The following is a 55,551-nucleotide window of genomic DNA, read 5'->3' on the forward strand; positions in this document are numbered from 1 at the left end:
AGATCGGCCAGTTCCTCCCAGCGGTCTCCCACATTGACGCCCTCAAGTTCCAGGCGTGACAGCAGCGAGGTGGCATTCGAGATGTCGCGATAATCGTCTGTTTTGTCCTGCCGGATGTTCTGGTCATAGAGCTCGATCACCTGATCAACCTGACCCAGATCGAGATGCATCAATGCCTTGTGCCACCACACATGGTACCGGAAGTTGTTGCAATGCGCCCAGGCGTCTTCGCGCCCAGCCAGCCAGTCGAGACCCAATTGCGCGTTTCCGGTCATCTCGTGCACATGGGCCACGGCATGCAGACCCCAGGCGTCGTCCGATACCATCCACAGCGCCTGGCGCCCTGCGATTTCAGCCTTTTCGTAGGCGCCGGTTTCTTCGAGCGCAAAGGAATGACACCCCAGAAGATAGCCCCGTCCCGCATGGTCTGGTTCATAAGAGGGCAGAACCCGTTCAATCGAACGACGCATGCCTTGGGCGTCGCCCAGCACGAAACGGGTGGCGTGGCTCAGCTTCATGGCCAGCGTGTCTTCGGGATGGGCGCGCAGAATCTCTTCGAATTTCTGGACAGCTTGCGATGGCAGGTCCGACAGGTACAGTGCGAGGGCTTCGACATAAAGCTGTTCGCGGACGGACACCGGCTGGCGTTCCATCGCCGCTTTGGCGGCTGCCAATGCGTCGTCCGCGACAGGTAGCATTTCACGCCTGCTCAGCAGAACCATGAACAAGCCTTTTACGGCATGACCCAGCGCGAAATCCGGCTCAAGCTCAAGCACCTGGCCCAGATGTTGCGGCGTAATTGCCGCGTGGGCCATGAACCCAAGCAGAACACCGTTCCAAGCGTCGACACTCGCCGGCTGGTTCAGGGTGTTCATTTGTCCGAAAACGTCTTGCTTCATGCTGGGGTCCTATCTGATTGAGATATTTGACACTGTTCGATTTACCAGAGTGTGCCGCCGGGTCGTAACAGTATCGACCCTGCTCTCGAATTGGTGAAAACCCGTGTGTGCTAAAAACGAAAAAAACCGCCGATTCAAGGGCATGTTTCAGCAAGTTGCCGCCGAAATGTGCAAGTGTTTCAAACGTCGAAGGGATTTTCGGCGCTCAGTACCACCTTGGTGTCCGCCCCGAAAACGGGCGGCGCCGTGCGATAGGTCACAGGTGTTCGCGACAGGTTCAAAGGATTCCCGATCAACTGAACTTCGCCGGGGTCGGCTTGCATGCTGATTTTCATCTGCCGCGCGGCGGCCTGGTCGGTGTCAAAAACCTGATCCAATGTCTGAACCGGACCAACCGGGACTTTCAAAGCCTCCAGCTGCGCAATGACCGTTTTGGTCGAAAACGAGCGCATTGCCGGGCGCAGTACCGCATTCAAGGCTTTGCGGTGTTCCAGCCGCGCCGGATTGGTCGCAAAGCGCGGGTCATCTGCCAGTTCGGAGGTCCCGATGAAGCCACAGAAACGGCGGAACTGGCTGTCATTCCCAACCGCCAGAATCACGTGCCCATCGGCTGTTTCATAAACCTCGTAGGGCACGATGTTGGGGTGCCCGTTCCCGCGCCGCTGCGGCACCTTGCCTGATGTCAGGTAATTCACGCCCTCGTTGATCAGCCAGGCCATTTGCGTGTCGACCAGCGCAAGATCGATCTGCTGACCTTCGCCAGTCAGATCGCGGTGGCGCAGCGCGGCCAGAAGGCCGACAGCGGCGTACATGCCGCACATGACATCGGCAATGCCGACCCCCACTTTCATCGGCGCGCCGTCCGGGTCTCCGGTCAGGGACATGATCCCTCCGTAGCCTTGCGCCATGAGGTCATATCCGGGCTTGCTGGAGTTCGGCCCGGTCTGGCCGTAGCCCGATATGGAACAATAGACGAGGCCGGGAAGATCCTGCGCCAAGCTGTTGTAATCCAGACCGTATTTGGCCAGCCCGCCGGGTTTGAAGTTTTCGATTAGGATATCCGCATGTGCCGCGAGCCGTTTGATTTCGGCCTGCCCATCAGGCATCGTGATATCAATGGCTACGGATTTCTTATTGCGGTTTGCGGACATGAAATAGGCGCTCAGATCCGAACGATTGCCTGCTGCATCCTCGACATAAGGCGGACCCCATTGACGGGTGTCATCACCACCTGTGGCGGGGTTCTCGATCTTGATGACGCTTGCCCCCAGATCTCCCAGCAACTGCGTGCAGGTCGGGCCCGCCAGAATGCGGCTGAGATCCAGAACCTTGACGCCTTTGAGAGGCCCTTCAGATCCGGCCATCATACCCTCCACGCTCGATTTCTGCGGCAATAACGGTGAAACGGTCTGCTTTCACCGCCTCATCCAAAGCTGCCCGCAGTTCTGCGCGGTTGCGTACGGTATGTCCATAGCCGCCAAATGCCTGTCCGATCGCGGCAAAGTCATGGCGGTCAAAGTCCACGCCCCGGTTTCCCATCTGGCGCTGACGTTGTTTCAATTCGATCAGCGCCAGGCTGGCGTCAACGAATACCAGAAAAATGGGATTGCCGCCCATTTCGGCGGCTGTCGACAGTTCTCCGGCCACCATCAGAAATCCGGCATCGCCCGAAAAGCTGATAACAGGGCGGTCCGGTTCGGCCAGTTTCAGGCCCATCGCCATTGGTACGGCACACCCCATCGTGCAAAGCGCGGAGGACTGGATCAGGCCTCGTGCTTCCGTGCAGGTCCACATCTGGCTCAACAGGATGCGATGGGCGCCGCTATCGGCGGTGGCCAGAGTCTCAGGGGGCAGGGCGGCGCGGGTCTCGGCAATCACGGCAGCCGGTCCCCAGTCGTCATCCACCGGAAATGCGTCAGCCAGCGCGGATTTGACCTGCCCCGGCTCACCATTGGGCCATGTCCTTCGGGCGTTGTTGCCCTTGGCGATGGCTTCCAGTGTGGTCCCGGTATCAGCCACAAGGTTCAAACCGGCCTGGTGCATGTAGTGATCATTGACGACGGCCGAGATATCGATGACCCGCTTGTCATCGGGGTCCCAGATTTCACGCCAGCCGGGGCGCATTTCAATAGGGTCATAGCCAAGACACAGGACCAGATCCGCCTGATCGACCAGCGGGACGAGGTGTTTGTCGGCCAGCGGTGACAGGCCTGCCGCACCCAGACACAACGGGTGATCCTCGGGAACCACACCCTTGGCTTTGTACGTGGTGACAAAGGGGATGCTGAAATGCTCAAGAAACGCCTGAACAACACTGCGGGAGTCGTCATAGAGGACGTCCAGCCCGACAATGGCCAGAGGGCGCTGGGCCTCGGCGACCCAGCGGCGGGCTTTTTCAAGACAATTTCCTTCGGGCGTTACGGCTGCCGGTTTGGCAAGCCGGCGACGTTTAGCCGTGCTGACGCGTGTATCGGCAACCGAGATCGGCACGTCGATATGCACCGGGCCGGGGCGTGGTTGATTGGCCAGAGAAACTGCCTTGTCCGCGACAATATCGGCGCCTTCCGCCGTCATCAGGAACGTTCCCTTGGTGATCGAGCGGTACACTTGGCCATGGTCCATGACCTGATGCGTGTAGGTCAGCGCCTCGTCGGCATCGACGCAACCGGTCAGAACGATCATCGGCACCCGGTCCTGCAATGCGTTGGCCACCACATTGATCCCGTTCATCGCACCGGGTCCCAGTGTTGCGACCAGGATCGCGGGTGCCCCATCGCGATGGTGCACGGCCTCGGCCATGAAACCGGCCGCGTTTTCGTGTTTGGTGAGGTGAAACGTGATCCCGGCCTGTTCCAGTGCATCCACCAGCGTCAGAACCTCGCCCCCGGGCATTCCAAAAGCGTGGCGGCATCCGGCCTCATAGAGCCGTTGCGCCAATAGATCGGCCGCGCGGGGAGAAGGGTCCTGCATCAGTCATGCTCCGAATTTCTTATTGCAGAGCAGATTGCGGAGGACGCATCCGGACGCAAGGCGGATCACGCCAGTGTGACTATTTGACAGCGCTTTCCGCAATGGCTTGGAACCTCGCGTCGAGCTCGGTTGCGATGTCGGTCAGGGCCTCGCCGCCCTCATAAACATAGGGGGCGAAAACAAAGCTCGGGGTTTTGTACGAGAGGGTGGCTGTGCCGTCGGGGTTTTCAGTTACATACAACCGGATGGGGGCTTCGATCATTGCCGCCGTCGATGTTTCCAACACCCGCACGGCATAGTCGTTATTGAACACGCCGATCACCCTGTTGCCGGGAATTGTGATGCCTCTGGCAGCGGCCGCTTTGGTCGGCCCGGCCTGTGTCACCACAATCAGCCCGTTTTCTTTAACGGCGGCCCTGGTGTCATCGACCAGTTGCTCATAGGTTTTGTCAGACTCATAAGCAGCCCATCCAACAGGTGGTTCCGTGATCTCCGCGCGAAGAGGCATTGCCAGAGCACACAACACAAGACAGAGCGATCTCATAGGGGCGTCTCCCAGATTTAGTTTGATCAAGAGATGCCAGAAAAAGTGCATATGCGCACTCACAATCTCGTACATTGATCGCCCGCGCGGTCTTGTACGGCATCAGCGGAACCCGCAATAACGGCAAAGCGAAAGGCAGGTTTGAACTTGGCAGACAACCGTATTTTGATTTGCAGCAGTTGCACGGGCGCACGGGATCGCACAGCCGAGCGTGAGGCGCTTCAGGCAGCGTTGCAGCGTGGCGGACTGGCAGATCAGGTCAACGTCGCCGAGCATGCGTGTTTCAGCGGATGTGAAGAACCTGTTTCGCTGGCTTTGCAAGGACAGGGCAGGGCGTCTTACGTGTTTTCCGGGGTCGATGTGGTGACAGATGCAGATGATATCGCTGCAACGTGTCGAGCCTACTTGAGCAGTCCAGCGGGTTGGATCGAAGATGCCCGCCCGTGCGGACGTCTTCGTCTGTGTTTGCGGGCACGTGTGCCCGCGCTTCAGTCAACCTGAACTGTGACCGATGCAGTGACCGGCACGTTATCGACCATTAACTGACCGTGGCTGTTTGCGTTGAGGGACACCATGATTTCCACTTCGCCTGTGGGCAGGTCCGGGATGTGCATCCAGTTGCCATACAAACGCGCCAGTTTAACACCGTTTGCATAGACATGCGCGTGGCCTTCTCCGGGCTGATCACCTGTCGACGCATTCTCGGGCGCGAAACGGAAGTTCTGCGGCATGACATGCAGATTCCAACCGGCCATGGGATCACGGGTCACTGCGATCTCTACGCCGGGTGCATCCGGACTGGATGCGAGGTGAACCATCGCGGAATGATCATGCGCTTCAGCCTCTGCCTGATGGGCTCCGTGATGCGTGGGATCGGAATGGTCATGGCCATCCAGGGTGACGCTATTCGCGGCAGCCAGAACAAAGCCTGCACCGCCACCAAAAACCAAACCAATTGCAAATAAAGCAAGTGAGCGGGACATTTTTTATCCTCGGGAACAGAAAACCCGCCGAGCCTTCCCCGGCGAGTGATGAGATTGGTGCTCAGGCTTTCGCTTCGATAGTTTTGGCTTCTTTCCGCCAGAAATACCCTGCAAAAGACCCAACAAGAACCCAAGCCACCAGCCCAATGCCAAACGCGCGTGCGGCAAACAGCGCGCCGATTTCGGTGGGCACCGGGCCTGTAAAGACGTCTGGTTCGGGCGCACCGATGAGGTGTGGAGCCATGAGCAGGGCAGCGGCAATGAAATAGCTGACCATGTTACCACCGAACGCAATCAGCCACATGGCGACGGCAGCTGCGGCAACCGTGGCAAACCACCATACCTGACGTGCATAAATGTCTGCTGCGGCGACGCCGGGCACTTCAGGTGCCAGGGTGAAACCGGGCGCAAAGTGAACCGCGACAAACCCCGCAAGCCCCCACAGCACCCCAGTGCGCCCGTCGACCTTCTGGCCCTGACCCTCGGCGACGGACATCAGCGCAACCAGAATGATCGCATATCCGGTATAGGTCAGCATGGTAAAGATCACGCTCAGAGCGTCACGCTGAAGGTCCGAGAACATGCCCGGCAACTCGGGACGCGCCGAAACGGCCTCACCCCCGAAATGAACCAGTTCACCGGATTCGTATAATTCCGCATGCAGCAGAACCGGCTGCACGAAAACAAGCTGCAGAAAGGCGGCAATCAGCCCCGCTGCAGCACCAGCGAACAAGGCGCTGGTCAGAATGCGACCGAACATTGGGTCAGTGGCAGGGGAAGCCGGTTGCGTGACGCACGTCGTGGGCCGCATCGTGCAGCGCCGACGCCTGAACATGTCCTGCGAGCGTGACGATGCCAAGACCCAGAGCCATGGCAAACATGACTGGCAGAAGACCTGCGCGCGTGGCGGACGCCGTTTGGGTATGTGTTGTCATTTCTTGTCCTCCTGAGCCGCCGCACCCGACGACCGGTGATTTCCATTCACGTCTGGCAGGTCTCCTGGCTTGCGGGTCAGTGCCTCTGTTCGCCTTCCCCCCAAAATGCTGGGAGTGGCTGGTTGAACAGGGGCTCACCGCTTACAGTCGCGGGGGCGGCTTTGGCTTTGGCTTCCTCGGAAGGCGCACCAAATTCCCTCTTAGCATCCGGATGTCTCCGGCGGGACCAGACACCTCAATTTAGCCGCGAATGTCAAAGTGGCGCAATCGCCATTTGCGACGTTTCACGTCACTTCCCGCTTTTTTTCAGCACGTAGATATCCATGATCCATCCATGCGCAGCCCTTGCGTCGGCACGGGTTGCCACGATCTCGGCCGCGACCGTGTCCAGCCGCCCATGGATCAGGATTTCTTCCTGCATCCCCACATATGCCCCCCACCAGACATCGAAATCCGCCATCTCGAGGTCTTGGAACGAGCATTCGCCGTCCAGCATGACGGCAACCGTCGATGCCGTCTCTGGCCAGCCTTCGTCACGCAGGCGGCGGCCAGTCGTGACCAGATACGGCGCGCCGATGTCGTTGATGGGGATAGCAAATGCTGCCGTAAGGGCTTGCAGCGCCGTTATACCGGGGACTACCCGTTTTTTGGGCTGGGGGTCGAGACGCGCGGCGATTCGGAGCGAGCTGTCATAAAGGGACGGATCCCCCCAGATCAGCAAAGCCACCTTTTGAGCCTCAGGATAGGATTCGATGGCGCGCTGCCACTGCCGCGCAATTGCATCGTGCCATTCATCCACGCCCTGTAGGTAGCCATCGTCTGACCGCCTCTGGGGGACGTCGAAGTAAGCAACTCGTGGTTCTTTTTCAGACACTTGCACGATGATTTGTTCCCGTATCCCGGCCAGATCGGTCTTGCTCTCACCCTTTCGGGGTATCAGGATCAAATCGGCGGAACGAATGGCCTCAGCGCCCTGAAACGTGACATGGTCGGGATTGCCCGTGCCGATACCGACCAGTGTCAGCTCATCCATCATCAGCCTCCGCCAGCGGGCCGTAGAGGATCAGGGCCGGTGCCGTTCCGACCTCTGATTTCAGCGTCTCGGACAGTGCGCCAATCGTGGACCTGTGCAGCGCCTGATCGGGCGTCGAGACAGACTCGGCCATAAGCGCGGGTGTGTCCAATGGCAGACCATGTGCGTGCAGAGCATCGACCAACAATGGAAAGGTTCTCTTGCCCATAAACACAACCGTTGTGGCGTATGCGTCCGCCAGTGCAGGCAGGTTCAGATCTTCGGGCAGTTTTCCGCTGACATCGTGGCCCGTGACGAACTGAACCCGCCTTGCCGTCAGGCGGCGGGTCAGCGGGATTCCTGCTGCCGCCGCCGCAGCAACCGCCGAAGGAACGCCAGGAATGATCTCGTAGCCGATACCAGCGTCGCGCAGGGCCACCAGTTCCTCTTCCAAACGACCAAACAGCCCGCCATCGCCGGACTTCAGCCTGACAACATGCGCGCCGGTTTCGGCGTATTCGACGAGCAGGCGGCTGACATGGTTCTGTTTGGGCGACGGGCGTCCCGCGCGTTTGCCCACGCCGACCAGATCCGCATCCTCGCGCGCATGTGCCAGAATCGGACCGCTGCTGAGGTCATCAAACAGCACGGCGTCGGCGGCTTGCATCCGGTTGACGGCCTTGAGCGTCAGCAGTTCCGGATCGCCGGGGCCCGAACCGATGAATGAGACGAAACCGCTCATACCGTGGCCTCGGCGATCAGGTGAAAGAACGTCCCCGTCACGTGACCGCGCACGGACCCTGTCTGCGGTCCTTCATTACCTTCGGCATCACAGACCCGTGCCAAGGGCGCGTCCGGTTGCTCGGTAATCGATGAATAATGGAACTCGTGTCCGCGAAGCGCTGTACCTGGGGCAAAGCCGGGCATCGGCGCCAGCAATTCGGCCTTGCGGTACCCCAGATTGAATTTGCGCTTCTCGTAAGATGTGACAAGGCCCAGCAGCCCGGCCATCGCGTGCCGGTTGCCGTCCTTGTCGATCAATCCCGCGCCCAAAGCCATATAACCACCGCATTCTCCGTGCACGGGCTTCGTTTCGGCATGGGTTCGCAAGCCCTTCAGAAACCTGTCTGCGGCGGCAAGCGTGCCAGCGTGCAATTCCGGATATCCACCGGGCAACCAAACAATGTCCGCTTCCGCAGAGGGTGCCTTGTTGGCCAGCGGGGAAAACGGCAGGACTTCTGCACCCGCGGCGCGCCAGCCCTCCAGCAGGTGCGGGTAGGTGAAGGAAAATGCTGCATCCTGAGCCAAAGCAATCCGCTGGGCCGGAGGGCGCGGCAGCGCGGCCGACGACGGCCCCACGGGGCCCGAGGAGGCCGCCCGCTTGATCGCCTCCAGATCGACATGTTCCCTCAGAAACGCGGCATATCCGGCGATGGCACTCTCAAGGTCGGGGTGCTCTACCGCCTGAATGAGGCCCAGATGCCGCTCGGGCAAAGTCAGATCGCCACGGCGGGGCAAGACACCCAGCACCGGCAGTCCTGCGCGGTCCATTCCAAGCCGGGTCAGACGTTCGTGCCTTGGGCTGGCGCACCGGTTCAGAATCACGCCCGCAAAGGGCAGGTCGGGATTGTACATCCGAAACCCCAGCGCCGTGGCGGCTGCAGATTGCGCCTGTCCACCGACATCCAACACCAAAACGACGGGCCAACCCATGCGAAGGGCCGTTTCCGCGCTGGAGCCATGACCAAGCTCGCCGGGTTTGGCGACGCCGTCAAACAAACCCATGGATCCCTCGGCGACAACGACATCCGCGCCGTCTGCCTGCGCTGAAATTGCGTTCAGCAGCGGTTCGTCCATCGCCCAACTGTCCAGATTGAACGACGCGCGGCCTGCCGCTGCACGATGAAAGGCCGGGTCGATGTAATCCGGCCCGCTCTTGAACGGCTGAACGGTCAGGCCATCCTCCGCCAGCGCGCGCAACAGGCCCAGCATGACAGTGGTTTTCCCGGTGCCCGATGACGGTGCCGAAATCAAAAGGCCAGGAGGATTAGTCATCGCCATGGCTCCAGCTTGACCATTGGCTGTTTGCGCTTTGCGGGCGATAGCGCCGGTCGTAGGTTTTGGAATACAGACAGCTGTCATCAAACCCTTCGCCGGCCAGCGCGGGCCCGACCATGATCAGCGCGGTGCGTGAAATGCTTTCGTCCACCGCATCGTTCAGCGTGTCAAGCGTCGCTCGGATGATCCGTTCATCCGGCCAGCTTGCGCGATAAACCACAGCCACCGGGCAGTCCGCGCCATAGGCGGGCGTCAGATCGGAGATCACCTTGTTCAGATTGCCGATGGAGAGGTGAATGGCCAGCGTCGCACCAGTTCGGGCGAAGTTGGCCAGGGTTTCTCCTTCGGGCATGGACGATGCCCGCCCGGGCGTGCGCGTCAGAACAACGGATTGTGCCATCCCCGGCAGGGTGAGTTCTGTGCCAAGCGATGCCGCCGCGGCCGCAAAAGACGGCACGCCGGGGGTCACGCTGACCGGTATTCCCATCTCTTTCAACCGCCGGATTTGCTCGCCCATCGCAGACCAGACGGACAGGTCGCCTGAATGCAGACGCGCGACATCCTGACCGGCTTCGTGTGCCGAACCGATCTCGGACATGATCTGGTCCAGATCCATCGGCGCCGTGTTCACGACTTTAGCACCTTCGGGGCAATGGTCGAGTATGGCCTCGGGAACCAGTGAGCCCGCGTACAGGCACACGGGGCAGGACGCTATGATGTCGCGTCCGCGCAGCGTCAGCAGGTCTGCGGCGCCGGGTCCTGCGCCAATGAAATGAACGGTCATGTCTGTCCTCCGCTGGCGATGGCGCAGGTCGCCAACCGGTCGTCCGAGAGTTGTCTGGGTGATAGCAGCCGCGCCCCTGGCCCGGCAGCGGCAAGGGCCGAGGCTTCGGCGACGCTGCCCGTGCCATGGGTGGCGCGGCTGCGCGGTGAACAGGTGAGCGTACGCTGTCCCACCAGATCATTCGGTGCCACAAGATGCAGGGGCAGGGCGGCTTCCTTGACGAATGCTTTCAGGGCTGCGTGACCGTCCTTGTCCGAAGCTGTCGCAATCGCATCTACGCCTTGCCCGTCAGCGGCCCGCTCGAATGCCGCGCGCAAACTGTCTGCAGTGGCGGCAGAAGAAAATCCGATGCCGGCGACGATCATAGCGTTACGCTCCATTGCACCACGGGATAGGCCGCTTTCCAGCCGCGGCGCGCTCCCAACGCCGCTGCGTGGGCCAACTCGATGCGCAGCAACTCTCCACCCAGGTCATCTTGCATCCGGGACAACAACGCTTCGCTCTCCAATGTAACCGCATTTGCAACCAGCCTTGTGCCGACGGGCACGTTTGCGCGGAGCCAGTCCACCAGTTCTGCACTCAAACCCCCGCCGACAAAGACAACATCAGGCGGCGTCAGCCCTTCCAATGCGGCGGGTGCGGTTCCGTGAACCACGTCCAGCCGATCCTGCCCCAGAGCGTCCGCGTTGCGCCGGATCCGGTCGGCCCGGTCCTCAAGCGGTTCAATCGATGTCGCGGTCAGGGTCGGGTCGCACATCAGCCATTCGATGCTGATCGAGCCGGTGCCGCCGCCGATATCCCAGAGATGCTCGCCCCTTTGCGGGGCCAGCGCGGACAAAGTCAGGGCCCGGACGGGACGTTTGGTGATCTGCCCGTCGGTTTCGAAAATGTCGTCCGGTTTGCCGGATGCTTTGGGGAAAGCGCGCCCAGTACCTGCGACCTCCAGGCCGACGCAGACCGGGTGTTCGAACGACCCAAGCAAGGCCTCGGTCAGCGACATGCGGTTGGCGCGTTCGCGCGGCCCACCCAGCGCTTCCATCACGTGCAGCGAAGTGTCAGCAAAGCCGGTGTCGCCGAGGTAGGTGGCAAGTTCTGCGACGGCGGCCCCGTTCCGAAGCAAGAGGATGGCACGGAGCCCCGGTGCCAGATGGGGTCGCAGGCGGGTCAGTGGTGCCGCATGCAACCCAAAGGTCAGCGTGGTTTCCAATGGCCAGCCGAGTCGTGCCGCAGCCAGAGAAAAGGTCGATTGACCGGGCAGGGCGACCCACTCACCGGCATCAAAGTTTCGCGCGATCACTGACCCCGCGCCAAACCAGAACGGATCGCCCGATGCCAGCACAACCGTGCGCCGTCCTCGGTATCCGGTCAGAATGGGCAAGCCGTCCGCAAACGGGACAGGCCACTCGACCCGTTCAGCATCAGCGTTGGGGATCAGGGCCAGATGTCGCTGCGGTCCCATGATGACCTCGGCGCGGTCCAGTACTTGACGGCTTGCAGGTGAGAGGCCATCCAGTCCATCTTCGCCCAGACCCAGAACAGTCAGCCATGGAGTTTCATGCATGTCCAACCTCCTCATCCTTGGCGGCACGACCGAGGCCAATGCTCTGGCCCGCGCCGTTGCGGATACGGGTATCCGGGCCATCTACTCTTACGCGGGGCGCGTGGACACGCCGCGTCCGCAGCCCATTCCAGTCCGCGTTGGTGGGTTTGGCGGCCCGGAGGGTCTCGCGCGCCACATATGGGAGCATGGGATCAGCCACGTCATCGACGCGACACATCCGTTTGCCGTGCAGATGAGCCGGAATGCGGTCGAAGCATGCCAAAAAACCGGCGCGGCCCTTGCGGCTTTGACCCGGCCCCAATGGATTCCAAAGGCGGGTGATCAATGGAGGCACGTCCCGAACATACCCGCCGCTGTTGATGCGCTGGAGGGGCCAGCGCAGCGGGTCTTTCTGGCCGTGGGTCGTATGCATCTGAAGGATTTCGCCAGCCGACCTCAACATCATTACCTGCTCAGGCTGGTTGATGCCCCAACGACCCCGCCGTTTTCGAACTGCGACGTGGTGGTTTCGCGCGGCCCGTTCACGCTGGATGGTGACCGCACTTTGATGCAAAACCATCGCACGGAGTTGGTCGTTTCCAAGAACGCGGGTGGAACCGGGGCACGCGCCAAGCTCGACGCCGCGCGGCTGCTTGGAGTACCGGTTCTGATGATCGATCGCCCCGTCCTGCCGCACCGGTCGGAGTTTCTGAGCGTGGCACAAGTTATGGACTGGCTGGCTCATTCCGGAGTGAACCTCGGGGTGTAAACAATTGCATCGCCGTTGCGTTCAATCATACGGGTAAGTGAGGAACCGACAATAACCACGGTCTGCATGTCCGCCATGTCCGGCGTCGCCTCGGCCAGAGTTGAAATTCTGATGGCCTCATTGGCACGGGATACGGCCCGTGCAAATAGAATTAGCCGCTCGGGTTCACATTCCTCGCGCAGGATTTTTAGTGTTTTCCCAAAGCCTTCCGGTCGAGACTTCGAGCGGGGATTGTAGAATGCCATCGCAAAATCCGCCTGCGCCGCCAGACGCAGCCGTCTTTCAATCACGGACCAGGGTTTGAGATTGTCGCTGAGGTTGATAGCGCAGAAATCATGCCCCAACGGGGCGCCCGCGCGGGCCGAGGCCGCCAGCATCGCGGTGATGCCGGGCAACACGTCGATTGGGATACCGCGCCAGTCCTCCGGGCCGTTTTCCAACGCTTCGAAGACGGCAGCGGCCATGGCGAAGACACCGGGATCGCCCGACGAGACAACCACGACACGCTTGCCTTCCGATGCCATCTGCAGCGCATGTTGCGACCGGTTAATCTCAACCCGGTTGTCGCTGGCATGCAGGGTCAGACCTTCGCGCTCTGCCACGCGCGCAACGTAGGGGATATAGCCGACGACATCCGTGGCTTCTGCCAAAGCACAGGACACTTCGGGAGTGACCAGATCGTCGCTGCCGGGCCCCAGCCCCGCGATCTTGACCCAACCGGTCACGGTCGCCGCCCCTGACCGTGCACCAGAACGATTGAGAAATAGGGGGTCACCTTCTCGCAAGCCTCGGACAGTTTCGTCACCTTCTGGTCTGCCATCTGGGCAAATTCAACAATCCAGGCGCGGTCATAAAGACCGGCGGTTTTCAGCGCCCGTTTCACCTTGTCTATGTTGCGCCCGATTTTCATCACCACCAGCGCGTCGGTCTGCGCCATCCGATGCGCCAGGTCGTCTTCGGGCAGCGTGCCCATCAGAACGGTCAGGACGTCATCCCCCCACGTGATCGGGTCGCCCGTTGCCGTCCAGGCCCCGGACATTCCAGTGATGGCAGGCACAACCTCAACATGAGCTTTGTCACGCAATCTACTGTAAAGATGCATAAAAGACCCATAAAAGAACGGGTCCCCCTCGCATAGCACAATGACATCCTCACCTTGTTCGGCCAGCGTTTTCAGGTGGGCGGCGCAGTCCTTATAGAATGCGGCCAGAAGCTCATTGTACCGCGGGTCCGTCAAAGGAATCTCGGTTGTCACCGGGTATTCCATTGGAAACTCGGTGGCGTCACGCGGGATCATCCCGTTCACGATCTTGCGCGCCTGACCGCTGCGGCCCGGTTTGCGGAAAAATGCGACATGACGCGCATTGCGCAGCAGGCGGTCGGCCTTCACGCTCATCAGGTCGGGGTCGCCGGGGCCGAGGCCCACGCCGTATATCTTGCCCGTGCTCATTCCGCGCGGCTCGCAATGGCGTTGATGGCGGCCACCGTAATGGCGCTGCCGCCCAGTCGGCCCTTGACGATGCAGGACGGCACCGGCTGTGCGGCCCACAGGGCGTCTTTGGATTCCACCGCGCCGACAAAGCCAACCGGACAGCCGATGATGGCCGCTGGGCGGGGGCAGATGGGATCCTCCAACATATTCAACAAGTGAAACAGGGCGGTCGGGGCGTTTCCAATGGCGACCAGAGCGCCGTCCAGTTTGGGCCGCCATAGCTCCAATGCGGCTGCAGAGCGGGTATTGCTCATCTCGGCGGCCAATGGGCGCACCCGTTCGTCATGCAACGTGCAGATCACCTCGTTATCGGCGGGCAGGCGAAACCGGGTTATGCCTTCGCTGACCATGCGTGCATCGCACAGTATTGGTGCACCATTTTCCAGTGCAGATCGCGCCGCCATCACGAAGCCGGGCGAAAAATGTACAAACTCTTCCAGCCCCACCATGCCCGCGGCATGCACCATACGCACGGCAACCTGTTCCTCGTCGGCATCAAACCGGGCAAGATCGGCCTCGGACCGGATCGTGGCAAAGCTCTGCTTGTAGATCGCCGCGCCATCGGTTTCGTATTCATAAGGCATCACGTCAGGTCCATGCTCATAAGTGTCTCGGGGCTCAGCCCGCGCTGGCAGGGCTCATCCGCTGCACAGCCCCGTTTGACAAGATCAAATCGTCCTTTTTGGCCAACCAATGTGATGTCGGCCGGACCCATCCGCGCGCATCCCTTGGCACAGCCCGAGACGTGGAGGCGGCCTTTGGTCCGCGGGGCCAATGCGCGCGCGATCCCGCGGGTTTCCACCTGCGCCTGCGGGCAGAACGGTGCCCCGGGGCAGGCGTCAGTGGTCATCAGCGGGTCATTGCCGTCGGTTACAAAATCAGGAGCGGGTATCGCCGCCCCGCCTTCAAGCAACACCAACCGCCACGGGGTGACGCGCAGGGCGGACGAACCTGTTGCGACGATCAGTTCGCGCAAAGGTTTTGCAGGCAATTGACCGAAGGCGGCGCCGTAGATTGTACCCAAACCACAAGGCCCTGGGTATAGTGGCGCGGCAGTCGGGTTCGGAGCATGGCCTTGCCAGTCTGAAGGCAATCCCAGCGAAGCGACCAGCCGCGCCATACGACGCGTCTCCGGCGTGTAATTGTCCGAGAACCATTCAGCCATCGTGATCAGCTGATCCACGGCCTCGTCTTCGGTTACCAAGCGCCCGGAGTCGGCGCCATCCGCACGCAGTATCAGGCCCTCAGAGCCCCGTTCCAATCGGATGTCAGCAGAGTCCCCGACAAGCAGACGGGCCGACCCTGTATCTATGGCAAAACCGAACTTTGCTGGAAGATCCGGCAGTTCATTCAATCGGTCCGTCAACTCTTGCGTCAGCCGTGCCGTCAGATCGCCGGTGTGATAGAGCGGTGAGACAAGGATGTTGCGTCGGACTTCGATCCCCGGTTCGGCATCCAGCAAACCAAGTGCGGCCAGTTCCTTCAGCAGTGGCTGGTGATCCGGGTCGGCCACTCCGCGCAATTGCAGATTGGCCCGGTTGGTCAGGTCGATTGTGCCACTGCCAAACCGGTCCGCCAGATCACACAGCCCCAGGGCCTGGTCCACGTCCAGCCGCGCCAGCCGAGGCCGCACCCGCACGACCAGACCGTCCCCTGACATCATCGGTCGATGCGCACCGGGGCACCATCCCTGTACAATCGGCGCGCTCATTTCATTCGCTCCAGATCTGCCCGGATCGAGTTCCGGCGGGTCTCCCAAAGACCTGCCTCCAGCAAGGCGCGGAACCGGTCCTGCATCGCCTGATGCGCAAGCGGGTTGGTTTCTTGCAGGAACATGTCGACGTCGGCGTCGCCCAGCGTTGCATCATGATACAGATCAAACAGGTGCGGGGCGACCGTGCCTGACAGATGTGCAAAAGACGCCATATGATCCAGCGTCGCCGCAATCTCGGCCGCGCCCCGGAACCCGTGGCGCTGCATACCCGCAATCCAGCCCGGATTGGCCGCGCGGGCATGGACGACGCGGCTGATCTCTTCGGGCAGGGTGCGGGCGCGTGGGTTATCCGGGTTGGTGTTGTCCAGATGGTAGAGCTGCGCGGAGCCGCCGGTCACTTTCTTTGCGGCGGCAAAACCGGCCTCGTGCGTGGCATAATCGTTTGCCAGCAACAGGTCGGTCTCGGTCAGATCCTGAAGGTGCACGAAGCTGTCGGCATTGGCGACGCGTTGAGTGATGCCGTCGATGTCCTGCGCGATATGCTCGCCCTCCAGTGCGAAGGAACTGGCATCCAGCCAGGCCTGTCCGGCTTGCGCGCGCGCCTCATCCGAATAGGTCTCCGACAGATGTGTCATATTAAGCCCGTAGCTGCCCGGTGCCGGACCGTAGACGCGCGCGGCGGGAGCCTGACCCACATAAGGGTTCCAGTCCGCTGCTTCTTCGCGCTGGCTCAACGCACGAACGGCTTGACCGAACAGCGCCGAAAGCGTGGGGAACACATCGCGGAACAGGCCTGAGACACGCAACGTGACGTCCAGACGCGGGCGGTCCAGATCGGTGATGGGCAACACTTCTATCCCCGAGACCCGCTCCGACCCCTTGTCCCAGACCGGCTTTACGCCCAGCAGATGCAAGGCCATCGCGAATTCTTCACCTGCCGTGCGCATCGTGGCCGAACCCCACAGATCGACGATCAGCCCCTTTGGGTAATCGCCTTCTTCCTGCAGGTGACGGCGCACCAGTTCTTCGGCGAGCTTCACGCCCTGCGCATAGGCGGCCCGCGTCGGCACCGAGCGCGGATCGGTGGTGTACAGGTTGCGCCCGGTTGGCAAAACGTCCGACCGGCCACGATAGGGCGAACCCGAGGGGCCGGCCTCGATCCGCTTTCCGGCCAGAGCATTCAGCAGCGCCTGCTTTTCGCCGTGAGCGGACGGTGCGACATCGAAATCTCCCGTCACTTCAGGCAGGCGGCCAAAGATATGGAGCCCGTCGCCAAACTGGCTTTCCTTGATGTCACAGACGAAACGGTCGATACGCGTGATCGCTTCGGCCGTGCAGGTTGCCTGATCGAGACCCAGATCGCTTTCCAACCCGATGGCCTGTGCCTCGTCGCGGATATCTTCCTGCAGGCGGTCGCGGCGTTTGGGATCCAGGCCGTCAGCATTCGAAAACTCATCCAAAAGAGATTCCAGCCGAACCATCCGGTCCGGCGTGCCGCTTTCTTTCAGGGGCGGCGGGATATGGCCGAGGGTCACCGCACCGATCCGGCGTTTGGCCTGCGCGGCCTCGCCCGGGTCGTTGACGATGAAGGGGTAGATGACCGGCAGGTCGCGGATCAGCGCTTCGGGCCAGCATTCCCGCGACAAGGCAACCGATTTGCCGGGCAGCCATTCCAGCGTGCCATGGGCGCCGATATGGATCAGCGCATCCGCACGTAAGTCTTTGCGCAGCCACAGATAAAAGGCGACATAGCCGTGCCGTGGGGTACGCGACAGGTCGTGATACTCATCGTCCCGCAACTCCGGCGTACCGCGTTCGGGTTGCAACGCGACCAGAGCCTTGCCGCGTCTGAGCGCCGTGAAACGAAACGCGCCGTCGGCGAAGGCAGGGTCATCCTCAGGTCGGCCCCAAACGGTAAGCAGATCCGCGCGCAATTGCTGTGGCAGATCGGACAGCGCCGCCAGATAGTTCGTCAGCGACCACGATATCCGGGCGTCCAGCAAGGTTTCGGAAACCGGCTGCGACGGGGCGGTTTCGTAGCCATCATTTTGCAGATCGGATAGCATCGCCTCGGCCGAAGCCAACGCGTCGAGACCCACCGCATGCGCCATCTGCCAGTCTTTGCCGGGGTAGGTGGACAGCACAATCGCCGGGACCTGTTCCGCCTTTGGTTTGTCCTGCAGCTTCAGCCAGCCGGAAACGCGGTCAACAATGGCCTCGATCCGTTCCAGCTCTGCGCGGTGGGCAAAGCGGGAGTATTCGAGATGCGGGTCGCGTTTTCCGGGTTCCTTGAAAGAGGCAATACCCGCCGAAATCCGTCCGTCTACCTCGGGCAGAACCACATGCATCGCGAGATCGGCGGGGGACAGGCCCCGCTCAGCTTCGGCCCATGCCTTGCGGCGCGAGGTTGAGAGTGCGACCTGAAACACCGGGACATCAGCCGCGTCCAGAGGGGACGTGCCCGTCGCGCCTTTGCCGGAAAAGGACGTCGCATTCACGATTGCTGCCGGGTTCAGTTCCACAACCTGTTCGCGCAGCCAATCTGCGGCAGCCGGCGCTTTCAGAGACGGCGCAAACAAACCGATCGCATCCAAGCCGCGCGCGCGCAGGCTGCGGATCAATGCCGCAACGGGTGCTGTATCGGCAGAAGTCAGGTAGGCCCGGTAGAAGGTTACGAGGATGCGTTTCACATCCCCCGCAAACGCGGTGTCCACCGGGACAACGCCGCGATCCGGACACCATGCGCCGCATTCGGGGATCGACTTCGCTCCCATGACCGGTCCGGCGTAAAGCCCCGCTGCCAGAGCCATCTGCGCCAAGGCAGCCTGTGCCGCGACCTCGCCGCCGGTATCACAGAGATGTGCCAGCCGCCGCAGGGTGGACACGGGCAGGGTGGAATACTCGTCCAGCCGGATATCCTCTCGCCCGTCGGCAGGCAGGACGGCCAGTGCGATGCCCTTGGCTTGCGCCAGCGCAAGTACCTGCTGCAGCCCGTAAGACCAGTAGGGTACGCCGCCTATGAGGCGGATCAGGATACCTTTTGCGCCCTCGAGCGTCTGCTCGACATAGGTGTCTACCGAAAGGGGATGCTTCAGTGCCGTCAGGTTGGCGAGCCGAAGGGTCGGCACGCGCCCCTCGGGTCCGCCACCGCGATGCCAGCCCGCCGCAAAAGCCCCCAGGTCACTGTCCGAGAAAGACAACACCACCAGATCCGCCGGGCTCTGGCCCAGATCGGTTGGGGTTTCTGTCTCTTCTAACCCGTGACTTTCGCGAAAGACGACGTGCATGCGGCGTTACTCGGCAGCCTCGGCGACACCTTCGAGGATGCTGCGGATCGCCGCCGGGTTGATGTCATCATGTTCGGCGATTACCACCAGGCGCGAGCGGCGGTCTTCGTCCGGCCTCCACGGGCGGTCATACTGGTGGCGCACGCGAGCCCCGACCGCCTGAACCAGCAGGCGCATGGGTTTTCCGGACACCGCCGCATAGCCTTTCACGCGGAGGATGTTCAGTTCGTTGGCCAGGCGCTCGATATTGGCGACCAGAGCGACCGGATCGGCCTGTTCGGGCAGCTCGACCACGATGCTTTCGAAATCGTCGTGTTCATGGTCGTCGTGACCGTCGTGATGGGACGGGCGCGCATCCATGTCATCTTCGGCTGCAGCCTCCAGACCCAGCACAACGCGAACGTCCACTGCGCCCTCGGCGACCTCGACAACAGGCAGGGGACGCGGGGCCTCAGCCTCGATGACCTCTTTGGCCTTTGCCACCCCCTCGGGACCGGCCAGATCAGGTTTGGTTAGCAGGATGATATCCGCGCAGGAAATCTGATCTTCGAACACTTCGGACAGAGGCGTTTCGTGGTCGATTGACTCATCCGCCAAGCGCTGGGCATCAACTGCCTCGACATTGGGGGCAAATCGACCGGCGGCCACCGCCTCGGCATCGGCCAGGGCGATCACGCCATCCACCGTGATTTTCGAGCGGATATCCGGCCAGTCAAAGGCTTTGAGCAGCGGTTTCGGCAACGCCAGACCAGATGTTTCGATCAGAATGTGATCCGGGCGCGGCTCCAGCGCCATCAGCGCCTCGATGGTCGGGATGAAATCATCGGCCACCGTGCAGCAGATGCAGCCATTGGCCAGTTCCATGATGTTCTCTGCGGGGCAATCCGGGATCGCACAGGATTTCAGGATCTCGCCATCGACACCCACGTCCCCGAACTCGTTGACGACAACTGCAAGACGCTTGCCCTGAGGGTTCTGCATCAGATGCCGGATCAGGGTCGTCTTCCCAGAGCCCAGAAAGCCGGTGATTACGGTGACGGGAAGTTTTTCAAGGTTTGGCATATCAGGCTCCAATCGGGGGAATACGGGCCGCACAGTTCTTGCGGAAATGTTCGGGGCGCTCGCGCCATTTCACCAGGCCATCTTCCGCGGCGAGGTATTTGATTGCGCCTTCGACGATGATTCCGACATCGTCGGCCTCGTTCAGATTTTCATAGACAAAGGTCCAGCGGGTTGGCCCGCCGCGCAGAACAATCGAGCATCCCTGATCGCAGTTCGACAGGCATTCGACAGGTTTCAGTGCGATCCCATCAGGCAGTTCAGCTTCGGTAAGGGCCTTGTGCAGCTTGGCACCGGGGCGCTGCGCGTCGTCCTCAACAGGCAACCCGCGCCGGCAAGTGGTGCAAACCAGCAGTTCAACTGGTGCGGTTTCGGTCACGTCTCTCATCCCCCTTTTCGGTTCATGGGGGACGGGGTCTCATGCGGGCCACGCTGATCGCCATGGTCCCGACACCGGAACACCCCGTCCGGTCTGGTCTTCGGGCGTTGGCAGGTCTCCCGGCTTGCGGATGTCAGAGCGGCGGCTCTGTCGGATGACCCGCCTTCCCGGCCATTTGGCCAGTGGCATTGGGCACCCTCTCCGGTCACGGTCGCGGGGGCGGCTGCGTTTGGCGGAAAAACCGTTGACGCATTCCCTTTTCATCTGCGGTTGCAGACACCAACGGATCGGACATGCGGCACCGGCGGGCAGCTTGTCAAGCGCGTTACGCGCATCGAACCGGTCAAGGGATGAAAAGCGACCTGTCGGCGTCGCTGGGCGGCATGACGGCACGCGCTGGACCGTGTTGCGGTAGCCGCGAAAATGTAAGCAGGGAGTGATGCTTCATGAAAGTTGGTTTCATTGGTCTTGGCAACGTTGGCGGAAAGCTTTCGGGGTCGTTGCTGCGCAACGGTCTCGATCTGACGGTCCATGATCTGAACCCTGAATTGGTGGCCGAATTTGTGGCCAAGGGGGCGAAAGCGGCCGAAAATCCGGCACAGATGATGCGGGATTGTGACGCAGTTATCACCTGCCTGCCGTCACCTGCAGCCTCGGACGCGGTGATGCAGGAGATGCTGCCGGAAGTCGGCCCCGGCAAGATCTGGATGGAGATGTCCACCACCGACGAGGCAGAGGTCAAACGCCTGGGGGCGTTGGTCATTGAACGGGGTGGGGCGGCGGTGGATTGTCCTGTTTCGGGCGGTTGCCACCGTGCGGCAACTGGAAACATCTCTATCTTTGCGGGGTGCGACCGGGAAACGTTTGAACGTATCCTGCCTTTCCTGACAACAATGGGCCGGCGCGTCCTGCATACCGGCGATTTGGGATCAGCATCGGTTCTGAAGGTTTTGACGAACTATCTGGCGACCGCAAACCTGATCACCTGCGCGGAGGCGCTGGTCACTGCCAAGGCCGCCGGTATGGATCTCAATACGACCTATGAGGCGATCAAGATCTCGTCCGGGACGTCGTTTGTGCATGAAACCGAAAGTCAGGTCATCCTGAACGGTTCTCGCGATATTTCGTTCACAATGGACTTGGTGAAAAAGGACATCGGCCTGTTTCAGGAGGTTGCCGATCGCGCTGGCGTGCCGCTTGAGGTGAACCCGGTGATGATCAAAATCTTTGAAGACGGCATTGCCCGCTTTGGTGATCGGGAGTTGTCCCCCAACATCATCAAAAGGCTTGAGGAAGCCACCGGGCTGGACATCACTGCGCCGGGTTTTCCCACCGAAATGCAGGATGACGAGCCGGAAGAGCCGGGATATGAGGTCATCCCTCAAGGTCGCGAGATGGCTTGAGGCAATCGCACGGAACAAGTGTGGACAAAACGACCCTGGCGCCTGCATACCTTGCAGGCGTCGCATGCATGCGGATCACTCGAAAACATGAGCGTGACGATCTATCTGTAGCTACTTGCGCAGACCTCCGAGCTTTCCAAATTGCCCAACTAGAGCTCAGCCAGTGGAAGAAATCCAATAGACGGGGCGAAAAACGGCATACCTCTTTAAGCCGTGTCACCTTTGGATGACGGCATCTTCCCATTCCGAGAGGAACTTGCGCCTCTTTAACGTGTCGAGAAACGTGAGCAGGGCAGGATCGAGCGCAATTGCTGCGCGTTCATCTGCCGTGTCGTCGGCGCTCAGCAATGGCAGCAACAGCGCTTCTTGAGCAAGCCCGGACCTGTCTCTGACCAGATGTCGGATGAATGCTTCGGCGGCGGCGGGTTCCCGGGTTTCTTTCAGAACCATTGCGGTCCGCATCATTGTCGTTTGAAAATCCGAAGGCAGAATGATTGCCAGGGCGTCTTTCCCATCGGTGCGAGCCGCTGCATAACTGCCCAGCACATTGTAGGCGACTGCGATTGTGCCATCTGCCAGATCTTCGATCATATCGCTGGAACAGCAATAGAGGTGCACATCGAGACCGCCCATGACCTCCATCAGTCGCCAGTAGGTCTCGGATACCCGCGCGTCCTGGGTCGCAAACAGGTATCCTAATCCCGATTGCCGTACGTCATAGGTCCCGACTTTTCCACGAAACGCTTCGGGTCGCGCGCGCAGAGTTTCGATCAGCTCCTGGCGGGTCTGAGGGATCGGTGCGCCCTGGAATGCCGAGCGATTGATCACAATGGCGGCTGGTTCGGAGGTGAAGGCAAAAAGGCTTTGATGCCACTGGGCCCAGGGTGGACCGGGAACATCCTCGATCATCAGGGCGAAGCCGTCGTTTGCGAGTTTCAGCTGCAGATCCATCGCGCTGGAAATGGCAATGTCGAACGCGTCAGGCATGTCCCGGATGCGTCGATTTATGTCTGCTGTACTGGTCACCAGATATTCAACGGAAACGGACGGGTTGGACGCCACAAAGTCTTCGATCAAAGGTGCAAAAAGGGCGGTGTCGGTACTGGATACAATGCGCAGGTGGGCGCCATTTGCGTCCTCGTTGAAAACCCGTTGATCCTCCCAGTTCTGCGCAAACGCTCCGATCGGAAAAAGGCAAAAAATCAAAGCGATAAGGTAACGCATGCGCCGCCTCCTGACCGGTTTGACAGGACCAGCGAACCGCCATGCGCAGCTGCCACATCCTGCGCAATGGTCAGCCCCAGGCCAGACCCGATGGTTCCGGCCGCATTCTGCCCTCGCTCGAACCGCTGCGTGAGCGTTTCGATTTCGTCCACCGGAAATCCGGGGCCTTGATCCCTGACTGCGATCTGCACGCCAGGGGTTGCCGCGACATCAATGACAACCGTGCTGTCAGCAGGCGCATATTTGAGCGCGTTGTCGATCATGTTTCGGACCGCGTTCTGAATCAGAATGGGGTCGCCGGAATACGGCACCGAAGCGTCACCAATCAACGACAGCGAGAGGTCTTTCATTTCTGCGATGGGGGTCAGACGTTGCACAAGGTCGCGCACCAATGCCACCAGATCGACGTCCTCACGTTCCAGGTGATCGGCTCGGAAGGTGATCATGGCATGATCGAGCAATTGACCAGCAGCGCGCGAACTCTCATCAATCGCGCGCATCATGGATCGCAGCGCTTCGCGGTTTTCTTCCTTTTCCACCCGGTGAAGGGTTGCATCCGCGTAGGACCTGACTGTTGCCAAAGGGGTGCGAACCCTGTGCGCTGCCTCGGCAATAAAATCCTCCGACTGGCTCAGGGACTGATCCAAGCGACCCATCAGAGAGTTCAAAGACGTCACCAAAGGCGCCATTTCCCGGGGGACAGGTTTTCGAAACGGGCTGAGGTCCTGGGGCCCTCGGCGGGTAACGGACGTGGTCAGCTTGTTGAGCTGCCCGATCGTGGACGATGTCGCCCAGTAGGACAGCGCTGCCGCCAGAGCGAAGAAACCCAGGCCCAACAACGCCGCATTGCGCGAAATCTGGTCCAGCGTTTCGGACAAGGCATCCTGGGTTTGTCCCAGAGCAACTTCGATTTCCGTCTGCCTTGTTAAACCGACAAGGGTTCGGCTGGCGCTGACTTGCCGGATGTTCTCGCCGCGAAGCTCGCTGGATTGAAATGTCCACCTGCCGTCTGCCGGACCTAGTGTGGGCGAAAGATCGTCATAGCCCGACAAGAACTCGCCATCCTGAAAAATGGCATAATACACGCGATCATCCGATGGCGTGCTGAGCATTGAAAACGCGTTGTATGGAATGTCGACTTCCAGTTCGCCATCCCTGAGCGCGGCGGCGTCCAGGATCGAGCTGGCCGAAGCCCCCAGAATGTTGTCCTGACCCTGCTGCGCCACCTGTGCGGCATAGTTGCGGACCGCAAAGAACAAGAGCAAAGCCAAAATAGCGGCGCCGCCGATCAGGGTGAAAGCGAGGCGGTTTCGCAGGGACCCGGACACGGTTGGGCTAACGGACATGATCCAACCTGTACCCAAGGCCACGCAAGGTCGTGATTTTCAGGTCCGATTTCTCAAGATGCTTCCGCAGACGGCCCACGTAGACTTCGATTGCATTGTCTGACACATCATCGTCGAGCGAGAACAACCTGTCGGCCAGTTTTTGTTTTGAAAACACATGGCCCGGGGCGTTGATGAACAACTCCAGCAGGCGCAATTCACGGTTTCGCAGCGAGACAACGTCATCCCCCACGCTCAGATGACCCGCCACCGGATCAAAGACGATGCCACCGATTTCGATCCTGGTTTTTGTGATCCCGGACTTTCGACGCATCACGGCGCGGCAGCGGGCCTCAAGCTCGGCGTGGTCGAATGGTTTGGTGACATAGTCATCGGCCCCCAGATCCAACGATCCGATTCGATCTGAAACCTGGCTGCGCGCCGTCAGGACAATCACCGGTGTATCCAGATCGCTGGCCCGATGGCGCTTGAGAAACTCACGACCATCCCCGTCAGGCAACATGATGTCCAACAGGATCAGATCGTATTCGTCGAGCTCTACAAAAGCGGTTGCATCTTCCAATTTTGCTGCGTGATCAACAACATGCCCATCCAACCGCATGCGGGAACTGATTGCATTTGCAAGTTCCAGATTGTCTTCGACCAGTAGGAATTTCATGAGGTTCAGGCAGTATTTTTCCACATGACAGGTTTATGTCAGGTTGGTGTGTTTTCTTTCCCTGCAATCTGAGCCGTCAAGCGGCCGGTTGTCAAATGGGAGGAAATCATGACGACTTTCACACTGGGCCGCAGGGCCCTGATCGCAGCTGTGGCCGCGTTTGGTCTGGCCGGGCCTGCCGCGGCTGACGGGCATCAGGTCGTGGACAGCATCCACTTCCTTATCCCTGGTGGTGCAGGTGGCGGCTGGGATGGAACGGCCCGCGGCACCGGTGAGGCATTGACCAACGCCGGACTTGTCGGCACCGCGTCCTACGAAAACATGTCGGGCGGTGGCGGCGGCAAGGCCATCGGGTTCCTGATCGAGAATGCCGACAGCAACCACGGCACGTTGATGGTCAACTCGACCCCGATTGTGATCCGTTCGTTGACGGGGGTTTTCCCGCATAACTTTCGCGACCTGACCCTTGTGTCCGGCACAATCGGAGACTACGCCGCGATTGTTGTGGGTAAAGACAGCCCGATCAACTCGATGGATGATCTGCTTGCCGCATATGACGCGGATCCCGGTGCGACCGCGATTGGCGGCGGCTCGGTTCCGGGCGGCATGGATCATCTTGTTGCGGCCATGGTGATGGAAGCTGCTGGCAAGGATGCGCTGGGTGTCAAATACATCCCCTACGATGCCGGTGGTAAAGCCATGGCTGCCTTGCTGTCGGGCGAGATCGCTGCGTTGTCGACCGGGTTTTCGGAGGCGGTCGATCTTGCGAATGCAGGTGAGGTCAAGATCATCGGCGTGACTGCGGACGAACGTGTGGGCGCGGCCCCTGATGCCATGACCATGAAAGAACAGGGTATCGACACCACCTTCGTGAACTGGCGCGGGTTCTTTGGGGCCCCCGGTTTGCCCGAGGACAAGCTCGTTGCGTATCAGGAAGCCATTGCCAAGATGTACGACACGCCCGAATGGGAAGAAGTGCGGGCGCGCAATGGTTGGGTTAACATCCATAACTCCGGCTCTGACTTCGAAGCCTTCCTGGAACAGCAGGAACAGCAGATCAGCGATCTGATGAAGAAGCTGGGTTTCCTCTAAATTGATCACCGGCAGAGCGGTTCACCGCTCTGCCCACGCTAGTAAGAAAAGGGAGGGGGAGTTATGGCGCTGGATCGCTGGATCGCGCTCGTTCTGTTGGGCATATGTTTGACCTACGGCTACGCGGCCTGGTTTACGATGGATGGCAGCCTGCCCCCCTTCATGCAGCGAAACCCCATTTGGCCAAGCACCTTTCCCAAAGTGCTGTCGATCATGGGGATAATCGCCACGACAATCATTCTGCTGGGCTTTGAAAAGGGCGAGCCGAAAGAGGCCGATATCGATTATCGGCGTCTGGGTGACTATCACCTTGATCAGGCGCTTATGCTGCTGGCGTTGATGGTGATCTACGCTCTGTGCCTGCGCCCGGTTGGCTTCCTGATCTCGACCTCTGCTTTCCTGATCCTCGGGTCTTTCATTCTGGGCGAGCGCAAGTGGCACATCATGTTGCCCGTGGCACTGATCGCGGCAGGGGCTGTCTGGTACCTCGTTCAGGAAGTTCTTGGCATCTACATGCGCCCGCTGCCGGGCTTTCTCGGAGGTTGATATGCTCGAAGGACTTCTGATCGGCCTGCAAACAGCCTTCTCCATCCAAAACCTGCTGATGGTGATTGCCGGTTGCCTTATCGGCACGTTCATTGGAATGCTGCCCGGCCTGGGGCCGATGTCGATCATCGCCATCATGATCCCGGTCGCCATCTCGATGGGCGATCCTTCGGCCGCTCTGATCTTGCTTGCCGGTGTGTATTACGGCGCAATCTTTGGGGGCTCGACCTCTTCCATCCTGTTGAACGCGCCGGGGGTCGCGGGCACCGTCGCCTCCAGTTTCGACGGCTATCCGTTGGCGAGACAAGGCAAGGCCGGCAAAGCGCTCACGGTCGCAGCGATTGCCAGCTTTGCTGGGGGAACACTGGGCGCTTTGCTCCTGATGGTTTTTGCGCCGGCCTTGTCGTCTGTGGCGCTGCTGTTCCATTCCGCCGAGTACTTTGCGCTGATGGTCGTTGGTCTGTCGGCCATTGCGGCATTTGCGGGCACCGGGCAGGTGGCCAAGGCCATCATCATGACCGTTTTGGGCTTGATCATGGCCACAGTTGGGGAAGGTGCCCTGTTCAATCTGCCGCGCTTTACCATGGGCATCATGGATCTGCAGTCTGGCTTTGGCTTTATCACGCTCGCCATGGCGATGTTTGCTTTGCCCGAGGCGTTGTTCCTGGTTCTGAAGCCCAAGAACCTGCAGGGGGATGACGGCGAGATCAAAGACCTGCGCGTCACTCGCGCCGAAGCAAAGGCGATTACACCCGTCATCGGTCGCCAGTCCGTGCAGGGATTTTTTATCGGCGTCCTGCCAGGGGCGGGGGCAACAATTGCCAGCTTCCTCGGGTATGCGGTTGAGCGAAACATTGCACCGAAGGAAGAGCAGGACGAGTTCGGAAAAGGCTCGATCAAGGGTCTTGCCGCGCCTGAGGCTGCCAACAACGCCGCCTGCACCGGCTCGTTTGTGCCGTTGCTCACCCTCGGTATTCCCGGTTCCGGCACGACGGCCATTCTGCTCGGTGCGCTTATTGCGCTGAACGTCACACCCGGCCCCCGGCTGATGGTGGATGAGCCTCAGATTTTCTGGGCGGTCATCATGTCGATGTTTATCGGCAACCTCGTTCTGCTGATCCTGAACCTGCCATTGATTCCCTACATCGCCAAGGTGCTGGCGGTGCCGCGCAACTACCTGATCCCTTTCATTCTCTTCTTCACCCTGATGGGGGCCTATATCGGGCAGAACAACGCCACCGAGCTGCTGATATTGGTTGGCTTTGGGGTGTGTGCCACGGCGTTGAAGTTCGCAGACTATCCCTTGGCGCCGCTGCTGATCGGTTTCATCCTTGGCGGCATGATGGAAGACAATTTTTCGCGCTCGATGCAGCTCTATGATGGTGTTGCCTTTATCTGGGAGCGTCCGATGACTCTGGGCCTTCTGGTGATTGCGGCTCTTCTGGTTCTTCTGCCAAGTTATCGCGCGCGCCGTGCGCGGGCCCGTGCGGCCGGTATAGCGGATGGCGATTGAGCCTCTGGCGGGGCTGCGGGTTCTTGATCTGACCAACGTTCTGGCCGGCCCCTATTGCTGCTATCAGTTGGCGCTGATGGGGGCCGAGGTGATCAAGGTTGAACGCCCCGGTGGCGGAGATCTCGCCCGCGAACTCGGCGTTGACCCGGACCGCAACAAGGCAGGTATGGGGATCAGCTTTCTGGCGCAGAACGCCGGAAAGAAATCCATCACACTGGACATGAAATCCAAGCGGGGCAAAGCGCTGCTCAAGCGGCTGGTTCGGACGGCTGACGTGGTTGTTGAGAATTTCCGGCCCGGCGTCATGGACAGGTTGGGACTGGGCTATGATGCTTTGCGGGAGGAGAACCCAAACCTGATCTACTGCGCGATCAGTGGGTTTGGACAGGATGGGCCGCGCCGCGATGATCCCGCGTATGATCAGATCGTTCAGGGCGTCAGTGGTGTCATGTCGATCACAGGCGCGGCTGACACGGCACCATACCGGGTCGGGTACCCGCTCGCGGATACTGTGGGCGGGATGACGGCGGCCTTCGCGATTTCTGCGGCGCTGAACGCCAACCCGCGCGGTGCCTTTCTGGACGTCGCCATGTCCGAGGCGGTGATTTCGACTATGGGTTGGGTTGTGTCGAACTACCTGGTCGGGGGCGCTGCGCCGGAGGCGCATGGCAATGAGAACACGACCTCGGCCCCTTCGGGTACCTTTGCAACCTTGGACGGCCCCATCAACATTGCCGCCAATCGCGACGGGCAATGGCAGGCGCTTGCGCAGCATCTGGGGCGGGAAGACCTATTGGATCATCCCGACTACGCCACGCGCGAGGACCGGAAAAGAAATCGGCATGGGTTGCGCGAGGAACTGGAAAACACCTTAAAGAGACGCCCGGCACAGGATTGGGTGCGTGAACTGAACACTCTGGGTGTGCCAGCGGGGCGGGTTTTGTCGGTTCCTCAGGCGCTGTCGGATCCTCAGCTTGCGGATCGCGGGCTGATCGGAACGTTGCAGGTTGAGGGCGAGGACCTGCAACTTGCCGGCAGCCCGGTTGTTATGGATGGCCAACGCCGCTTGCCTGCAACCGCACCCCCGCAACTCGGGGACGACAATGATGCAATCTTGTCCGAACTGGGTCTGAGCGCAGAAGAAATAGAACTACTCAGACAGGAGGGGGTCATATGAGCGATGTTGCCGATTGGTGGAAAACCGCAATCATCGACATGGAGCCCGGTCGCATCGCACTGCGCGGATACCCGATTCAGGACCTGATCGGAGAGCTTGGTTTCGCTGAAATGATCTGGCTGATGGTCCGGGGCGACAAGCCATCCCTTGCGCAAGTGAAATTGTTCGAGGCTGCTCTGGTTGCCGCCGTCGACCATGGTCCGCAGGCCCCGTCCATCGCCACGGCGCGCATGGCCGTCACTTGTGGTTTGCCGCTGAACAATGCGATGGCAAGCGCGGTGAACATGCTGGGCGACATCCATGGCGGGGCAGGGGAACAGGCCGTAGAGCTCTATCATTTTGTTGCGGCGCATCCGGGCGGTATCGATGCTGCGATTGGAGACTGGATTGTCGCTCACGGAAAGATTCTGCCTGGTTTCGGGCACCGGTTTCACAAGCCCACTGACCCCCGCGCGCCGCGTCTCATGACATTGGTGGAAGAGGCGGAGACAGCAGGGGCGTGTGAGGGTCGCTTTCGGCAGATCGCAATGTCTGTCGAAACAGAGCTTGCGCGGCGGACCGGACAGCCGATCCCGATGAATATTGATGGCGCCACAGCCGTAATTTTTGCGGAATTGGGCTTTGCGCCGCCTCTGGCACGCGGGTTGTTCTGCCTGTCTCGCTCGGTTGGCATCCTGGCCCATGCCTGGGAACAGATGCAGCAGGGCGGTCGCAACAAGGGGCCGACGCCCCCCGGCTATCGCTGGACGTATTTGAGCAGTGAAACCGGCAAAACGTCTGAAGGATAGCGCGCCGGATGATCTGCACGGTCGCCTGATCAGCAGATCGGGCACTCCGATCTTCAGCTATAGGTAAATCCCGCTTGGTCAGGGACGTGTCTGGCGTCAGGGCAAACTGCGATCAGCGCCGTAGGTCAAACATAAGTATTTGATGTAACTTCACATTTTTTGATGTTTCTTTCAGGTGTGCATTGACATATTCAGTTTTTACAATATGTCGAATGCAGATCAACTGGAGTGAGACAATGAAACCAGACGTCACACCGTTCTTTGACGAAACCACGTGCACAGCGTCCTTCGTTGTGATCGATCCCGAGACCAAGCATTGCGCTATCGTCGATTCCGTATTGGATTTCGACTATTCCTCGGGCCGGACCAGCTTTCAATCCGCAGATGAAATCATCGACTATGTACGCAGCAACGACCTGACCGTCGACTGGATACTGGAAACGCACGTTCACGCCGACCATCTGAGTGCCGCTCCGTACTTGCAGGACAAGCTGGGCGGAAAGATCGGCATCGGTGAGAAGATCACAGTTGTTCAGAACACATTCGGAAAGATCTTCAACGCCGGAACGGAATTCCAGCGCGATGGCAGCCAGTTCGACAAACTGTTTGTAGAAGGGGACACGTTCAACGTCGGCACCATCCAGGCCTTTGTGTTGCACACACCGGGCCACACGCCGGCCTGCCTGACCTATGTGATTGGCGATGCGGCGTTTGTCGGCGACACGCTCTTCATGCCTGATTTCGGAACGGCGCGCGCGGATTTCCCCGGCGGGTCCGCAGAGACACTGTATGCCTCGATCCAAAAGCTGTTCACATTGCCGGATGAGACGCGTGTCTTTGTCGGCCACGACTACAAGGCTCCGGGGCGCGAAACTTATGCATGGGAAACGACCATTGCCGCCGAAAAAGAGCTGAACAAACATGTCGGGCAAGGGCGCAGCGCGGCGGAGTTTGTCGCTTTGCGAAACAAGCGCGATTCTGAGCTGCCGATGCCCAAGCTGATCCTGCCATCGCTGCAGGTGAACATGCGCGCAGGTCAAATGCCGCCGACTGAGGATGACGGCAACACATATCTCAAGGTTCCCGTGAACAAGCTCTGAGCGATGAGTGACCTTAGCTACGCGTACAGCAACGTCGTGTGCCGGATCATCGGATCAGGCACCGCCGTCCGTTTCGCGGGCAAGAGGTGCGTCATCGAAGATTGCAGGCCCGTTGCCGCGATGACCGACGGTTTGAGCCGCAATTACTGGCTGGAATGAGGTCTGCGATGCGTTCGCGTTTTTTGCCCATCTTGAACTGGGCCCCAAGTTACAGCCGCGACGCACTGGCCGCAGATGCTGTTGCGGCTGTGATTGTCACCATCATGTTGATCCCGCAGTCTCTGGCCTATGCCCTTCTTGCCGGGCTGCCACCGGAAATCGGATTGTATGCGTCAATTGCGCCGTTGGTCATCTACACAGTATTCGGCACGTCAATGACCTTGGCCGTGGGGCCCGTGGCGGTGGCCTCGCTCATGACGGCCTCAGCAGTCGGGGAACTCGCCGTTCGGGGCACCCCGGAATATCTTGGGGCTGCGATCGTTCTGGCCCTGATCTCTGGTCTTATCTTGATCGCAATGGGGATCGCGAAACTGGGTTTCCTCGCAAATTTTCTGAGCCATCCGGTGATCTCGGGCTTTATCACCGCCAGTGCATTGATCATCGCCCTTGGGCAAATGAAACATGTTCTTGGCATCAGCATCGAGGGCCACAACGTTGTCCAGCAGGCGAAAAGCGCTATTGCAGGTGCCGCGGAAGCGAATTTTGCAACGCTGGCAATCGGCGCGCTGGTTATCGGGTTCCTGATTTGGGCGCGCCGTGCCCTGACACCGGCGCTGGTCCGTCTCGGCATCCCCGCGAAACTTGCAGGCAGCCTGTCCAAGGCTGCCCCGGTTGTCGCCGTGGTTGCAACAACACTTGCGGTTTGGGCGTTCGGGTTACAACAGTCCGGTGTTTCCGTTGTCGGAGACATACCACGTGGGCTACCGCGTCCGGCCTTGCCCGGTTTCGACGTTGAACTGTGGGGCACCCTGCTTGTGCCGGCGCTGATGATCGGAATTGTCGGCTATGTCGAAACGATCTCGGTCGCACAGACGCTGGCGGCCAAACGGCGCGAACGGATCGACCCCGACCAGGAACTTGTGGCCCTTGGGGCGGCCAATGTCGGGTCCGCCGTGTCCGGCGGGTTTCCGGTCACCGGAGGGTTTTCGCGATCTGTCGTGAACTTTGATGCCGGTGCGCGAACGCCCGGGGCAGGGGCGTTAACGGCAATTGGGATTGCCTGTGCGACGATTTTTCTGACCCCGTTCCTCTACTACCTGCCCAAGGCCACGCTGGCCGGGACAATCATTGTGGCCGTTCTGTCGCTGATCGATGTCGGGGCGATCCGGCGCACATGGTCTTATTCCAAGTCAGATTTCGCGGCGATGTTGGGCACAATCGGCGGGACGCTGGCGCTAGGGGTCGAAATCGGAATTGCAATCGGTGTTTTGTCGTCATTGGTTCTGTTTCTGGACCGCACCGCACGTCCGCATGTGGCCGTTGTCGGGCGGGTTCCGGGAACCGAGCATTACAGGAACATCAAACGTCATCAGGTGGAACTGACGCCGGGTGTTTTGTCGGTCCGCGTTGATGAAAGCCTTTATTTTCCCAACGCGCGGTTTCTTGAGGACACGATCAATGATCTGGTCTCTCTGAATACGGACATCCGGGACGTCGTCCTGATGTGCCCGGCCGTCAATTTCATCGACGCGTCCGCGCTGGAAAGCCTTGAGCAAATCTGCCACCGGCTGAACGATGCCGGGATCAGGTTGCATCTGAGCGAGGTAAAGGGCCCGGTTATGGACCGGCTGAAGCGAACAGATTTCATTCAGCATTTGTCCGGCCAGGTGTTCCTCAGCCAGTACGAAGCCGATTGCGCACTACAGAAAAGCCGCCCCCCGGGTTCGGTACCCTAGCGCTCGGCGGTCAAAGACCACCCGGTTACAAGTTGCCGGAGCCCAAGTGCGGCACCGGCAAAGATTGCCGCAAACGTGACCGGCGCGCTGTAGGCCAGCAGGGAGAAGGCTGAAATGCCCTGTCCCACACTGCACCCAACGGCAATAATCGCTCCGGGACCCATGATTGCGGCACCCAGCATCTGCCGCTTGAGTTCGCGCGGGTCCTCGCAGGCTTCCCAGCGGAAATGGCCTTTGGACCAGGACCCGAGAAACGCCCCGATCAGCACTCCGGCGACCGACCCAACCGCGAAGGACAAGGTGGTCCCTGATGCGGTCATCAGATAAAACATCGTGTCGCCCAGTGGTGCTGCAAAGGTGTGGGTTTGTACCGGTTCGCCGTCAAACCCGTGTGTAGCGACCCAACTGGTGCCGACCCAGCCCGACACGATGGCCAGACCAACCGCGCCACCCCACAGAACCTGCGCAGGCGCTTTTCGAAACCTGTCGCTGGCTAGTGCGAACACAATCAAGGCAGCTCCGATCAGTAAGCCTGTCACTTCCAGGGGAAAGGAGCTGATACGTTCGACGAGGAAACTGATGCTTTGCGGCTGGCTCAGATCCATTTCGACCGGAAACAGCCAGACCCTGAAATAGGCCAAAGGCCCTGACATGGCGACATATGCGGACAATCCCAGGGTCAGGACGATGACGAAGGAACGGAGGTCGCCGCCGCCCAGGCGTGCCAGGGCGCCGTAACCGCAGTTTCCGCTGATTGCCATGCCGTAACCGAACATCAGCCCGCCGATGATCGATCCGAGCGGGTTCCAGGATTGGGCGAGATACGCGGTGCCTGTCGCGTCCAGCCAACCGACTGCGATGGCGATGTGGCACCCAATGATCGAAACCCCAATCGCAACGGCCCACATGCGCAAGCGACGATCATCATTCGCGTAGAGATAATCCTCGATCGCGCCTAGGGTGCAAAACCGGCCAATACGTGCGGCAAGGCCAAGCACTATTCCCCCAACCAATCCAATCAGCGCGACGGAATTGGCGTCCCCCAAATACTCGAACATGGCCAGTCTCCTCCCAAAGCTGGCAGCGTCACACCCGGTCGCTTAGTCTTCCCGACAGAACAGGTCGTAGACGACCTCAAGGATCTGTGTCGACCGGTCATCGGCAAGCCGGTAGTAGATCGTTTTGCCCTCACGTCGCGTCTTGACCAAACCCTCAAAACGCAGTCGCGACAGTTGCTGTGACACCGCAGCCTGACGCGCCGACAGCATTTCCTCCATCTGGGTTACTGACTTTTCGCCCGACGATAAATAGCACAGGATCATGAGCCTTCCCTCATGGCTGATCGCCTTGAGGAAATTCGACGCTTTCTGGGCGTTTTCCATCATCCTGTCCAGATCCTCGGCACACAGATCCTTTGAGAACACAGGCAGCTTTGCAGGTTGTTCCAACAAGTTCGCCTCACTTTCGGCTTCACGTATTCAAAACATTTTATGTAATTTACCGCGATTTAGCCAGAGTTCTCGAGAGCTATCCCTGCGTCATCCAGCAGCACACCCAGCAAACCCCAGAAAAAGTCCTCGCCCGGATACCCTTCGATCCGACCCACCTCGCGGCCGTCGTCCAGCAGGACGAAAGTCGGAGTGAAATGCAGCGGCCGAACCAGAGTGACGCCTTCGGGTGTGGGATCATGAATGTCCACGCGGCGCAGCGGTGCTGTGCGTCCTTCGGGTGTCTTGGGGTAGATTTCGGAAATCTCGCTGTCCCAGCGCGCGCACCAGATGCAGCCGTCTTCTTCGGCCATCAGCAGGGTCATTTCCGCCTTTGACGCCACGGGCAAGACATAAACCGCCACAGCGAACAAAAGTGATAGGAGGGGACGCATTGCAGGCTCCGATTGACTGTGGCTATACACTTCAATATTTTTGAATGTGTGAATAATAGCGTGCAAGGACGGGTTTGACCATGCTCGACATAACACTTGCTGGGGCATTGATCGCCGGGCTCTTGTCCTTCCTGTCGCCATGCATCCTGCCGATTGTCCCGTTTTACCTCAGTTATCTGGCGGGTGTCGGGATGGGACAGATTTCGGCAGAGGCAAAGATACCGGCCCATATACGGCGCAGGGCAACACTATCCGCCCTGGCTTTTGCGGCCGGGATTATAACGATCTTTATGGCCCTTGGCGCGACCGCGTCGGTGTTTGGACAACTGGTTCGGGAGTATTTTGACGTTCTTCGCTGGATCGCCGCCGCGATCATTATCGCGATGGGGCTACATTTTCTGGGTGTGATCCGAATCGGAATTCTGTATCGGCAGTTGCGCGCAGATGTAGGGGACACTTCCGGTGTCGGTCTGACCGGCGCCTACATTCTGGGACTGGCCTTTGCCTTTGGGTGGACACCCTGTGTCGGGCCGGTCCTCGCGGCCATTCTATTTACGGCGGCTGGGACGGAAACCGCCCTACGCGGGGCTTGGCTGTTGTTTGTGTACGGGGTCGGAATGACCGCGCCTTTTGTGCTGGCCGCATTCCTTGTGGGACCGTTTATGCGGTGGATGGCGCATTTCAGAAAACATCTGGGCAGGATCGAAAAGGCGATGGGCGGGCTGTTGATTCTGTTTGGGGTTCTGATTGCCACCAATTCGATGAACCAGGTGGCGCAGTGGATGCTGGACTACATGCCATGGATGGCAACGATTGGCTGAACAGGGAGGGAGACATGAAAAAAGTGATTGCGTTGTTGACGGCCGGGTTGGTCGCCGGGTTCGCCTCGGCTGCCGAGCTCGGTGATGATGGTCTGCATAAAACGCCATGGATGCGTGACACGTTCAAAGACCTGCGCGAGGACCTGGACGAGGCGACTGCGGAAGGCAAAAGGTTGGTTCTCTTCATCGAACAGCAGGGCTGCATCTATTGCCAGAAAATGCATGAAGAGGTTTTCCCGCAGCCCGATCTATCGGACTATATCGAAGAGAATTTCTTTGTCGTTCAATTGGACCTTCACGGCAGCACAACGGCTGTCGATACCGATGGGGAAGAGGCCGAACAACGGGCCTTGGCGCGGAAATGGGGGATTCTGTTTACGCCCACCCTGGTGTTTCTGCCAAAAAACGTGCCGGACGATGCCACGGCAGTCGAAGCCGCCGTTGCCGTGATGCCCGGAGCGTTTTCCAAGAGCACGACCATGGACCTGTTTACCTGGGTGCGCGAAGAACGGTACGCGCTTGAAAACGGTGAGGATTTTCAGCGGTATCACGCGCGCCGCATTCAAGAGCGTAACAATGCTTCGTCTGATTGATCAGCCCTGAAACAAATAAAAAAATTCACAAAGATGAATTTAATGTTGCGACTGGTCCGCTTCGTGGACTACTGTACACAAAGGCTTTGGATCGCCGCGCTCTGGGCGCGGCTGCGACTGGGAGGGATCATGAAGCTACTAAATCTGACATTGGTTTGTGCGCTGGCAGGAGGAGCCGCCGCTGCAGGCAGCACGGAGCCAAAAGATGTTAAGTTCGATGACTACGGTGCAATCGAGATATCTCTGACAGGTACAGCCGGTGATCCGGCGAATGGTGCGCTCATCGTCGGTGAAAAATCCAAGGGCAATTGCGTGGCCTGTCATGAGGTCACGGCGCTTGCGGATATTCCGTTTCATGGCGAGGTCGGCCCGATGTTGGACGGGGCCGGCGACCGTTGGACCGAAGCGGAGTTACGGGGTCTGGTTGCAAACGCCAAGGTCACTTTCGAAGGCACCGTAATGCCCGCGTTCTACAAGGATGATGGTTATGTCCGCCCGGGCGATGCCTACACGGGCAAAGCGCCTTCCGGCCCGCTGAGCACAATTCTGACGGCACAGGAAATCGAAGACGTGGTCGCGTTTCTGGCGACCCTGAAAGAGCAATAGTCGCGCGCTAGGGCGCGATCACATACGGATTCAAAGGAGATTGAAAATGGAGCTTTCTCGTCGCGAGACTCTGGCCCTGGGCCTGGGTGCTGCGGTTTTGGCATTGATGCCGTTTCGCGCAAATGCGGCTGCCGAGGACGCGATTTCAGCGTTCACGGGCGGTGCGGACATGGCCGATGGTGGCGTGACTCTGACCGCACCGGAAATCGCCGAAAACGGCAATACCGTTCCAATCGAAGTCAGCGCTCCGGGGGCCGTGTCGATCCTGATTGTGGCAGCCGGAAACCCCGAGCCGGGTGTCGCGACCTTCAACTTTGGGCCACTGGCTGCCGATCAGGCTGCGTCGACCCGCATTCGTCTTGCCGGAACGCAGGATGTCATCGCGGTGGCCAAGATGGCGGATGGCAGTTTTGCCAAGGCCTCGGCAACCGTAAAAGTCACAATCGGCGGCTGCGGCGGCTGATCGCCCCGCACCCTGAAGAACAGGAGATCACCCAATGGCATCCGGTGTAAAACCCCGCGTCAAGGTTCCAAAGACAGCCGCCGCTGGCGAAACAATCACGATCAAGACTCTGATCAGCCACAAGATGGAAAGCGGTCAGCGCAAGGACAAAGAAGGCAACGTCATTCCACGTTCGATCATCAACCGTTTTACCTGCGAGTTTAACGGAGAGCTGGTTGTGGACGTGACGCTGGAACCCGCGATTTCGACCAATCCCTATTTCCAGTTCGAGGCCACCGTGCCCGAAGCCGGTGAGTTTGTCTTCACCTGGTATGACGACGACGGGTCCGTCTACGACACCACGAAATCGATCGAGATCGCCTGACGGCTCGACCGCTAAGGCAGATCAGCGCCCGTTGCAAAGGCGGGCGCTGGTCCACCAAGGGAGGAACGCAATGAATAACAAAATACTTTCGGCGGTCGCGGCACTTTTGGCCGTTCCCGCAGTGTCGTTTGCCGGGCCGGACGAAGACAACCTTGTCATCAATGAGGAACTCGAGATGGTTTCGGTGACCAAGGCGCCGGACCATGTTGAAAGCTTTGACACGATCTATTCGGGTTGGCATTTCCGCACCGACGAAACGCAGGCCCTGCAGATCGACGATTTTGATAACCCCGCAATGATCTTTGTGGATCAGGGCGCCGATGCTTTTGAAACCGTGGACGGTGCGGCGGGCAACAGTTGCTCATCCTGCCACGATGGGGTCGAAAGCTTTGAAGGCCTGCAGGCTTCGATGCCCAAGGTCGATGCCGAAAGCGGCAAACTTGTCGTGATGGAAGATCTGATCAACACTTGCCGGACCGAGCGTATGGAGGCCGAACCCTGGAAATGGTCGGGCGCCGACATGCAGGCCATGGTCGCGCTGATTGGGCTTCAGTCACGCGGTATGCCAATGAATGTGGCAATCGACGGTCCGGCTGCACCGTATTGGGAGCAGGGCAAAGAAATGTACTACACCCGTTATGGCCAGCTAGAACTGAGCTGCGCGAATTGCCACGAAGAAAACTGGGGCAACATGATCCGGGCCGACCATTTGAGCCAGGGCATGGTGAATGGGTTCCCAACCTACCGTTTGAAACAGGCAAAGCTCATCTCGCGGCACAACCGGTTCCGCGGCTGCATTCGTGATACGCGCGCGGAAACCTTTGCCGAGGGATCCGACGAGTTCCGTGCGCTGGAACTTTATGTCGCTTCGCGTGGCAACGGCCTTTCTGTCGAAACACCTGCAGTACGGCAGTAATACTGAACCCGCGCCCCGTAAACTGGGCGTGGGTAGCTCGCAACCTTAATATTCACACATTTAGATGTGAATTTAGAGAGACGATAGATGATTTCGAGACGTGATTTTCTTCAGGTGTCCATGGCGGCTTCGGCCCTGTATGGATCGTCCGGTTTTGGTAATTGGGCCCGGCTGGCGGCACAGCAGAGCCTGACCCAGGATCAGTTGCTGGAGTTTGAGACCTTCGGCAATATCAGCCTGATCCATATCACGGACATCCACGCGCAGCTCAAACCCATCTACTTTCGCGAACCCGAAGTGAACCTTGGCATCGGCGACGCGCGGGGTCAGATGCCGCATGTGACAGGTGCGGCGTTTCGCAAGGCCTATGGGATCGAGGATGGCAGCCCGTCCGCCTATGCGTTGACCTACGATGATTTCGCGTCGCTGGCCAAGACATATGGCCGCGTCGGCGGGCTGGACCGGGTTTCGACTGTCATCAACGCAATTCGTGCCGACCGGCCCGACGCCTTGCTGTTGGATGGCGGGGACACGTGGCACGGGTCCTACACCTGCTATCAGACTGCCGGCCAGGACATGGTCAATGTCATGAACGCGCTTAAACCCGATGCGATGACCTTTCACTGGGAATTCACACTGGGCAGCGACCGGGTCAACGAAATCGTCGACGGGCTGCCTTACGCGGCTCTCGGCCAGAATATCTTTGATGCGGAATGGGATGAACCGGCGGAGCTGTTCAAGCCATACAAATTCTTTGATCGCGGCGGCGCAAAGGTTGCCGTCATCGGTCAGGCCTTTCCTTACATGCCGATCGCGAATCCCGGTTGGATGTTCCCCGAATACTCGTTTGGGATACGCGATGAGAACATGCAGGCGATGGTGGACGAAGTCCGCGATGCCGGCGCAGATGTGGTCGTGGTCCTTAGCCATAACGGCTTTGACGTGGACAAGAAAATGGCCGGACGCGTGCAAGGGATCGACGTGATCCTGAGCGGCCATACCCATGACGCACTGCCCGAGCCGGTTCTGGTCGGCCAGACACATATCATCGCCTCCGGGTCCAACGGGAAATTCGTCAGCCGCGTCGATCTGGACGTGCGCGACGGGCAGATGATGGGTCTCAGACACAAGCTGATCCCGATCTTTTCGGATGTGATTGCGCCGGACCCCGCGATCACCGCCCTTATCAATGAACAGCGCGCACCTTATGAGGCGGTCCTGACCGAGGTCATCGGGAAGACCGACTCGTTGCTCTATCGCCGGGGAAACTTCAACGGCACCTGGGATGACCTGATCTGCGATGCGTTGCTGAGCGAGCGGGACGCTGAGATCGCCATGTCACCGGGCGTGCGCTGGGGGCCGTCGGTCCTGCCGGGTCAGAACATCACGCGCGAGGACATCTGGAACGTCACCTCGATGACCTATCCGAATGCCTACCGCACTGAAATGACCGGGGAATTCATCCATGTCATTCTCGAAGACGTTGGTGACAACCTGTTCAACCCTGATCCCTACTACCAGCAGGGCGGCGATATGGTGCGCGTCGGCGGTCTAGGATTCCAGATCGACGTGACCAAGCCGCAGGGCCAGCGGATCAGCAACATGACGCTGCTCAAAACCGGCGAGGCGATTGACCCGGCCAGGACCTATGTCGTGGCCGGCTGGGCCAGTGTCAACGAAGGCACCGAAGGTCCGCCGATCTGGGAGGTTGTCGAAAATCACATCCGCAACCAGGGCACCGTGACTATTGAACAGAACACCTCGGTCGAGGTTGTCGGAGCCTGATGCAGAGACCTGAGACGGACCATGGAACATAAAACGAGATTTGCTGATCGAGCAATGGAGGCAAACCAGATGAGTGAAAGCCCCAAAGGAAACGCGCCCTCGCGCCGCCAGTTTCTGAGTGGCGCAGCCGCCGTCGGAGTCGGGGCCGTTGGCGCAAGTGCTGCCCGCGCCGCCGGACCTGATCCGCTGATAACACAGGTGCAGGAATGGGCGCAGGCAACCGGCGAAGGCGTGGACGCCACGCCATACGGTCTGCCGATCCAGTTCGAAAACGATGTCGTGCGCCGCAATGTGGAATGGCTGACGGCGGATACGATCAGTTCGATCAACTTCACCCCGATCCATGCGCTGGACGGAACGATCACGCCGCAAGGGTGCGCGTTTGAGCGCCACCATTCCGGGGCTATTGAACTGAGCAAGGCGGATTACAGGCTGATGATCAACGGCCTCGTCGACACGCCACTTGTCTTCACCTACGAAGATCTTGAGCGGTTCCCGCGGGAAAACCGGGTGTATTTCTGTGAATGTGCCGCCAACACCGGCATGGAGTGGGCAGGCGCGCAACTCAATGGCGCGCAGTTCACCCATGGCATGATCCACAATATGGAGTATTCCGGCGTCCCGCTGCGCGCTTTGCTGGAAGAAGCAGGCGTTAAGCCGGAGGGGAAATGGGTTTATGTCGAGGGTGCGGATGCATCCTCAAACGGGCGCTCGATCCCGTTGGAAAAGGCGCTGGATGACGTATTGGTCGCGTTCAAGGCCAATGGCGAGGCCCTGCGCAAGGAACACGGCTACCCCGTCCGTCTGGTTGTTCCCGGCTGGGAAGGCAACATGTGGGTCAAATGGCTGCGTCGTGTCGAAGTCACTGAGATGGCGATCGAAAGTCGGGAAGAGACGTCCAAGTACACGGATACGCTTGAGGATGGCACGTCGCGCAAATGGACCTGGGTCATGGACGCCAAGTCTGTGGTCACCTCTCCCAGCCCGCAGGCACCGATCACCCATGGACCGGGACCGCTGGTGATCACCGGCCTGGCTTGGTCTGGCCGCGGCGCGATCACCGGTGTCGACGTGTCGGTGGATGGTGGAAAGAACTGGATGCCAGCGCGTCTGGCCGCACCGGGGACCGACAAGGCGCTGACGCGGTTCTATCTGGATCACAATTGGGACGGGTCCGAGATGCTGTTGCAGGCGCGCGCCAAGGACTCGACCGGTTACGTACAACCCAGCAAGGCGCAGCTGCGCGACGTGCGCGGTGAGAACTCGATTTACCACAACAATTGCATCCAGACCTGGTGGATCAAGGAAAACGGAGAGGCGGAAAATGTCGAAGTATCATAAGCTGGCTGTCGCCTCGGCTTTGGGGTTTTGCATGGCCGCGCCGGCCTTTGCGGAAAAGATGGGGCTCGGCCGCCCCGCCTTGCCCGAGGAAATCGCGGCCTGGGATCTGGATGTCGCCCCGGATGGAACCGGATTGCCGGAAGGATCAGGTGACGTGTTCACCGGAGAAGAGGTGTTTGCCGACTATTGCGCCGTCTGCCATGGCGACTTTGCCGAAGGCGTGGGCAACTGGCCCAAGCTGGCCGGGGGGCAGGGCACGCTTGCGGACAAGGACCCGTTGAAGACCGTGGGGTCTTACTGGCCTTACCTGTCAACGGTCTGGGATTACGTAAACCGATCCATGCCGTTTGGCGATGCACAGTCTCTTGAACCGGACGAGGTCTATGCGATTGTGGCCTACATTCTGTATTCCAATGACATTGTGGATGATGAGTTCACACTGTCGCAAGACAACTTCCTGGATGTCGAACTGCCCAATGCCGATGGCTTTGTCCTAGATGACCGCGAGACCGCCGAGGCGCATTTCTGGACCGACGAGCCCTGCATGTCGGACTGCAAAGACAGCGTTGAAATCACGATGCGCGCGGCCGTCTTGGACGTGACACCCGAGGAGGCCGACGCCTCAGGCACCGATACACAACCAGTTACACAGGAAGAGGCCAAGGCAACGGTCGAAGAGGCAGCTGTGGACGTGGCGACGCTCGACCCGGAACTGCTGGAAGACGGTGAAAAGGTATTCAACAAATGCAAGGCCTGCCATCAGGTCGGCGAAGGGGCAAAGGATCGCACCGGCCCGGCCCTGAATGGCATCATCGGGGCCAATGCGGGCGCGGTGGAAGGCTTCAAGTACTCAAAAGCCATGAAAGCCGCAGCCGAAGAGGGCCTGGTCTGGACCCACGAGGAAATGGCGGCCTTCCTGGCAAAGCCCAAGGCTTACATGAGAGGCACTCGGATGTCGTTTGCCGGGCTTAAGGAACAGGATGATATCGAGGCCGTGATCGTCTATCTCCGGTCCTTCGGAAGCTGATCATGCACCGGCTGACCCGTATAGCGGTTGTTTTGGTCGCGGGGGCGCTGGCTTCGGTGTCCAACGCGGCCGAAGACCTCGGGGACGCAGAGGCCGGAAAAGCGGTGTTCGAAAAATGCAAGGGGTGCCATCAGGTTGGGTCCAGGGCGCAAAACACAATCGGTCCGCACCTGAACGGGGTGTTCGGGCGCAAAGCTGCGGGGCTGGAAGAGTTCAAGTACTCAAAAAGCCTTGTCCGTGCCGGAAACTCGGGCCTGGAATGGCACGCGGACACTCTGTCGGCCTATATCGAGAACCCGCGGGCCTTTGCCTCGGGAACCCGCATGAGTTTTCGCGGTCTCAAAGACCCCGAGGACCGGGCAAACGTTATCGCGTTTCTGCGCGTGTATTCTGACAACCCGCGCGACATCCCCGAAGCGGATCCAACTGCAAGAGGTACGGACCATTCCATTGATCCTGAGATTCTGGCCATTCAAGGAGATCCTGAATACGGCGCCTATCTCAGCAGCGAATGTACGACATGCCACCAGATCGAAGGCAATGACGACGGCATCCCGTCTATCGTCTACTGGCCTGACGAGGATTTTGTTGTCGCCATGCACGCCTACAAGGAAAAACAGCGCCGGCACCCGGTCATGCAGATGATTGCCGGACGTCTGAGCAATGACGAGATCGCGGCACTGGCCGCCTACTTCAACAATCCAGAGTGACAGAGCAATAGGGGAGGATACGCCATGACACTCAACAGACGCACATTCTTGGGCACCGCCGGAGTATTGGCGGCAGGGTTATCGGCGCCGATGGTTCTGGCGCAAGGCAAGCCCCGGGTCGTTGTCGTCGGCGGCGGGGCAGGCGGGGCAACCGCTGCGCGCTACATCGCCAAGGACAGCAAGGGCGAGATCGGCGTTACGCTGATCGAACCTACGCGGACCTACTACACCTGCTTCTTCTCGAACCTCTACATGGGCGGGTTCCAGACCCTGTCTGACATTGCCCACAGCTATGGCAAACTGGCGGCGGATTACGGCGTCAATGTCGTACATGATTGGGCCGTCGGTGTGGATCGCGACGCCAAAACGGTGGCACTGGCCGGCGGTGGTTCTGTGCCGTACGACAAGCTCATCCTCAGCCCCGGCATCGACTTTGTGGATGGGGCCGTCGAAGGCTGGGATGTTTCGGCACAGAACAAAATGCCCCATGCCTACAAGGCCGGGTCTCAGACCGAGCTGCTCAAGGCGCAGGTCATGGCCATGCCCGAAGGGGGCACCTTTGCCATGGTCGCACCGCCGAACCCGTTTCGCTGCCCTCCAGGGCCTTACGAACGCGTATCGATGGTGGCGCACGTGCTGAAAGAGAATAATCCGACGGCCAAGATCATCGTGGCTGACCCGAAACCGAAGTTTTCCAAGATGGCCCTGTTCCAGGAGGGCTGGGCGAACCATTACGAAGGCATGGTCGACTGGATCGGCGAAGAGTTTGGCGGCGGTGCGGTGTCGGTTAACCCGGATGCGATGACCGTGACCATCGACGGTGAAGAGACCAAGGTCGATGTCTGCAACGTGATCCCGGCGATGAAAGCGGGCCACATTGCCGAAATGGCGGGTGTGACAGACGGGAACTGGGCACCGGTGAATGCCGCTGACATGTCCTCGAAAGCGGACCCGGATATCTATGTTCTCGGCGATGCCAGCCAGCAGGGCGATATGCCCAAATCGGGCTTTTCGGCCAATAGCCAGGCAAAGGTTTGCGCGAATGCCGTTCGCGGAGCATTGACCGGGTCCAAGGTGTTCCCGGCCAAGTTCTCGAACACCTGCTGGTCGCTGATCGAAACCAACGACGGTGTCAAGGTGGGTGCGACCTACGAAGCCACGCCCGAAAAGATCGCCAAAGTGGATGGGTTTATCAGCCAGACCGGCGAAGACGCAGATCTGCGAAAGGCGACTTACGAAGAGTCCCTTGGCTGGTACGCGGGTATCACCTCGGACATGTTTGGATAGGGTCGGCGGGGGCGTTGGCTGGAGTCGAGGCCCCGCCGCCAATGCGAGAGACTGCCGGCAAAAAAGGAGAAAAAGGCTATGAAACAGTATCTTGTGGCAACCGCAATCTCAGTGACCTTGGCAGGACAGGTCCTTGCGGAAGACATCGTGACGGTACCTTTCGACGGCAGCTTTGACGATGCCACCTTTGCCGTAGAATCCGCGATTGTGGGGCAGGGTCTGGTGATCGACTACGTCAGCCACGTTGGCGAAATGCTGAACCGCACCGGTGCCGATGTTGGCAGCGACAAGCAGATTTTTTCGGCCGCGGATATCTTCATCTTCTGCTCTGCCAAAATCTCGCGTCAGGTGATGGAAGCGGACCCGATGAACATTGGGTACTGCCCTTACGGAATCTTTGTCGCCGAAGATGAAAACGGTGTTCAAATCGGCTACCGCTCTTACCCCGAAGGTCCCATGGATGCGGTCGAGACGTTGCTGTCAGGCATCGTCGCCGAGGCGGCTGGAAACTGAGATGGACTACCAGTCGTTTTTCCGCAGCGAGTTGGAGGAACTCAAGCAGGACGGGAACTACCGGGTCTTTGCGGACTTGGAACGACAGTGTGGCCGTTTCCCAGCCGCGCAGCATCACACGGGACACGGGCCGGACAGAGTCACCGTGTGGTGTTCAAACGACTATCTAGGCATGGGGCAGCACCCCAAGGTTCTGGAAGCCATGCACGCTGCCATAGATCGGTGCGGGTCCGGTGCCGGGGGCACGCGTAACATTTCCGGCACGACCCATGACCATGTCCTGCTGGAACACGAGCTTGCGGACCTGCACGGCAAGGAGGCGGCCTTGTTGTTCACGTCGGGCTATGTGTCCAACTGGGCTGCGTTGGGAACGCTGGCGTCTCGCATACCCGGCATCACTGTCCTGTCCGACGAATTGAACCATGCCTCCATGATCGAAGGCATCCGGCACAGCCGGTGTCCTAAGCGGATCTGGAGGCATAACGATCTTGCAGACCTTGAACGGCAACTTGCTGCATTGCCTGCAAACGCGCCAAAGCTGATCGCCTTTGAAAGCGTATATTCGATGGATGGCGACATCGCACCGATCGCCGAGATTTGCGACCTGGCGGATGCGTACGGTGCGATGACTTATTTGGATGAGGTGCACGCGGTTGGGCTGTACGGTTCCCGCGGGGGCGGCATTGCCGAACGCGAAGGTGTCATGAACCGCCTGACTGTCATCCAGGGAACGCTGGGCAAAGCCTTTGGCGTCGTCGGCGGCTACATCGCAGCATCAGTCGAGCTTGTTGATTTTGTTCGCTCTTTTGCGAGCGGGTTCATCTTTACGACGGCCTTGCCGCCTGCGGTGGCGGCAGGTGCTGCAGCGTCTGTCAGGCACCTGAAGCAAAGCGGTTTGGAAAGAGAACTGCACAAGAGGCGTGTCAAACAGGTCCGAAACAGGCTGGATGAGCTTGGTATTCCGCACGTTCCCAATCCAAGTCACATCATTCCGGTTATTGTCGGCGATCCGGTCAAATGCCGCTTCATCTCGGATGTTCTGATGCGGGATTATGGGCTTTACATCCAGCCGATCAACTACCCGACCGTTCCCAAAGGGACTGAGCGATTGCGTATCACACCGTCCCCCGTGCATTCGCACGAAGATATCGAACATCTCGTGTCTGCGTTGGGCGACTTGTGGACCCAGTGTCGGCTTGCGCGCCGTCCAATGGCCGCCCAGTGACGCATTGACCAAAGGCAAGGACTTTCAGGCGATGAGGTGAGATTTTCGGAAGATGGAGGTTCTCATCGACCGGTTTGGAGACAATGGTGCCCTGGCCCTTGCCGGGGTGCTGGTTGGTGTCTTTTTCGGCGCCGCAGCCCAAAGATCACATTTCTGTCTGAGAGCAGCGACCGTAGAAGTTGCACAAGGCGAGCTTGGCCCGCGATTGGCGGTGTGGCTGGTTGCCTTTTCATCGGCTTTGTCGCTTGTTCAGGGCACGATCTTTCTTGGTTGGCTGGACGTGTCCGAAAGCCGCGCAATCGCTTCGGTCGGAAGCATCAGCGGTGCGCTGATCGGCGGGGCGATGTTTGGCGTCGGGATGGTGTTGGCACGCGGATGCGCGTCCCGTTTGCTGGTACTTGCGTCATGCGGAAACCTGCGGGCCTTGGTGGCCGGTCTGGTGCTCACACTTGTCGCGCAGGCGGCGTTCACCGGCGTTTTGAGCCCCGTGCGTGAAAGAGTTGCGGCGCTTTGGACCGTGCCCGGAGGACCGACGCGCGATCTGTCTGAAATACTTGGTCTTTCCACCGCCTCCTATGCTGTGTTGGCCCTCTTGGGGCTGGTGCTGTGCGTCATGTTCGCTGTCCGAAGAGGCGTGCCGGCATTCAAAATTGCCGCATCCGGCGGGGTTGGTGCTGCAGTCGCGCTGGGATGGGTTATGACATTCTCGATTGCGCAGGCGTCATTCGAGGTCGTTCCGGTATCCTCGGTCACGTTCACCGGACCGTCCACCGATACATTGATGGCCTTGGTGGCTGAACGGGGTGTGGCCCTGTCTTTCGGGATCGGACTGGTGCCGGGCGTCGCAATGGGGGCCGCTGTCTCTGCCCTCGTGTCCGGCGAATGGCGGATCGAAAGGTTTGGTCCGAACACGCCAATGGAACGCTACCTGATTGGCGCTGTGTTGATGGGTTTCGGGGCCATGTTGGCAGGAGGCTGCGCAGTGGGCGCAGGATTGTCCGGCGGATCGGCCCTGTCGATGACAGCGTGGCTGGCCGTTTTTTCGATGTGGATTGGCGCGATGTCCACGCACAGGTTGCTGACGCGATTGCCGCTTGCGCAAGGATCCTGAATTACTCGAATTCCATCTGTTCGAATACACGCCCGGCATTCTTGGTCGACAACTCCTCGAACGTGTCCAGATGTGCATAGGGGGACTGATCCACGTAGTATGCCTGGGCAAGATCCCCTCCGGCATCCATATGGTCCTGAACCTTGCCGCGGAGGTAGATCAGGTAGTCGCGCGTGTACCGCCGAACCTGGTCCATATTGGTCGGGTGTCCATGGCCCGGAATAACATACGTGGCCCCCAGGGGTTCAAACGCGGACTCCCAGGTTTCCAGCCAGTCTGCGGTATATGTGTCCTGAAAGATCGGCAGCATACGCTCGTGAAAGGCCATGTCGCCCGCGATGACAAGGCCCTGGTTGGGAAGCCAGATGGAGATGTCTCCGGGGCTGTGCGCAGGGCCGAGGTATTTGGCTTCGATGCGATAGTCGCCCATCTCGACGACATATTCGTCTTCGAACGTCTCCGTCGGGCTTGCCAGAACCGTGCCCTTGGCCTTGTCACGGTTGTATGTTTGCATCCCTTGCAGAATCTGCGCCCCGTATTCCTCGAACTCAGCGGCCGCATCGGAATGGGCCACAATCGGCACGCCGAGTTCCGACCAATAGGCATTGCCAAGCATCGCATGCCCCTGACCGTTTTCGTTGAACACCAGCTTGACCGGTTGATCGGTGATCGCCTGGATTTCTGTGTGCAAGGCTTGGGCGAGCAGATAGGCCGCACCCCCGTTGATCACAACGACGCCCTCTCCGGTCACGATGAAACTTAGGTTGTTGTTGTGGCCCGAGTTTTCATAGGTCGGCGGCGCCGTGGCCCCGATGGCAGAGTAGACCCCGGGGATGAATTCAACGGGTTTGGAATATAGAACACTGTCCGGATATTGATCCGGAATGTCTTCGCTGGCCCAGGCGGGTAGGGCCAGTGTCGCTGCCAGAAAAGTTGTGCGGATCATAATGGCTCTCCGATAAACCTGTATGCGGTGTCTTTTCTCTCCACGCGCCCAAACCCTCCGTTCGGGAGATGAAAACCAACCAGTCTTGTCTGTTCCGAAGCGAGTTGGTCCAACAAGGAGGCCCGGGTCGCCGCCGCAGTATCCGGATCCTGATCGGTCCCGCTGTGCCAATCCGGGCGTTCAAAGGCAACATGCGGATTTCCCAATGCGTCGCCGACAACCATAACCGTGTCGTGTCCCTGACCCAATTCAAAGGCCATGTGCCCCGGTGTATGCCCATGGGTTGCGCGCGCCGCCACGCCCGGCAGAATTTCCTGCCCATCGTCAAAAAACTCGACCCGATCCTCGATCGCTTCCATGCGCCGCTTGGCTCCGACGGCAAAGGACGCCCTATCTGCGCCGATTGCATCGACGGTGTTTGGATCCCACCAATAGTCCCATTCGACCTTGCTAAAGTAATGGCCGGCATTGGGAAAAAGCGGTTCGTCAAAATCGTCCAGCACGCCCCAGATGTGATCCGGATGAGCATGTGTGAACACGATGTCCGTCACGTCCTCAGGGGACACGCCAATCAAATCAAGCGAGGCAGGCAACTGGCCAGCCGTTGCCATGAAGTCCGGTCCAGCTCCGACGTCGAACAGAACGGTTCTGTCCGCGTCGCGATACAGGGTCACGTTGCACGCTGGTTCATACCTGTCCGCGTCGATCTTGTGTCGAGACAGGAGTGCCCCGAGCTCGTCCGACGGCATGGCGCCGAAAACCATTTCGCGTGGAAGGCTGAGATGTCCGTCAGATAAGGTCGAGACACTGGCATCCGGGCCAAGTTGAACTTCTGCCCATAAGGGTCGTGGCGTTGCCGCCAAGACGGCGCAAGACGCGCTGTAGGTCAGAAAAGCTCGGCGGTTCAACGGCCGTGAAAGCATTGATTTTCTCATTATAAATTCATGCAATAGAATGTGTTTATGTGTCAAGGTGCCCGATTTTAATCTGCCGACTTTTTGCTGGCAGATTCAGTGCGTCGACATTCGCGATGCCCTTGCCGCTTCGATTGAGGTTTCAACGCTTGTTTTGGGTCCAAAAAATGGCTCTGGACCCTTTAGAAAAAAAGCACGCAACCATTGCTGCTGCGAGTTCATTAGGTCCTATATGAAAAGACCAGGTAGAGGGTTCTGGCCAAGGCTATGCCCGCGACGATAATCATCAGCACGACAGAGATCGCGGCAATGGCGGGATCGATATTGTCACGCAGGCCCATCCACATCAGGCGTGGCAGTGTGACCGCTTCGACGGATGTCACGAAGATCGTTACGGCAATTTCTTCCCACGACAAAATGAAGGTCAGAAGAAAGGACGCGATGACGCCAAACTTGATGTTCGGGAGAATGACGTTGAACACACGATAAAACACTCCCGCGCCCATGGAACGCGCTGCCAGATCAATACGCCGATCCACCTGACTGAGCGAAACCGTTGTCAGGACTACGGCAAAGGGAGCGATCATCACGGCATGCACCAAGGCCACCCCTAAGAGCGTGTCATACGCCACCAAATCGTTGATGTTACCGAGTTGGATCAGAAAGAAGTACAGCGTCAGGGCCGAGACCACAGGCGGTGCCACCATGGGCAAAAGAGCGACTGCCACCAGTGCGCCGGTGAATTTCGGCCGCACCATCCATATCCCCAAACTGAACAACAGTCCCAGCAGCGTCGCGATGCTTGCACTTATCAAACCGATGCGGATCGACAGCCAGATTCCGCTGGCCCACACGGGGTTTTCGATTAACGCCCAGTAATGACGCAACGACCATTCGTCAGTAGGAAGCGATAGGAACCGTTTCGGTGTAAAAGATACCGGTATCACCGCCAGAAGCGGCAACATCAGAAAAACCCCGACCAGAGCTGCGAGCAGTGTGGCAATCGTGCCTGGGCGAAGGATCGTCATTTGCTCGCTTTCGGTTGGAATTGACGCATCAGCAACGCAAGAAATCCGGCGATCGAGATCATCAGAACGACACTGATTGCTGCGGCCAGACCCCAGTTTGGACTTTGAAAAATACGCAGGTAAATCAGTTCAGCCACCATCACACTGCGTCCACCGCCAAGAATTGCCGGGGTTACAAAGAAGCCGATGGAGAACACGAAAACCAGCAATGCGGCGCCCAGAACGCCTGCCAACGTCGGCGGCAAAAACACCTGCCAGAAGATTCGCAGTCTCGACGCCCCCATGCCACGAGCGGCCATCAGCGTCCGTTCATCGACATTCCGCATTGCAGTGGCCAGAGGGAATACTGCAAATGGGATCAGGAAATGCACCATGCCGATCACGACGCCGATCTCGTTCCGAACCAATTGCAATGGCTCGCTTATCAGACCTATGGTCTGCAGCCATTCGTTTATGAGCCCGCGATTTGACAGAAGGGCAAGCCAGCCGAAAGCGCGGCTGAGCACTGAAATCCAGAACGGAATGAAGATGCAGAGTTCGGTCAGCGTGCGGGCCAAGGGACCACCGCGAACCCAGAGCAATGCAATCGCATAGCCGGCGACAACGCAGATGGCTGTCACAAAGATACAAATGCGCAATGTGCGCCAGAAAACTGACAGGATCAGCGGGTCGCTCAGCGCGGTCTGGTACTGACCAAGCCCCGGCTCGGGCAAGGTCACGCTCCAACCGACAACACCTATGAATGGCATAAGATAGGCGACGCTCAGAAACAGGATGAGCGGCCCAATCAGAAGAAGGGTTGTTGGAGAAGCGCGCATATTGGTCCCTGGTATTTGGCCCCCCCTGGGTGTTGCTCACACCGAGGGGGACGAGGTTCTATGCAGAAACGATACTCAGATAGGTATCCAGCGCCGCTCCGTAGTGCTCTTCGTACCAGCCCATGTCCAATGGTGTCTGCACGCCGACATTGGCCGGATCCATGGGGTTGAAGCGGCGTTGATCCTCAGGGATGAGCGTATCGGCCGCCGGGTTTGCCGGACCTGTCCCAAGCAAATCGAACAGAACTTTCTGCCGCTCAGGATCCTGGGCGGATGCGATGAAGCGCATCGCCGCCTCCGTCCCGCCGGGATTGCCTTTGAGAACACCCATGGAGCCGGGTGAGATCATGCCGTCATTCCAGATGAAGCGAATGTCGCCTTCGGAGTCTTCTTCAAGCAGTTTGGCCCGCGTTGACCAGATCAGCGCCATCGAGGCTTCACCGTTCAGCAAGAGACTCTGGCTTTCGGCACCGCCGCCCCAGAACGCGATGACGTTGTCCTTGAATGACCGGAGCTTTTCATGAGCGCGGTCAACGTCCAGTGGATAGAGATTCTCTCGCGCGACACCGTCTCCCAGCAACAGAGCCTCCCACGCTCCGACACCCCATTTGTACATGGCGCGTTTGCCGGGGAAGCGGTCGATGTCGAAGAAATCCGCCATGCCGGTTGGAGGAGCGTCGCCAAAGCGCGTGGCATCATAAGCGATCACGTAGGAAAAGAAGTAAGACGAAGCTGCGTATTCCCATCCGAAGCCGTCACGCATCAGTTTCCGGTCCACGATAGTGTAGTCTATGGGCTCCATCATCCCGCGCTTGCCTAGGGCTTCGGCGGAAAACGGGTCCGCATCCACGATGTCCCACGCCGGATTGCCACTTTCGATCTGAGCCTGAATGGCGCCTTCTGTCGGGCCGGATCCGTCCTGCCGGACAGTCACGCCGGTCTCGGTTGCGAAAGGCTGACCGAAGGCCGTATCATAGGCCGTGATCGCGTCACCCCCCCAATTCACGAACACAAGCTGACCGTTATCGGCCAAGACCGGTGTTCCCTTGGCCGCAAGTGCCGTACCGCCGAGCAATACCGTTGCAAGTTGCGTGAACCGGCGCCGCGTGATCCGACCGCCGCGTGCCTGATCGGCAAGCCGCGCGAGGGCATCATTCTGAAAAACATCCTTCATTGATTAACTCCATGTTGAGAGGGCTGGGTCCGCTTCCCGCGGTTCTGATTATTGGTCATGCAGAAAGTACCCGTGCTGCTCAGGCCAGTTCACGCAAAGCGATGCACCCGGTGCCGTGCCTTCCGGCAGCCGTGCTGTGTCGAGTGTCAGAGACAAGTCAGTGCCACCTTGCGAAGCAAGGTCGAGACGCGTTTGCGCTCCGAGATAGGTGATATTGGTGACGGAGGCCTGGATCGAGTTGCCGGCTTCGGGGCGCGTGGCCGAAAGGGCCATATGTTCCGGTCGGATCGCAAGGATATCGGCCGATCCCTTGCTGCCGATAGGTGCGCGCAAGCGCTGCCCCTCGAACACACCGCATGCGAGTTCGCCATCTGGCGAAACGCCTTCAAGTGGCAAGATGTTGATATCGCCGAGAAACTCGGCCACGAAACGGTTCTGCGGGTGTTCGTAGATGTTCTGAGGTGTATCCACCTGCTGTAACTTGCCCGCTTCGAATATGGCAATGTGGGTGGACAGGGCCAATGCTTCGGACTGGTCATGGGTCACAAAAATAAACGTCGTGCCCGTCTGTGTGTGCAGGCGACGCATTTCGTCCTGCATCTGACTGCGCAGGTTTTTGTCAAGGGCCGAGAAGGGCTCATCCAGCAAAAGCGCAGGCGGTTCACAGGCAAGGGCGCGCGCCAGAGCCACGCGCTGTTGCTGTCCGCCCGACAATGCGCTGGGTCGCTTGTGTCCGTGGCCGCCGAGACCGACCATTTCCACCATTTCGGCGACCCGGGTGCTGATCTCTGACCGGCTTCGTTTTTGAACCTTCAACGGAAAGGCGATGTTCTGCTCGACACTCATATGCGGAAACAACGCATAGCCCTGGAAGACCATTCCAAAACCGCGACTTTCAGGGGGCAGGTCGGTGACATCCCGCCCGTCCAGTTGGATCGAGCCTGCCGTTGGCACCTCGAAACCGGCCAACGTCATCAGGAACGTGGTCTTGCCGGACCCGGATGGTCCAAGAAGTGTCAGGAACTCACCCCGCTCGATTGTGAGCGAGATGTCGTCAAGGGCCACGAAGTTGCCGAACATCTTGCGGATGTTTCTTGCGCGGATCTCCGCAGCTTGTGTCTTGTCGTACATGTCGGCCTCCGTCGGACAGAACCTAGGAGGTGAAAATGCTCAGTGACAAACGAATTGTTTTCTCATAATTGACAAACAAAATTTGCCGTTTGCGCTGACGTCAGGCGCTGCTGTCCATCAATTCTTCCAAAATCCAGCGCCGGAACGCGACCACGCTGGGCACGTCCGACTTCGCAGGTGGAATTGCAAGGTAGTAGGATTTCGGCGATTGTATGGACAGCTCAAACGGCCTCACAAGCTGCCCGGTCCCCATCGCTTCACGGCAAATGAACTCGTCGCCCATTGCGATGCCTTGCGCGTGCATGGCGGCCGTGTAGACAAGGTTCATGTCGGCAAACACTATCCCGGTTCGTGCGTTGTCCTTGGGTTGGCCCGCTGCCGCCAGCCAAGCGCTCCAATCGCTGTAATCAGCAAGGTGCAGAAGATCAGCCTTCAGGACGTCTTCCGGGTTCTGGAGACTGCCCAACCTATTCAGCAGGATCGGGCTGACCATCGGTGTGAAGGAGACCGACTTTAAAAGCTCGGTTTCGACGCCGACCATATTGTGATCAGAAAACACAATAAAAACATCGACATTTGGGTTTGTCACATCATCCAATTGGGTTGGCAGGGTGACTGAAAAGGCGACGTCCGGGCAGACTGTGCGGAACCGCGAGATTTTCGGTGTCAGCCAGCTTGAGGCGAAACCGGGTGTGCAGCTGACCGTCAGGCTGCCGGACAGACCTCGTCCAGCATTGCGCGCGGCAGAGCCGCTTATTGTGGACAGTGCCATACGCACGTCTTCGGCATAGGCCCGGCCTTGCTGCGTGAGTTCGAGCCGGGTTCCGGCACGGTGAAACAGAGAAAACCCCAGATCACGTTCCAACAGCCGCAACTGGTGGCTGACTGCACTGCGCGTCAGGTTGAGCTCGTCAGCCGCTTTCCAGACCGCACCATGCCGAGAAAAGCTCTCCAGTGCGCGCAAGGCTTGAGTGGAAGGGATGCGCTGCACGCCTTGATCCTTGGTGACTTGAATTGGATGGAGCCTATCCAAATTCGCCGCAAAGGTGAACGATTTTTGTCTTTGTCGGGAAAACGTTTCACTTTTCGACACATGTCTTCGATGCCTAATTGGGCAGCAAGGAGATGCAAATGCCAATTTCGAATGCACAGTCTACTGCGTTGTCCGTTGTCGATGACCGGATGCCGGAATTGTCTGACTGGTGCGAAACGATCTTCGATTATGGGGAGACCGCGTGGCGCGAATACCAGTCGGCAGCCTGGTACGTCACACGTCTCAGGGCCGAAGGGTTCACTGTTGAGGAAGGGTCGGGCGGCATGCCGACCGCCTTCTGTGCGGAATGGTCAAATGGCGGCGGCCCTGTCATCGGGATGTATGCCGAGTATGATGCCGTGCCGGGAAACTGTCAGGCCGCCAGCACACAGCGCGAACCCCGGGCAGGCCTGGGATATCAGGCGGGTGGCCACACCGATCCCCATTCCGGGTTGGGAATCAGCGCGTTGGGCGGTTTGCTGGCAACAAAGGCCGCGATGGAACGGCATGGTATCAAGGGTGGGCTGCGCTTCACCGGGGAACCTGCGGAAAAGGTGCGTGGTTCCAAGCCGATTCACGCGGCCAAAGGGTATTATGACGGTCTTGCCGCCATGGTGTCGTTCCATCCTTTCTACATGCTTCCGTTGTGCAACACGGTGCGATGGGACACACATTGCGGCGCGGCTTATTCGATGA

59 protein-coding genes and 2 riboswitches (2 of these 61 running past the window's edge) are annotated in these 55,551 nt (G+C 59.4%); of the genes, 26 read left to right on the forward strand and 33 right to left on the reverse strand.

The window, feature by feature from the left end:
• From ACR3E0_RS07530 to ACR3E0_RS07545, 4 genes are all read right to left on the reverse strand, one after another.
• Positions 1–899 carry the 5' portion of a tetratricopeptide repeat protein gene (locus ACR3E0_RS07530; RefSeq protein ID WP_480477684.1) on the reverse strand. It extends 472 nt beyond the left edge of the window, so only the first 899 of its 1,371 coding nucleotides appear in the window; it begins with the start codon at positions 897–899; its stop codon lies beyond the left edge, outside the window.
• 179 nt (positions 900–1,078) lie between these two features.
• Entirely contained in the window at positions 1,079–2,263 is a 1,185-nt protein-coding gene (locus ACR3E0_RS07535; RefSeq protein WP_480477686.1) for a CaiB/BaiF CoA transferase family protein, read from the reverse strand.
• Positions 2,250–3,869, reverse strand: coding sequence for a thiamine pyrophosphate-binding protein (locus tag ACR3E0_RS07540; protein WP_480477688.1), 1,620 nt, complete (start codon positions 3,867–3,869; stop codon positions 2,250–2,252). Before ACR3E0_RS07540 ends, ACR3E0_RS07535 begins: the two co-directional genes overlap by 14 nt.
• A 79-nt stretch (positions 3,870–3,948) precedes the next feature.
• On the reverse strand, positions 3,949–4,377 hold the full coding sequence (locus ACR3E0_RS07545) for a DUF302 domain-containing protein (protein ID WP_480477690.1): 429 nt from the start codon (positions 4,375–4,377) through the stop codon (positions 3,949–3,951).
• 201 nt (positions 4,378–4,578) lie between these two features.
• Between ACR3E0_RS07545 and ACR3E0_RS07550 the strand changes: the two genes are divergently transcribed.
• A complete protein-coding gene (locus ACR3E0_RS07550) occupies positions 4,579–4,914 on the forward strand; it encodes a DUF1636 family protein (RefSeq protein WP_480480972.1) in 336 nt (111 codons plus the stop codon).
• On the opposite strand, the gene ACR3E0_RS07555 is transcribed toward ACR3E0_RS07550, so the two are convergent.
• The 9 genes from ACR3E0_RS07555 to cbiE all read right to left on the reverse strand — a co-directional run bounded on the left by ACR3E0_RS07555 (position 4,902) and on the right by cbiE (position 11,746).
• The gene (locus ACR3E0_RS07555; RefSeq protein WP_480477692.1) at positions 4,902–5,396 is read right to left on the reverse strand and encodes a hypothetical protein; all 495 of its coding nucleotides are present in this window, start codon (positions 5,394–5,396) and stop codon (positions 4,902–4,904) included. The genes ACR3E0_RS07550 and ACR3E0_RS07555 overlap by 13 nt on opposite strands.
• 61 nt (positions 5,397–5,457) lie before the next feature.
• Positions 5,458–6,156: a CbtA family protein gene (locus tag ACR3E0_RS07560; RefSeq protein ID WP_480477694.1), complete on the reverse strand. Its 699-nt coding sequence runs from the start codon at positions 6,154–6,156 to the stop codon at positions 5,458–5,460.
• A 4-nt stretch (positions 6,157–6,160) separates the two neighbouring features.
• A complete protein-coding gene (locus tag ACR3E0_RS07565; RefSeq protein ID WP_480477696.1) occupies positions 6,161–6,331 on the reverse strand; it encodes a CbtB domain-containing protein in 171 nt (56 codons plus the stop codon).
• 37 nt (positions 6,332–6,368) lie between these two features.
• Positions 6,369–6,577, reverse strand: a riboswitch (cobalamin riboswitch).
• 43 nt (positions 6,578–6,620) lie between these two features.
• Positions 6,621–7,364 carry a precorrin-6A synthase (deacetylating) gene (gene cobF / locus ACR3E0_RS07570; RefSeq protein ID WP_480477698.1) on the reverse strand — a complete coding sequence of 248 codons (744 nt, stop codon included), beginning with the start codon at positions 7,362–7,364 and terminating at the stop codon, positions 6,621–6,623.
• Positions 7,357–8,085 carry a uroporphyrinogen-III C-methyltransferase gene (cobA, locus tag ACR3E0_RS07575; protein WP_480477700.1) on the reverse strand — a complete coding sequence of 243 codons (729 nt, stop codon included), beginning with the start codon at positions 8,083–8,085 and terminating at the stop codon, positions 7,357–7,359. The genes cobF and cobA overlap by 8 nt, the downstream gene beginning before the upstream one ends.
• Positions 8,082–9,404 carry a cobyrinic acid a,c-diamide synthase CobB gene (locus tag ACR3E0_RS07580; protein WP_480477702.1) on the reverse strand — a complete coding sequence of 441 codons (1,323 nt, stop codon included), beginning with the start codon at positions 9,402–9,404 and terminating at the stop codon, positions 8,082–8,084. Before ACR3E0_RS07580 ends, cobA begins: the two co-directional genes overlap by 4 nt.
• Positions 9,391–10,185 carry a precorrin-4 C(11)-methyltransferase gene (gene cobM / locus ACR3E0_RS07585; RefSeq protein ID WP_480477704.1) on the reverse strand — a complete coding sequence of 265 codons (795 nt, stop codon included), beginning with the start codon at positions 10,183–10,185 and terminating at the stop codon, positions 9,391–9,393. The genes ACR3E0_RS07580 and cobM overlap by 14 nt, the downstream gene beginning before the upstream one ends.
• On the reverse strand, positions 10,182–10,550 hold the full coding sequence (locus ACR3E0_RS07590; protein ID WP_480480974.1) for a cobalamin biosynthesis protein: 369 nt from the start codon (positions 10,548–10,550) through the stop codon (positions 10,182–10,184). The genes cobM and ACR3E0_RS07590 overlap by 4 nt, the downstream gene beginning before the upstream one ends.
• Positions 10,547–11,746 (reverse strand): precorrin-6y C5,15-methyltransferase (decarboxylating) subunit CbiE, encoded by a 1,200-nt coding sequence (cbiE, locus tag ACR3E0_RS07595; RefSeq protein ID WP_480477706.1) that lies wholly within the window; start codon positions 11,744–11,746, stop codon positions 10,547–10,549. The genes ACR3E0_RS07590 and cbiE overlap by 4 nt, the downstream gene beginning before the upstream one ends.
• On the opposite strand from cbiE, the gene ACR3E0_RS07600 reads away from it, so the two are divergent.
• Positions 11,745–12,494 (forward strand): cobalt-precorrin-6A reductase, encoded by a 750-nt coding sequence (locus ACR3E0_RS07600; protein ID WP_480477708.1) that lies wholly within the window; start codon positions 11,745–11,747, stop codon positions 12,492–12,494. The genes cbiE and ACR3E0_RS07600 overlap by 2 nt on opposite strands.
• On the opposite strand, the gene cobJ is transcribed toward ACR3E0_RS07600, so the two are convergent.
• From cobJ to ACR3E0_RS07635, 7 genes are read right to left on the reverse strand one after another with little or no spacing between them, the layout of a single operon-like run.
• On the reverse strand, positions 12,467–13,219 hold the full coding sequence (gene cobJ, locus ACR3E0_RS07605) for a precorrin-3B C(17)-methyltransferase (protein ID WP_480477710.1): 753 nt from the start codon (positions 13,217–13,219) through the stop codon (positions 12,467–12,469). The two genes, ACR3E0_RS07600 and cobJ, sit on opposite strands and share 28 nt — an antisense overlap.
• Positions 13,216–13,944, reverse strand: coding sequence for a precorrin-2 C(20)-methyltransferase (locus ACR3E0_RS07610; RefSeq protein WP_480477712.1), 729 nt, complete (start codon positions 13,942–13,944; stop codon positions 13,216–13,218). Before ACR3E0_RS07610 ends, cobJ begins: the two co-directional genes overlap by 4 nt.
• Positions 13,941–14,570 (reverse strand): precorrin-8X methylmutase, encoded by a 630-nt coding sequence (locus ACR3E0_RS07615; RefSeq protein WP_480477714.1) that lies wholly within the window; start codon positions 14,568–14,570, stop codon positions 13,941–13,943. The genes ACR3E0_RS07610 and ACR3E0_RS07615 overlap by 4 nt, the downstream gene beginning before the upstream one ends.
• The gene (gene cobG / locus ACR3E0_RS07620; RefSeq protein WP_480477716.1) at positions 14,570–15,697 is read right to left on the reverse strand and encodes a precorrin-3B synthase; all 1,128 of its coding nucleotides are present in this window, start codon (positions 15,695–15,697) and stop codon (positions 14,570–14,572) included. The genes ACR3E0_RS07615 and cobG overlap by 1 nt, the downstream gene beginning before the upstream one ends.
• Positions 15,694–18,987, reverse strand: a complete 3,294-nt coding sequence (gene cobN / locus ACR3E0_RS07625) for a cobaltochelatase subunit CobN (RefSeq protein WP_480477718.1) — start codon at positions 18,985–18,987, stop codon at positions 15,694–15,696. The genes cobG and cobN overlap by 4 nt, the downstream gene beginning before the upstream one ends.
• A gap of 6 nt (positions 18,988–18,993) precedes the next feature.
• Positions 18,994–20,049: a cobalamin biosynthesis protein CobW gene (cobW, locus tag ACR3E0_RS07630; protein ID WP_480477720.1), complete on the reverse strand. Its 1,056-nt coding sequence runs from the start codon at positions 20,047–20,049 to the stop codon at positions 18,994–18,996.
• Position 20,050: 1 nt separating this feature from the next.
• Positions 20,051–20,434, reverse strand: a complete 384-nt coding sequence (locus ACR3E0_RS07635; protein ID WP_480477722.1) for a DUF1636 family protein — start codon at positions 20,432–20,434, stop codon at positions 20,051–20,053.
• Positions 20,435–20,517: 83 nt separating this feature from the next.
• Positions 20,518–20,724, reverse strand: a riboswitch (cobalamin riboswitch).
• A 147-nt stretch (positions 20,725–20,871) separates the two neighbouring features.
• Here ACR3E0_RS07635 and ACR3E0_RS07640 point away from each other — a divergent pair.
• The gene (locus tag ACR3E0_RS07640; protein ID WP_480477724.1) at positions 20,872–21,828 is read left to right on the forward strand and encodes an NAD(P)-dependent oxidoreductase; all 957 of its coding nucleotides are present in this window, start codon (positions 20,872–20,874) and stop codon (positions 21,826–21,828) included.
• Between the two features lie 216 nt (positions 21,829–22,044).
• Here the strand turns inward: ACR3E0_RS07640 and ACR3E0_RS07645 are convergent, their stop codons facing one another.
• The 3 genes from ACR3E0_RS07645 to ACR3E0_RS07655 are packed head-to-tail and all read right to left on the reverse strand — an operon-like array spanning position 22,045 to position 25,056.
• The gene (locus ACR3E0_RS07645; RefSeq protein ID WP_480477726.1) at positions 22,045–23,052 is read right to left on the reverse strand and encodes an ABC transporter substrate-binding protein; all 1,008 of its coding nucleotides are present in this window, start codon (positions 23,050–23,052) and stop codon (positions 22,045–22,047) included.
• Complete coding sequence (locus ACR3E0_RS07650) at positions 23,031–24,398, reverse strand: sensor histidine kinase (RefSeq protein WP_480477728.1); 1,368 nt, start codon at positions 24,396–24,398, stop codon at positions 23,031–23,033. The genes ACR3E0_RS07645 and ACR3E0_RS07650 overlap by 22 nt, the downstream gene beginning before the upstream one ends.
• On the reverse strand, positions 24,388–25,056 hold the full coding sequence (locus tag ACR3E0_RS07655; protein WP_480477730.1) for a response regulator transcription factor: 669 nt from the start codon (positions 25,054–25,056) through the stop codon (positions 24,388–24,390). Before ACR3E0_RS07655 ends, ACR3E0_RS07650 begins: the two co-directional genes overlap by 11 nt.
• A gap of 108 nt (positions 25,057–25,164) precedes the next feature.
• Here ACR3E0_RS07655 and ACR3E0_RS07660 point away from each other — a divergent pair, with 108 nt between their 5' ends.
• From ACR3E0_RS07660 to ACR3E0_RS07695, 8 genes are all read left to right on the forward strand, one after another.
• Positions 25,165–26,148 carry a Bug family tripartite tricarboxylate transporter substrate binding protein gene (locus ACR3E0_RS07660; protein ID WP_480477732.1) on the forward strand — a complete coding sequence of 328 codons (984 nt, stop codon included), beginning with the start codon at positions 25,165–25,167 and terminating at the stop codon, positions 26,146–26,148.
• Between the two features lie 63 nt (positions 26,149–26,211).
• Complete coding sequence (locus tag ACR3E0_RS07665; protein ID WP_480477734.1) at positions 26,212–26,694, forward strand: tripartite tricarboxylate transporter TctB family protein; 483 nt, start codon at positions 26,212–26,214, stop codon at positions 26,692–26,694.
• A 1-nt stretch (position 26,695) separates the two neighbouring features.
• Positions 26,696–28,207, forward strand: a complete 1,512-nt coding sequence (locus ACR3E0_RS07670) for a tripartite tricarboxylate transporter permease (protein ID WP_480477736.1) — start codon at positions 26,696–26,698, stop codon at positions 28,205–28,207.
• Entirely contained in the window at positions 28,197–29,384 is a 1,188-nt protein-coding gene (locus ACR3E0_RS07675) for a CaiB/BaiF CoA transferase family protein (protein WP_480477738.1), read from the forward strand. The genes ACR3E0_RS07670 and ACR3E0_RS07675 overlap by 11 nt, the downstream gene beginning before the upstream one ends.
• A complete protein-coding gene (locus tag ACR3E0_RS07680; protein WP_480477740.1) occupies positions 29,381–30,172 on the forward strand; it encodes a citryl-CoA lyase in 792 nt (263 codons plus the stop codon). The genes ACR3E0_RS07675 and ACR3E0_RS07680 overlap by 4 nt, the downstream gene beginning before the upstream one ends.
• Positions 30,173–30,408: 236 nt before the next feature.
• Positions 30,409–31,272: an MBL fold metallo-hydrolase gene (locus tag ACR3E0_RS07685; RefSeq protein WP_480477742.1), complete on the forward strand. Its 864-nt coding sequence runs from the start codon at positions 30,409–30,411 to the stop codon at positions 31,270–31,272.
• A 3-nt stretch (positions 31,273–31,275) separates the two neighbouring features.
• Entirely contained in the window at positions 31,276–31,431 is a 156-nt protein-coding gene (locus ACR3E0_RS07690; protein WP_480477744.1) for a hypothetical protein, read from the forward strand.
• Positions 31,432–31,439: 8 nt separating this feature from the next.
• Positions 31,440–33,167 (forward strand): SulP family inorganic anion transporter, encoded by a 1,728-nt coding sequence (locus tag ACR3E0_RS07695; protein WP_480477746.1) that lies wholly within the window; start codon positions 31,440–31,442, stop codon positions 33,165–33,167.
• Here the strand turns inward: ACR3E0_RS07695 and ACR3E0_RS07700 are convergent.
• From ACR3E0_RS07700 to ACR3E0_RS07710, 3 genes are all read right to left on the reverse strand, one after another.
• Entirely contained in the window at positions 33,164–34,225 is a 1,062-nt protein-coding gene (locus ACR3E0_RS07700) for a YeeE/YedE family protein (protein WP_480477748.1), read from the reverse strand. The two genes, ACR3E0_RS07695 and ACR3E0_RS07700, sit on opposite strands and share 4 nt — an antisense overlap.
• Positions 34,226–34,267: 42 nt before the next feature.
• Entirely contained in the window at positions 34,268–34,552 is a 285-nt protein-coding gene (locus ACR3E0_RS07705; RefSeq protein WP_480480976.1) for a metalloregulator ArsR/SmtB family transcription factor, read from the reverse strand.
• Positions 34,553–34,674: 122 nt separating this feature from the next.
• Positions 34,675–35,049 (reverse strand): hypothetical protein, encoded by a 375-nt coding sequence (locus ACR3E0_RS07710; RefSeq protein WP_480477750.1) that lies wholly within the window; start codon positions 35,047–35,049, stop codon positions 34,675–34,677.
• Between the two features lie 80 nt (positions 35,050–35,129).
• Here ACR3E0_RS07710 and ACR3E0_RS07715 point away from each other — a divergent pair, with 80 nt between their 5' ends.
• From ACR3E0_RS07715 to ACR3E0_RS07780, 14 genes are all read left to right on the forward strand, one after another.
• The gene (locus ACR3E0_RS07715; RefSeq protein ID WP_480477752.1) at positions 35,130–35,870 is read left to right on the forward strand and encodes a cytochrome c biogenesis CcdA family protein; all 741 of its coding nucleotides are present in this window, start codon (positions 35,130–35,132) and stop codon (positions 35,868–35,870) included.
• A gap of 14 nt (positions 35,871–35,884) precedes the next feature.
• The gene (locus ACR3E0_RS07720) at positions 35,885–36,463 is read left to right on the forward strand and encodes a thioredoxin family protein (RefSeq protein ID WP_480477754.1); all 579 of its coding nucleotides are present in this window, start codon (positions 35,885–35,887) and stop codon (positions 36,461–36,463) included.
• 129 nt (positions 36,464–36,592) lie between these two features.
• Entirely contained in the window at positions 36,593–37,069 is a 477-nt protein-coding gene (gene soxX, locus ACR3E0_RS07725; protein WP_480480978.1) for a sulfur oxidation c-type cytochrome SoxX, read from the forward strand.
• Between the two features lie 46 nt (positions 37,070–37,115).
• Positions 37,116–37,532: a thiosulfate oxidation carrier protein SoxY gene (gene soxY, locus ACR3E0_RS07730; protein ID WP_480477756.1), complete on the forward strand. Its 417-nt coding sequence runs from the start codon at positions 37,116–37,118 to the stop codon at positions 37,530–37,532.
• Positions 37,533–37,566: 34 nt separating this feature from the next.
• The gene (gene soxZ, locus ACR3E0_RS07735) at positions 37,567–37,896 is read left to right on the forward strand and encodes a thiosulfate oxidation carrier complex protein SoxZ (RefSeq protein ID WP_480477758.1); all 330 of its coding nucleotides are present in this window, start codon (positions 37,567–37,569) and stop codon (positions 37,894–37,896) included.
• A 70-nt stretch (positions 37,897–37,966) separates the two neighbouring features.
• Positions 37,967–38,812 carry a sulfur oxidation c-type cytochrome SoxA gene (soxA, locus tag ACR3E0_RS07740; protein ID WP_480477760.1) on the forward strand — a complete coding sequence of 282 codons (846 nt, stop codon included), beginning with the start codon at positions 37,967–37,969 and terminating at the stop codon, positions 38,810–38,812.
• Positions 38,813–38,899: 87 nt separating this feature from the next.
• Positions 38,900–40,597, forward strand: a complete 1,698-nt coding sequence (gene soxB / locus ACR3E0_RS07745; RefSeq protein WP_480477762.1) for a thiosulfohydrolase SoxB — start codon at positions 38,900–38,902, stop codon at positions 40,595–40,597.
• Between the two features lie 69 nt (positions 40,598–40,666).
• Positions 40,667–41,938 carry a sulfite dehydrogenase gene (soxC, locus tag ACR3E0_RS07750; RefSeq protein ID WP_480477764.1) on the forward strand — a complete coding sequence of 424 codons (1,272 nt, stop codon included), beginning with the start codon at positions 40,667–40,669 and terminating at the stop codon, positions 41,936–41,938.
• A complete protein-coding gene (locus ACR3E0_RS07755) occupies positions 41,922–42,965 on the forward strand; it encodes a c-type cytochrome (RefSeq protein ID WP_480477766.1) in 1,044 nt (347 codons plus the stop codon). The genes soxC and ACR3E0_RS07755 overlap by 17 nt, the downstream gene beginning before the upstream one ends.
• Positions 42,966–42,967: 2 nt before the next feature.
• Positions 42,968–43,675, forward strand: coding sequence for a c-type cytochrome (locus ACR3E0_RS07760; RefSeq protein WP_480477768.1), 708 nt, complete (start codon positions 42,968–42,970; stop codon positions 43,673–43,675).
• A 24-nt stretch (positions 43,676–43,699) separates the two neighbouring features.
• Positions 43,700–44,962, forward strand: coding sequence for an FCSD flavin-binding domain-containing protein (locus ACR3E0_RS07765; protein ID WP_480477770.1), 1,263 nt, complete (start codon positions 43,700–43,702; stop codon positions 44,960–44,962).
• A 78-nt stretch (positions 44,963–45,040) separates the two neighbouring features.
• The gene (locus tag ACR3E0_RS07770) at positions 45,041–45,475 is read left to right on the forward strand and encodes a DUF302 domain-containing protein (protein ID WP_480477771.1); all 435 of its coding nucleotides are present in this window, start codon (positions 45,041–45,043) and stop codon (positions 45,473–45,475) included.
• Position 45,476: 1 nt separating this feature from the next.
• Entirely contained in the window at positions 45,477–46,700 is a 1,224-nt protein-coding gene (gene hemA, locus ACR3E0_RS07775) for a 5-aminolevulinate synthase (RefSeq protein ID WP_480477773.1), read from the forward strand.
• Positions 46,701–46,752: 52 nt separating this feature from the next.
• Positions 46,753–47,811 (forward strand): YeeE/YedE family protein, encoded by a 1,059-nt coding sequence (locus ACR3E0_RS07780; RefSeq protein WP_480477775.1) that lies wholly within the window; start codon positions 46,753–46,755, stop codon positions 47,809–47,811.
• Between the two features lies 1 nt (position 47,812).
• Here the strand turns inward: ACR3E0_RS07780 and ACR3E0_RS07785 are convergent, their stop codons facing one another.
• From ACR3E0_RS07785 to ACR3E0_RS07815, 7 genes are all read right to left on the reverse strand, one after another.
• Complete coding sequence (locus ACR3E0_RS07785) at positions 47,813–48,757, reverse strand: MBL fold metallo-hydrolase (protein ID WP_480477777.1); 945 nt, start codon at positions 48,755–48,757, stop codon at positions 47,813–47,815.
• Entirely contained in the window at positions 48,754–49,680 is a 927-nt protein-coding gene (locus ACR3E0_RS07790; RefSeq protein ID WP_480477779.1) for an MBL fold metallo-hydrolase, read from the reverse strand. Before ACR3E0_RS07790 ends, ACR3E0_RS07785 begins: the two co-directional genes overlap by 4 nt.
• Positions 49,681–49,892: 212 nt before the next feature.
• Complete coding sequence (locus tag ACR3E0_RS07795; RefSeq protein ID WP_480477781.1) at positions 49,893–50,699, reverse strand: ABC transporter permease; 807 nt, start codon at positions 50,697–50,699, stop codon at positions 49,893–49,895.
• The gene (locus ACR3E0_RS07800; RefSeq protein ID WP_480477783.1) at positions 50,696–51,517 is read right to left on the reverse strand and encodes an ABC transporter permease; all 822 of its coding nucleotides are present in this window, start codon (positions 51,515–51,517) and stop codon (positions 50,696–50,698) included. The genes ACR3E0_RS07795 and ACR3E0_RS07800 overlap by 4 nt, the downstream gene beginning before the upstream one ends.
• A 58-nt stretch (positions 51,518–51,575) precedes the next feature.
• Entirely contained in the window at positions 51,576–52,691 is a 1,116-nt protein-coding gene (locus ACR3E0_RS07805; RefSeq protein ID WP_480477785.1) for an ABC transporter substrate-binding protein, read from the reverse strand.
• 48 nt (positions 52,692–52,739) lie between these two features.
• Complete coding sequence (locus ACR3E0_RS07810; protein WP_480477787.1) at positions 52,740–53,822, reverse strand: ABC transporter ATP-binding protein; 1,083 nt, start codon at positions 53,820–53,822, stop codon at positions 52,740–52,742.
• 100 nt (positions 53,823–53,922) lie between these two features.
• On the reverse strand, positions 53,923–54,813 hold the full coding sequence (locus ACR3E0_RS07815) for a LysR substrate-binding domain-containing protein (RefSeq protein ID WP_480477789.1): 891 nt from the start codon (positions 54,811–54,813) through the stop codon (positions 53,923–53,925).
• Positions 54,814–54,953: 140 nt separating this feature from the next.
• Between ACR3E0_RS07815 and ACR3E0_RS07820 the strand changes: the two genes are divergently transcribed.
• Positions 54,954–55,551: the 5' portion of a zinc-binding metallopeptidase family protein gene (locus ACR3E0_RS07820; RefSeq protein ID WP_480477791.1), read on the forward strand. Its footprint extends 986 nt past the window's final position; only the first 598 of its 1,584 coding nucleotides appear in the window; it begins with the start codon at positions 54,954–54,956; its stop codon lies beyond the right edge, outside the window.

It is taken from the genome of Ruegeria sp. AJ12 (genome assembly GCF_056536245.1).

Bases quoted from the DNA above. Each gene is read 5' to 3' on its own strand.
- ACR3E0_RS07700 (WP_480477748.1), bottom strand. From the start codon at position 34,225: ATGTTCGAGTATTTGGGGGACGCCAATTCCGTCGCGCTGATTGGATTG.
- soxZ (WP_480477758.1), top strand. From the start codon at position 37,567: ATGGCATCCGGTGTAAAACCCCGCGTCAAGGTTCCAAAGACAGCCGCC.
- ACR3E0_RS07685 (WP_480477742.1), top strand. From the start codon at position 30,409: ATGAAACCAGACGTCACACCGTTCTTTGACGAAACCACGTGCACAGCG.
- ACR3E0_RS07755 (WP_480477766.1), top strand. From the start codon at position 41,922: ATGTCGAAGTATCATAAGCTGGCTGTCGCCTCGGCTTTGGGGTTTTGC.
- cobF (WP_480477698.1), bottom strand. From the start codon at position 7,364: ATGGATGAGCTGACACTGGTCGGTATCGGCACGGGCAATCCCGACCAT.
- ACR3E0_RS07665 (WP_480477734.1), top strand. From the start codon at position 26,212: ATGGCGCTGGATCGCTGGATCGCGCTCGTTCTGTTGGGCATATGTTTG.
- cobG (WP_480477716.1), bottom strand. From the start codon at position 15,697: ATGAGCGCGCCGATTGTACAGGGATGGTGCCCCGGTGCGCATCGACCG.
- ACR3E0_RS07710 (WP_480477750.1), bottom strand. From the start codon at position 35,049: ATGCGTCCCCTCCTATCACTTTTGTTCGCTGTGGCGGTTTATGTCTTG.
- cobN (WP_480477718.1), bottom strand. From the start codon at position 18,987: ATGCACGTCGTCTTTCGCGAAAGTCACGGGTTAGAAGAGACAGAAACC.
- soxY (WP_480477756.1), top strand. From the start codon at position 37,116: ATGGAGCTTTCTCGTCGCGAGACTCTGGCCCTGGGCCTGGGTGCTGCG.
- soxC (WP_480477764.1), top strand. From the start codon at position 40,667: ATGAGTGAAAGCCCCAAAGGAAACGCGCCCTCGCGCCGCCAGTTTCTG.
- ACR3E0_RS07675 (WP_480477738.1), top strand. From the start codon at position 28,197: ATGGCGATTGAGCCTCTGGCGGGGCTGCGGGTTCTTGATCTGACCAAC.
- ACR3E0_RS07760 (WP_480477768.1), top strand. From the start codon at position 42,968: ATGCACCGGCTGACCCGTATAGCGGTTGTTTTGGTCGCGGGGGCGCTG.
- ACR3E0_RS07765 (WP_480477770.1), top strand. From the start codon at position 43,700: ATGACACTCAACAGACGCACATTCTTGGGCACCGCCGGAGTATTGGCG.
- ACR3E0_RS07655 (WP_480477730.1), bottom strand. From the start codon at position 25,056: ATGAAATTCCTACTGGTCGAAGACAATCTGGAACTTGCAAATGCAATC.
- hemA (WP_480477773.1), top strand. From the start codon at position 45,477: ATGGACTACCAGTCGTTTTTCCGCAGCGAGTTGGAGGAACTCAAGCAG.
- ACR3E0_RS07720 (WP_480477754.1), top strand. From the start codon at position 35,885: ATGAAAAAAGTGATTGCGTTGTTGACGGCCGGGTTGGTCGCCGGGTTC.
- ACR3E0_RS07555 (WP_480477692.1), bottom strand. From the start codon at position 5,396: ATGTCCCGCTCACTTGCTTTATTTGCAATTGGTTTGGTTTTTGGTGGC.
- ACR3E0_RS07535 (WP_480477686.1), bottom strand. From the start codon at position 2,263: ATGGCCGGATCTGAAGGGCCTCTCAAAGGCGTCAAGGTTCTGGATCTC.
- ACR3E0_RS07770 (WP_480477771.1), top strand. From the start codon at position 45,041: ATGAAACAGTATCTTGTGGCAACCGCAATCTCAGTGACCTTGGCAGGA.
- ACR3E0_RS07795 (WP_480477781.1), bottom strand. From the start codon at position 50,699: ATGACGATCCTTCGCCCAGGCACGATTGCCACACTGCTCGCAGCTCTG.
- soxA (WP_480477760.1), top strand. From the start codon at position 37,967: ATGAATAACAAAATACTTTCGGCGGTCGCGGCACTTTTGGCCGTTCCC.
- ACR3E0_RS07780 (WP_480477775.1), top strand. From the start codon at position 46,753: ATGGAGGTTCTCATCGACCGGTTTGGAGACAATGGTGCCCTGGCCCTT.
- ACR3E0_RS07690 (WP_480477744.1), top strand. From the start codon at position 31,276: ATGAGTGACCTTAGCTACGCGTACAGCAACGTCGTGTGCCGGATCATC.
- ACR3E0_RS07600 (WP_480477708.1), top strand. From the start codon at position 11,745: ATGTCCAACCTCCTCATCCTTGGCGGCACGACCGAGGCCAATGCTCTG.
- ACR3E0_RS07565 (WP_480477696.1), bottom strand. From the start codon at position 6,331: ATGACAACACATACCCAAACGGCGTCCGCCACGCGCGCAGGTCTTCTG.
- ACR3E0_RS07590 (WP_480480974.1), bottom strand. From the start codon at position 10,550: ATGATCGTCGCCGGCATCGGATTTTCTTCTGCCGCCACTGCAGACAGT.
- ACR3E0_RS07670 (WP_480477736.1), top strand. From the start codon at position 26,696: ATGCTCGAAGGACTTCTGATCGGCCTGCAAACAGCCTTCTCCATCCAA.
- ACR3E0_RS07560 (WP_480477694.1), bottom strand. From the start codon at position 6,156: ATGTTCGGTCGCATTCTGACCAGCGCCTTGTTCGCTGGTGCTGCAGCG.
- ACR3E0_RS07695 (WP_480477746.1), top strand. From the start codon at position 31,440: ATGCGTTCGCGTTTTTTGCCCATCTTGAACTGGGCCCCAAGTTACAGC.
- ACR3E0_RS07790 (WP_480477779.1), bottom strand. From the start codon at position 49,680: ATGCTTTCACGGCCGTTGAACCGCCGAGCTTTTCTGACCTACAGCGCG.
- ACR3E0_RS07680 (WP_480477740.1), top strand. From the start codon at position 29,381: ATGAGCGATGTTGCCGATTGGTGGAAAACCGCAATCATCGACATGGAG.
- cobA (WP_480477700.1), bottom strand. From the start codon at position 8,085: ATGAGCGGTTTCGTCTCATTCATCGGTTCGGGCCCCGGCGATCCGGAA.
- ACR3E0_RS07545 (WP_480477690.1), bottom strand. From the start codon at position 4,377: ATGCCTCTTCGCGCGGAGATCACGGAACCACCTGTTGGATGGGCTGCT.
- ACR3E0_RS07785 (WP_480477777.1), bottom strand. From the start codon at position 48,757: ATGATCCGCACAACTTTTCTGGCAGCGACACTGGCCCTACCCGCCTGG.
- ACR3E0_RS07540 (WP_480477688.1), bottom strand. From the start codon at position 3,869: ATGCAGGACCCTTCTCCCCGCGCGGCCGATCTATTGGCGCAACGGCTC.
- ACR3E0_RS07800 (WP_480477783.1), bottom strand. From the start codon at position 51,517: ATGCGCGCTTCTCCAACAACCCTTCTTCTGATTGGGCCGCTCATCCTG.
- cbiE (WP_480477706.1), bottom strand. From the start codon at position 11,746: ATGCATGAAACTCCATGGCTGACTGTTCTGGGTCTGGGCGAAGATGGA.
- ACR3E0_RS07610 (WP_480477712.1), bottom strand. From the start codon at position 13,944: ATGAGCACGGGCAAGATATACGGCGTGGGCCTCGGCCCCGGCGACCCC.
- ACR3E0_RS07805 (WP_480477785.1), bottom strand. From the start codon at position 52,691: ATGAAGGATGTTTTTCAGAATGATGCCCTCGCGCGGCTTGCCGATCAG.
- ACR3E0_RS07640 (WP_480477724.1), top strand. From the start codon at position 20,872: ATGAAAGTTGGTTTCATTGGTCTTGGCAACGTTGGCGGAAAGCTTTCG.
- ACR3E0_RS07635 (WP_480477722.1), bottom strand. From the start codon at position 20,434: ATGAGAGACGTGACCGAAACCGCACCAGTTGAACTGCTGGTTTGCACC.
- ACR3E0_RS07810 (WP_480477787.1), bottom strand. From the start codon at position 53,822: ATGTACGACAAGACACAAGCTGCGGAGATCCGCGCAAGAAACATCCGC.
- ACR3E0_RS07650 (WP_480477728.1), bottom strand. From the start codon at position 24,398: ATGTCCGTTAGCCCAACCGTGTCCGGGTCCCTGCGAAACCGCCTCGCT.
- cobM (WP_480477704.1), bottom strand. From the start codon at position 10,185: ATGACCGTTCATTTCATTGGCGCAGGACCCGGCGCCGCAGACCTGCTG.
- ACR3E0_RS07645 (WP_480477726.1), bottom strand. From the start codon at position 23,052: ATGCGTTACCTTATCGCTTTGATTTTTTGCCTTTTTCCGATCGGAGCG.
- ACR3E0_RS07615 (WP_480477714.1), bottom strand. From the start codon at position 14,570: ATGCCTTATGAATACGAAACCGATGGCGCGGCGATCTACAAGCAGAGC.
- ACR3E0_RS07705 (WP_480480976.1), bottom strand. From the start codon at position 34,552: ATGATGGAAAACGCCCAGAAAGCGTCGAATTTCCTCAAGGCGATCAGC.
- ACR3E0_RS07660 (WP_480477732.1), top strand. From the start codon at position 25,165: ATGACGACTTTCACACTGGGCCGCAGGGCCCTGATCGCAGCTGTGGCC.
- soxB (WP_480477762.1), top strand. From the start codon at position 38,900: ATGATTTCGAGACGTGATTTTCTTCAGGTGTCCATGGCGGCTTCGGCC.
- cobW (WP_480477720.1), bottom strand. From the start codon at position 20,049: ATGCCAAACCTTGAAAAACTTCCCGTCACCGTAATCACCGGCTTTCTG.
- soxX (WP_480480978.1), top strand. From the start codon at position 36,593: ATGAAGCTACTAAATCTGACATTGGTTTGTGCGCTGGCAGGAGGAGCC.
- ACR3E0_RS07715 (WP_480477752.1), top strand. From the start codon at position 35,130: ATGCTCGACATAACACTTGCTGGGGCATTGATCGCCGGGCTCTTGTCC.
- ACR3E0_RS07580 (WP_480477702.1), bottom strand. From the start codon at position 9,404: ATGGCGATGACTAATCCTCCTGGCCTTTTGATTTCGGCACCGTCATCG.